This window comes from Paraburkholderia sp. HC6.4b (assembly GCF_014200875.1).
In the GTDB taxonomy this organism is placed as follows: domain Bacteria; phylum Pseudomonadota; class Gammaproteobacteria; order Burkholderiales; family Burkholderiaceae; genus Paraburkholderia; species Paraburkholderia tuberum.
The window spans coordinates 56,714-112,717 of sequence record NZ_JACHDC010000020.1 but is presented as its reverse complement, the minus strand read 5'-3'; the positions used below and the strand labels follow the sequence as shown (position 1 = coordinate 112,717).

Annotated in this window: 54 protein-coding genes and 3 pseudogenes (2 of these 57 only partly in view); 25 read left to right on the top strand and 32 right to left on the bottom strand. The window is 64.6% G+C overall.

Features of this window, described 5'->3' with window-relative positions; translation table 11 throughout:
- Together HDG34_RS28160 and HDG34_RS28155 are read left to right on the top strand one after the other, a co-directional pair.
- Positions 1-136 carry the 3' portion of an MlaD family protein gene (locus HDG34_RS28160; RefSeq protein WP_184064408.1) on the top strand. Its footprint begins 1,160 nt before the window's first position, so 136 of the gene's 1,296 nt are visible here — the last part of the coding sequence; its start codon lies beyond the left edge, outside the window; its stop codon occupies positions 134-136.
- Positions 133-768: a membrane integrity-associated transporter subunit PqiC gene (locus HDG34_RS28155; RefSeq protein ID WP_184064405.1), complete on the top strand. Its 636-nt coding sequence runs from the start codon at positions 133-135 to the stop codon at positions 766-768. The genes HDG34_RS28160 and HDG34_RS28155 overlap by 4 nt, the downstream gene beginning before the upstream one ends.
- 30 nt (positions 769-798) lie before the next feature.
- Here the strand turns inward: HDG34_RS28155 and HDG34_RS28150 are convergent.
- From HDG34_RS28150 to HDG34_RS28140, 3 genes and pseudogenes are all read right to left on the bottom strand, one after another.
- A pseudogene (locus HDG34_RS28150) lies at positions 799-1,149 on the bottom strand (GNAT family N-acetyltransferase); the annotation flags it as partial.
- 164 nt (positions 1,150-1,313) lie between these two features.
- On the bottom strand, positions 1,314-1,673 hold the full coding sequence (locus tag HDG34_RS28145; protein WP_090806862.1) for a protocatechuate 3,4-dioxygenase: 360 nt from the start codon (positions 1,671-1,673) through the stop codon (positions 1,314-1,316).
- The gene (locus HDG34_RS28140) at positions 1,673-2,515 is read right to left on the bottom strand and encodes a gallate dioxygenase (RefSeq protein WP_184054301.1); all 843 of its coding nucleotides are present in this window, start codon (positions 2,513-2,515) and stop codon (positions 1,673-1,675) included. The genes HDG34_RS28145 and HDG34_RS28140 overlap by 1 nt, the downstream gene beginning before the upstream one ends.
- Positions 2,516-2,906: 391 nt before the next feature.
- Here HDG34_RS28140 and HDG34_RS28135 point away from each other — a divergent pair, with 391 nt between their 5' ends.
- The 3 genes from HDG34_RS28135 to HDG34_RS28125 all read left to right on the top strand — a co-directional run bounded on the left by HDG34_RS28135 (position 2,907) and on the right by HDG34_RS28125 (position 5,830).
- A complete protein-coding gene (locus tag HDG34_RS28135; protein ID WP_184064402.1) occupies positions 2,907-3,608 on the top strand; it encodes a GntR family transcriptional regulator in 702 nt (233 codons plus the stop codon).
- Positions 3,605-4,912: a LysR family transcriptional regulator gene (locus HDG34_RS28130; RefSeq protein ID WP_184064399.1), complete on the top strand. Its 1,308-nt coding sequence runs from the start codon at positions 3,605-3,607 to the stop codon at positions 4,910-4,912. Before HDG34_RS28135 ends, HDG34_RS28130 begins: the two co-directional genes overlap by 4 nt.
- Positions 4,913-5,233: 321 nt before the next feature.
- Entirely contained in the window at positions 5,234-5,830 is a 597-nt protein-coding gene (locus HDG34_RS28125; protein WP_184064395.1) for a molybdopterin-dependent oxidoreductase, read from the top strand.
- On the opposite strand, the gene HDG34_RS28120 is transcribed toward HDG34_RS28125, so the two are convergent.
- Positions 5,825-6,025: a hypothetical protein gene (locus HDG34_RS28120; RefSeq protein WP_184064755.1), complete on the bottom strand. Its 201-nt coding sequence runs from the start codon at positions 6,023-6,025 to the stop codon at positions 5,825-5,827. The genes HDG34_RS28125 and HDG34_RS28120 overlap by 6 nt on opposite strands.
- A 139-nt stretch (positions 6,026-6,164) precedes the next feature.
- Here HDG34_RS28120 and HDG34_RS28115 point away from each other — a divergent pair, with 139 nt between their 5' ends.
- From HDG34_RS28115 to HDG34_RS28095, 5 genes are all read left to right on the top strand, one after another.
- On the top strand, positions 6,165-6,575 hold the full coding sequence (locus HDG34_RS28115; protein ID WP_018423374.1) for a DUF2946 domain-containing protein: 411 nt from the start codon (positions 6,165-6,167) through the stop codon (positions 6,573-6,575).
- A gap of 184 nt (positions 6,576-6,759) precedes the next feature.
- Positions 6,760-9,033: a TonB-dependent receptor gene (locus HDG34_RS28110; protein WP_409259592.1), complete on the top strand. Its 2,274-nt coding sequence runs from the start codon at positions 6,760-6,762 to the stop codon at positions 9,031-9,033.
- 70 nt (positions 9,034-9,103) lie between these two features.
- Positions 9,104-10,606, top strand: coding sequence for a PepSY domain-containing protein (locus tag HDG34_RS28105; RefSeq protein ID WP_184064390.1), 1,503 nt, complete (start codon positions 9,104-9,106; stop codon positions 10,604-10,606).
- A 99-nt stretch (positions 10,607-10,705) separates the two neighbouring features.
- A complete protein-coding gene (locus tag HDG34_RS28100; protein ID WP_184064387.1) occupies positions 10,706-11,500 on the top strand; it encodes a DeoR/GlpR family DNA-binding transcription regulator in 795 nt (264 codons plus the stop codon).
- Positions 11,497-12,642: an MFS transporter gene (locus HDG34_RS28095; RefSeq protein WP_184064384.1), complete on the top strand. Its 1,146-nt coding sequence runs from the start codon at positions 11,497-11,499 to the stop codon at positions 12,640-12,642. Before HDG34_RS28100 ends, HDG34_RS28095 begins: the two co-directional genes overlap by 4 nt.
- Positions 12,643-12,825: 183 nt before the next feature.
- On the opposite strand, the pseudogene HDG34_RS40245 reads toward HDG34_RS28095, so the two are convergent.
- The 6 genes and pseudogenes from HDG34_RS40245 to HDG34_RS28065 form a co-directional block, all read right to left on the bottom strand.
- Positions 12,826-13,263 (bottom strand): annotated as a pseudogene (locus tag HDG34_RS40245) (sterol desaturase family protein); the annotation flags it as partial.
- An 898-nt stretch (positions 13,264-14,161) separates the two neighbouring features.
- The gene (locus tag HDG34_RS28085; RefSeq protein ID WP_260321368.1) at positions 14,162-14,509 is read right to left on the bottom strand and encodes a M23 family metallopeptidase; all 348 of its coding nucleotides are present in this window, start codon (positions 14,507-14,509) and stop codon (positions 14,162-14,164) included.
- A 74-nt stretch (positions 14,510-14,583) separates the two neighbouring features.
- The gene (locus HDG34_RS28080) at positions 14,584-14,811 is read right to left on the bottom strand and encodes a hypothetical protein (RefSeq protein WP_013092139.1); all 228 of its coding nucleotides are present in this window, start codon (positions 14,809-14,811) and stop codon (positions 14,584-14,586) included.
- A 97-nt stretch (positions 14,812-14,908) separates the two neighbouring features.
- Positions 14,909-15,052, bottom strand: coding sequence for a hypothetical protein (locus HDG34_RS28075; protein ID WP_167368704.1), 144 nt, complete (start codon positions 15,050-15,052; stop codon positions 14,909-14,911).
- A 50-nt stretch (positions 15,053-15,102) separates the two neighbouring features.
- Entirely contained in the window at positions 15,103-15,393 is a 291-nt protein-coding gene (locus HDG34_RS28070; RefSeq protein WP_184064381.1) for a hypothetical protein, read from the bottom strand.
- A gap of 246 nt (positions 15,394-15,639) precedes the next feature.
- Positions 15,640-15,972, bottom strand: a complete 333-nt coding sequence (locus HDG34_RS28065) for a DUF2322 family protein (protein WP_184064378.1) — start codon at positions 15,970-15,972, stop codon at positions 15,640-15,642.
- Positions 15,973-16,113: 141 nt separating this feature from the next.
- On the opposite strand from HDG34_RS28065, the pseudogene HDG34_RS28060 reads away from it, so the two are divergent.
- Positions 16,114-16,584, top strand: a pseudogene (locus HDG34_RS28060) (hypothetical protein); the annotation flags it as partial.
- 307 nt (positions 16,585-16,891) lie between these two features.
- Here HDG34_RS28060 and HDG34_RS28055 read toward each other — a convergent pair.
- The 5 genes from HDG34_RS28055 to HDG34_RS28035 form a co-directional block, all read right to left on the bottom strand.
- Positions 16,892-17,743: a carbohydrate ABC transporter permease gene (locus tag HDG34_RS28055; protein WP_018423397.1), complete on the bottom strand. Its 852-nt coding sequence runs from the start codon at positions 17,741-17,743 to the stop codon at positions 16,892-16,894.
- Positions 17,744-17,753: 10 nt separating this feature from the next.
- Positions 17,754-18,728, bottom strand: a complete 975-nt coding sequence (locus HDG34_RS28050; protein ID WP_184064375.1) for a carbohydrate ABC transporter permease — start codon at positions 18,726-18,728, stop codon at positions 17,754-17,756.
- A gap of 57 nt (positions 18,729-18,785) precedes the next feature.
- Positions 18,786-20,039 (bottom strand): ABC transporter substrate-binding protein, encoded by a 1,254-nt coding sequence (locus tag HDG34_RS28045; RefSeq protein ID WP_184064372.1) that lies wholly within the window; start codon positions 20,037-20,039, stop codon positions 18,786-18,788.
- Positions 20,040-20,124: 85 nt separating this feature from the next.
- Entirely contained in the window at positions 20,125-22,104 is a 1,980-nt protein-coding gene (locus HDG34_RS28040; protein ID WP_184064355.1) for a beta-galactosidase, read from the bottom strand.
- A 20-nt stretch (positions 22,105-22,124) separates the two neighbouring features.
- Positions 22,125-23,291: an ABC transporter ATP-binding protein gene (locus tag HDG34_RS28035; protein WP_184064351.1), complete on the bottom strand. Its 1,167-nt coding sequence runs from the start codon at positions 23,289-23,291 to the stop codon at positions 22,125-22,127.
- A 193-nt stretch (positions 23,292-23,484) separates the two neighbouring features.
- On the opposite strand from HDG34_RS28035, the gene HDG34_RS28030 reads away from it, so the two are divergent.
- Positions 23,485-24,528 carry a LacI family DNA-binding transcriptional regulator gene (locus HDG34_RS28030; RefSeq protein WP_184064348.1) on the top strand — a complete coding sequence of 348 codons (1,044 nt, stop codon included), beginning with the start codon at positions 23,485-23,487 and terminating at the stop codon, positions 24,526-24,528.
- 113 nt (positions 24,529-24,641) lie between these two features.
- On the opposite strand, the gene HDG34_RS28025 is transcribed toward HDG34_RS28030, so the two are convergent.
- Positions 24,642-25,850 carry an MFS transporter gene (locus HDG34_RS28025; protein WP_184064345.1) on the bottom strand — a complete coding sequence of 403 codons (1,209 nt, stop codon included), beginning with the start codon at positions 25,848-25,850 and terminating at the stop codon, positions 24,642-24,644.
- Positions 25,851-26,299: 449 nt separating this feature from the next.
- On the opposite strand from HDG34_RS28025, the gene HDG34_RS28020 reads away from it, so the two are divergent.
- From HDG34_RS28020 to HDG34_RS28005, 4 genes are all read left to right on the top strand, one after another.
- Positions 26,300-27,304, top strand: a complete 1,005-nt coding sequence (locus HDG34_RS28020) for a sugar ABC transporter substrate-binding protein (RefSeq protein ID WP_184064342.1) — start codon at positions 26,300-26,302, stop codon at positions 27,302-27,304.
- Between the two features lie 97 nt (positions 27,305-27,401).
- On the top strand, positions 27,402-28,391 hold the full coding sequence (locus HDG34_RS28015) for an ABC transporter permease (protein ID WP_184064339.1): 990 nt from the start codon (positions 27,402-27,404) through the stop codon (positions 28,389-28,391).
- A gap of 20 nt (positions 28,392-28,411) precedes the next feature.
- Positions 28,412-29,215: an ATP-binding cassette domain-containing protein gene (locus tag HDG34_RS28010; protein ID WP_184064337.1), complete on the top strand. Its 804-nt coding sequence runs from the start codon at positions 28,412-28,414 to the stop codon at positions 29,213-29,215.
- A 42-nt stretch (positions 29,216-29,257) separates the two neighbouring features.
- A complete protein-coding gene (locus HDG34_RS28005; RefSeq protein WP_184064333.1) occupies positions 29,258-30,502 on the top strand; it encodes an ROK family transcriptional regulator in 1,245 nt (414 codons plus the stop codon).
- Between the two features lie 5 nt (positions 30,503-30,507).
- On the opposite strand, the gene HDG34_RS28000 is transcribed toward HDG34_RS28005, so the two are convergent.
- Together HDG34_RS28000 and HDG34_RS27995 are read right to left on the bottom strand one after the other, a co-directional pair.
- Positions 30,508-33,621, bottom strand: coding sequence for a transglycosylase domain-containing protein (locus HDG34_RS28000; RefSeq protein WP_184064330.1), 3,114 nt, complete (start codon positions 33,619-33,621; stop codon positions 30,508-30,510).
- A gap of 309 nt (positions 33,622-33,930) precedes the next feature.
- The gene (locus tag HDG34_RS27995; protein WP_184064311.1) at positions 33,931-34,869 is read right to left on the bottom strand and encodes a LysR family transcriptional regulator; all 939 of its coding nucleotides are present in this window, start codon (positions 34,867-34,869) and stop codon (positions 33,931-33,933) included.
- A 159-nt stretch (positions 34,870-35,028) separates the two neighbouring features.
- Between HDG34_RS27995 and HDG34_RS27990 the strand changes: the two genes are divergently transcribed.
- From HDG34_RS27990 to HDG34_RS27980, 3 genes are all read left to right on the top strand, one after another.
- Positions 35,029-35,961 (top strand): dihydrodipicolinate synthase family protein, encoded by a 933-nt coding sequence (locus HDG34_RS27990; RefSeq protein ID WP_184064308.1) that lies wholly within the window; start codon positions 35,029-35,031, stop codon positions 35,959-35,961.
- A gap of 89 nt (positions 35,962-36,050) precedes the next feature.
- A complete protein-coding gene (locus HDG34_RS27985; RefSeq protein ID WP_184064305.1) occupies positions 36,051-37,340 on the top strand; it encodes an FAD-binding oxidoreductase in 1,290 nt (429 codons plus the stop codon).
- 105 nt (positions 37,341-37,445) lie between these two features.
- Positions 37,446-38,186 carry a TetR/AcrR family transcriptional regulator gene (locus HDG34_RS27980; RefSeq protein WP_090806910.1) on the top strand — a complete coding sequence of 247 codons (741 nt, stop codon included), beginning with the start codon at positions 37,446-37,448 and terminating at the stop codon, positions 38,184-38,186.
- A 214-nt stretch (positions 38,187-38,400) separates the two neighbouring features.
- On the opposite strand, the gene HDG34_RS27975 is transcribed toward HDG34_RS27980, so the two are convergent.
- Genes HDG34_RS27975 through aroQ form a run of 3 tightly spaced genes read right to left on the bottom strand, consistent with a single transcriptional unit; the run spans position 38,401 to position 41,233 of the window.
- Positions 38,401-39,780 (bottom strand): MFS transporter, encoded by a 1,380-nt coding sequence (locus HDG34_RS27975; RefSeq protein WP_184064302.1) that lies wholly within the window; start codon positions 39,778-39,780, stop codon positions 38,401-38,403.
- Positions 39,781-39,830: 50 nt separating this feature from the next.
- Positions 39,831-40,781 (bottom strand): shikimate dehydrogenase, encoded by a 951-nt coding sequence (locus HDG34_RS27970; RefSeq protein ID WP_184064299.1) that lies wholly within the window; start codon positions 40,779-40,781, stop codon positions 39,831-39,833.
- Positions 40,778-41,233 (bottom strand): type II 3-dehydroquinate dehydratase, encoded by a 456-nt coding sequence (gene aroQ / locus HDG34_RS27965; protein ID WP_090806916.1) that lies wholly within the window; start codon positions 41,231-41,233, stop codon positions 40,778-40,780. Before aroQ ends, HDG34_RS27970 begins: the two co-directional genes overlap by 4 nt.
- A 319-nt stretch (positions 41,234-41,552) precedes the next feature.
- Here aroQ and HDG34_RS27960 point away from each other — a divergent pair, with 319 nt between their 5' ends.
- The 4 genes from HDG34_RS27960 (at position 41,553) to HDG34_RS27945 (ending at position 45,078) form a co-directional block, all read left to right on the top strand.
- A complete protein-coding gene (locus HDG34_RS27960) occupies positions 41,553-43,445 on the top strand; it encodes a bifunctional sugar phosphate isomerase/epimerase/4-hydroxyphenylpyruvate dioxygenase family protein (protein ID WP_184064296.1) in 1,893 nt (630 codons plus the stop codon).
- A 168-nt stretch (positions 43,446-43,613) separates the two neighbouring features.
- Positions 43,614-43,946: a hypothetical protein gene (locus HDG34_RS27955; RefSeq protein WP_090806920.1), complete on the top strand. Its 333-nt coding sequence runs from the start codon at positions 43,614-43,616 to the stop codon at positions 43,944-43,946.
- 153 nt (positions 43,947-44,099) lie between these two features.
- On the top strand, positions 44,100-44,354 hold the full coding sequence (locus tag HDG34_RS27950; RefSeq protein WP_090810191.1) for a hypothetical protein: 255 nt from the start codon (positions 44,100-44,102) through the stop codon (positions 44,352-44,354).
- A 244-nt stretch (positions 44,355-44,598) separates the two neighbouring features.
- The gene (locus HDG34_RS27945; protein ID WP_184064293.1) at positions 44,599-45,078 is read left to right on the top strand and encodes a DUF2778 domain-containing protein; all 480 of its coding nucleotides are present in this window, start codon (positions 44,599-44,601) and stop codon (positions 45,076-45,078) included.
- 317 nt (positions 45,079-45,395) lie between these two features.
- On the opposite strand, the gene HDG34_RS27940 is transcribed toward HDG34_RS27945, so the two are convergent.
- The 7 genes from HDG34_RS27940 to HDG34_RS27910 all read right to left on the bottom strand — a co-directional run bounded on the left by HDG34_RS27940 (position 45,396) and on the right by HDG34_RS27910 (position 51,321).
- Entirely contained in the window at positions 45,396-45,725 is a 330-nt protein-coding gene (locus HDG34_RS27940; protein WP_184064290.1) for a hypothetical protein, read from the bottom strand.
- Positions 45,726-45,742: 17 nt separating this feature from the next.
- The gene (locus HDG34_RS27935; RefSeq protein WP_184064288.1) at positions 45,743-46,510 is read right to left on the bottom strand and encodes an AraC family transcriptional regulator; all 768 of its coding nucleotides are present in this window, start codon (positions 46,508-46,510) and stop codon (positions 45,743-45,745) included.
- A 159-nt stretch (positions 46,511-46,669) separates the two neighbouring features.
- A complete protein-coding gene (locus tag HDG34_RS27930; RefSeq protein ID WP_184064285.1) occupies positions 46,670-47,962 on the bottom strand; it encodes an NAD(P)/FAD-dependent oxidoreductase in 1,293 nt (430 codons plus the stop codon).
- Complete coding sequence (locus HDG34_RS27925) at positions 47,959-48,234, bottom strand: 2Fe-2S iron-sulfur cluster-binding protein (protein ID WP_184063018.1); 276 nt, start codon at positions 48,232-48,234, stop codon at positions 47,959-47,961. Before HDG34_RS27925 ends, HDG34_RS27930 begins: the two co-directional genes overlap by 4 nt.
- Entirely contained in the window at positions 48,221-49,378 is a 1,158-nt protein-coding gene (locus HDG34_RS27920; RefSeq protein ID WP_184064729.1) for an FAD-binding oxidoreductase, read from the bottom strand. The genes HDG34_RS27925 and HDG34_RS27920 overlap by 14 nt, the downstream gene beginning before the upstream one ends.
- On the bottom strand, positions 49,375-50,331 hold the full coding sequence (locus tag HDG34_RS27915) for a 4-hydroxyproline epimerase (protein WP_184064282.1): 957 nt from the start codon (positions 50,329-50,331) through the stop codon (positions 49,375-49,377). The genes HDG34_RS27920 and HDG34_RS27915 overlap by 4 nt, the downstream gene beginning before the upstream one ends.
- A 282-nt stretch (positions 50,332-50,613) precedes the next feature.
- Entirely contained in the window at positions 50,614-51,321 is a 708-nt protein-coding gene (locus HDG34_RS27910) for a response regulator transcription factor (RefSeq protein ID WP_184064726.1), read from the bottom strand.
- Positions 51,322-51,614: 293 nt separating this feature from the next.
- Here HDG34_RS27910 and HDG34_RS27905 point away from each other — a divergent pair, with 293 nt between their 5' ends.
- Both HDG34_RS27905 and HDG34_RS27900 read left to right on the top strand, forming a co-directional pair.
- Positions 51,615-52,916, top strand: a complete 1,302-nt coding sequence (locus tag HDG34_RS27905) for an MFS transporter (protein WP_184063026.1) — start codon at positions 51,615-51,617, stop codon at positions 52,914-52,916.
- Between the two features lie 67 nt (positions 52,917-52,983).
- Positions 52,984-54,444: an MFS transporter gene (locus HDG34_RS27900; RefSeq protein WP_184064279.1), complete on the top strand. Its 1,461-nt coding sequence runs from the start codon at positions 52,984-52,986 to the stop codon at positions 54,442-54,444.
- A gap of 20 nt (positions 54,445-54,464) precedes the next feature.
- Here the strand turns inward: HDG34_RS27900 and HDG34_RS27895 are convergent, their stop codons facing one another.
- The 4 genes from HDG34_RS27895 to HDG34_RS27880 form a co-directional block, all read right to left on the bottom strand.
- A complete protein-coding gene (locus HDG34_RS27895) occupies positions 54,465-54,737 on the bottom strand; it encodes a hypothetical protein (protein ID WP_090810195.1) in 273 nt (90 codons plus the stop codon).
- A gap of 94 nt (positions 54,738-54,831) precedes the next feature.
- On the bottom strand, positions 54,832-55,266 hold the full coding sequence (locus HDG34_RS27890; protein ID WP_184054217.1) for a DoxX family protein: 435 nt from the start codon (positions 55,264-55,266) through the stop codon (positions 54,832-54,834).
- 103 nt (positions 55,267-55,369) lie between these two features.
- Entirely contained in the window at positions 55,370-55,777 is a 408-nt protein-coding gene (locus HDG34_RS27885; RefSeq protein ID WP_184064276.1) for a VOC family protein, read from the bottom strand.
- A gap of 36 nt (positions 55,778-55,813) precedes the next feature.
- Positions 55,814-56,004: the final stretch of an RbsD/FucU family protein gene (locus HDG34_RS27880; RefSeq protein WP_090806945.1), read on the bottom strand. Its footprint extends 274 nt past the window's final position; the window shows 191 of its 465 coding nt (coding positions 275-465); its start codon lies off the right edge, out of view — the gene reads right to left on this strand; the stop codon is at positions 55,814-55,816.

Here is a 56,004-nt window from a genome sequence, read left to right as displayed (position 1 = left end):
CGCGTCGAGCCAGAACGACCTGCCTGCCGCCATGCAGGAGCTGACCGACACCGCGCGCTCGATTCGGGCACTGGCCGACTATCTCGACCGCCATCCGGAGGCACTGATCCATGGCAGGCAGCAGGAGGCTCAATGATGACGAGGTCCACGTTCCCCGTCGGACGCGCCGTCGCGGCATCGCTCGCGACGAGCGTCAGGACGGCGGCGTTTGTCGTAACCGTCGCGGCGATGACGCTCGCCGGATGCGGACACAGCATACCGACACGCTATGTGACGTTGAACCCGATGCCCGCCGACGCGCCGCCCGCCACGGCGCCGATCCCACCGATTCAACTGACCGCCGTGCATATTCCCGCGGTGCTCGATCGGCTCGAAGTCGTCACGCTGGCTTCGCAGAACCGGCTGACGATCGACGATAGCGACCTGTGGGGCGCACCGCTCGCTCTGATGATGCGCAAAACGCTTGCCCAGGACTTGCTCATGCGACTGCCCGCCGGATCGTTCGTCGTTCCGGATGCACCCGCGCCGCCCGGCACGCGCGCGCTGGTCGTCACCGTGCTGAATGCCACGGCCGACCCGAGCGGCACGCTGACGCTGCAAGCGGAGTGGACGCTGCTGGCCGGGCACTCGGATCAGGCGTCGCTGCGGCAGCAGGTGACGCTCGACTCCGCGATCAATGGACACGATGCGCTCGCGCAGGCGGCCGCGTTGAGCCGCGTTCTCGGCGATTTGGCCGACCGGATCGCGGCGTCGGTCCTCGCGCACTGACCGACGGCGTCGAGTTCGCTGCCGCGCCGATCACGCAGTACCGTTATCGCCTTTCCTTGCGCAAAGCCGGTTGAAACGCTGCTCGACCACGCGTGTTCCCCATTGCGTGCCTTCCGATTCTTCACTTAGCCGAAAGCCGAATGACTCGTACAGATGACGCGCCGCGTCGAGCCCCTTGAACGTCCATAGATAGGTTTCGTCGAACCGCTCGTCGAAGAAACGCATGGCATGCGACAGCAATTGCCGTCCAATCCCGGCGCCGCGCAAAGAATCGTCGACGATGAACCAGCGCAAATGAGCGACAGCCGTGTCGTTATCTCCGTCGATCACGACAGACGCGAGCGTGCGGCCGTTTTCGACGTATAGCCAAAGCCCTTTACCTTTCAACCGCTTGACGGTCAACGCCAACGGCACAGTAAAGAAGATATGCGACATGAACCCGCCGATAATCACGGCCGGGTCGAAGTAAGCCGGATGGTTTGAACTACACATCGGAACTTCAAATCGGATTGCCCAGCGCACAGCGCTGCCTTGATGCGCGGCCTTTAAACGGCGTCGGGTACCTGACGAGTCTTCAGAAACGCTTCGAGCGTTTCGCCGCGCATGCTCGCGTACACGCCGAGATTGGTGATCTTCACCACACGCGCGAACTTCTCGAGCACGAAGAAAGACACCCCATAACGGATCAGACCGATCCAGTCGGTGTTGTCGACCAGCGTGCGTTCTTCCGGCGTCAGGCCGGCCGCATCGTATGAGGCGGTGCGGTTTTCGAGCCACAGCGCGCGCGCCGACGCTTCGCGCATCTGCCAGAAAAAGCGGTTCAGGCGCATCGCCTTCATGCTCTGGCGGATATCGAACGGATACGTGCCGGTCAGTTCTTCGACGCCAACCAGTTGCGGATTCATTACGCCACCTCTTCTTCGTAGATCGTCACGGCCATCGCGGTGCTGGTCGCCAGGTAGTAGCTGCGATGCAGTTCGCGGACCTTCTGACCCAGCGCCCCGCGCATCGCGAGCCACATGATCGTCTCGACGCTTTCCGCGCCGCCGAGGCGCACGTAATCGACGTGCTTCATCGCGGCAAGACGCTCCGGATCGCTGACGATCAGGTCGAGGAATTCCATGTCCCATTCGGTGTTGTTGAAGCCGCTGCGTTCGCCATGCACCTGGTGCGACAGCCCGCCCGTGCCGACCACCACGACCTTCAGATCCTGCTCGAACGATTCGATCGCGCGACGCAGCGCCTGGCCGAGCCGGTAGCAGCGATTCGCGGTGGGCAGCGGATACTGCAGCACGTTCACTTCGAGCGGCACCAGCGACAGCGGCCAGCCGCCCTGATGCGGCAGCATCAGCGACAGCGGCGAATTGACGCCGTGATCGAGCGGGCGGTCCTGGAAGACGGTCAGATCGAATTCGTCGGCGACCAGTTGTTCGACGATATGGATCGCGAGATCCGGATGACCGGCGATGTCGGGCAGCGGACGCTTGCCGGCGCCTTCATCGGCGAACTCGTGGTTGGGCGACACGCCGAGCGCGAACGTGGGATAGCAGTCGAAGAAGAAGCTGTTCGCGTGGTCGTTGTAGAACATCACCATCACGTCGGGCTTCTGCTCGGCCAGCCACTGCGCCACCGGTTCATAACCCTTGAACATCGGCGCCCATGCCGGTTCGTTCTGCTTGCCCTTGTCGTACGCCAACCCGATCGTGGGTACATGGGACGTGCCGATACCACCAATGATTCTTGCCATATTCGTTCTCTTCCGTCACTTCGTGCTGCTGCCAATCGGATAGGTCGCCAAGTTTACCGCGCTAGTCACCACGACCGTCTTGGGATACAAAGATAGAAATTGTGCCGCGATACGGGAAGCACGGGTATACCTCAGGCAGCGCCGGGTTGACGAGTAAAAACCCGACATTTGCGCGGCCGGAGCGCGGATGAAGCGCTCCCCGACCACGCCGCGCAGGGGCTCCCTCGGTATCCCAAGCCCGCGAGGCAAGCCTTCCGCGACGCCTCGGCATCTCGTCACGCGATAAATAAAACAGATGGCCCGGAAAACAACTCGCAACGCACATTTCCAAGGCTTGGAGCGGTGCTGCACGCATGGCTATACTGCGCTGCTTCCGACGCGCGACGAAACGATGAACGAGACCACCCAGCAAGCGATCGTGCAGACCTTACGCGAGAAGATCCTGTCGGGCGAACTGTCGCCCGGGCAGCGGCTCGTCGAAGCGCAGCTTGCGCAATGGCTCGGCGTGTCGCGCACGCCGCTGCGTTATGCGTTGAGCGTGCTGTCGTCGGAAGGCCTGCTCGATCGTTCAGGCTCGCGCGGTTACGTCGTGCGCCGCTTCAGCGTGCGCGACGTGCTCGACGCGATCGACGTGCGCGGCGTGCTCGAGGGACTCGCCGCGCGCTCGGTCGCCGAAAACGGCGTGAGCCCCGCGCTCGCCGCCGCGCTCGACGACTGCCTGCGTGAAGGCGACGCGATCTTCGAGCAAAAGCATCTGCAAGCAGGCGACGACGTGCGCTACGCGCAGATGAACGGCCGCTTTCATGCGCTGATCGTCGAAGCGGCGCAGAACCAGGCGGTCACGGCCGCGCTCAGTCTGAACGACAAGGTGCCGTTCGTGTCGCCGTTCACGATCGCGTTCGACGAATCCGCGCGCGAGCGTCAATTCATGATGCTGACGTACGCGCATCGCCAGCATCACGCGATCGTCGACGCGCTGAAAAAAGGCGAAGGCGCGCGCGTCGATGCGTTGATGAAGGAGCACACGCAGATCTCGAAGGAAAGTCTGAATCTGTCGCTGCCGTCGTTGCATCTGATCGCGGGCGCGGCATGAGCAACGACACGCTTTCCGCCGCCACCAGCCAGGCGAGCGCCAAAGCGCCGCTGTCGGTCAGCAGCAAGGACCTGCTCAATCTCGCGCAACTGCGCGCATTCCGGCTCGTCGCCGATATGGGCAGCGCGACGCGCGCGGCGGCCGCGTTGTTTCGCGCGCAGTCGGCGGTCACGCGCTCCGTGCAGGAGCTCGAGTCGGCGCTCGGCGAACCGCTGTTCGATCGCGGTCCTTCGGGCATGCTGCCCACTCCGGTCGGCCGCGCGGTGCTGCATCGCTGCGAGCGGATCTTCGCTGAACTCGAAGAACTCGCCCGATGGTGCACCGCGCGACAGACGCGCCGCCGGCCCGTCGCGGAAGGCGCATTGCCCGCGTATCTGCTCAACACGCGGCGGTTGCAACTATTCGCGGCGCTCGCGCGGCATCGGCATATGCCGAGCGCGGCAAAAACCTTCGGCATCAGCCAGCCCGCGGTGAGCACCGCGATCCGGGTACTCGAAAGCGGCTCGGGACTGAGTCTGTTTCACCGCAGCCCGCGCGGCATTCTGCTGACGGCCGAGGGCGAGACGTTCCTGCTTCACGTGCGCCGCGCGCTGAACGAACTGCGCCACGTCCCCGACGATATCGCCGCATTGCACGGCAAGATTCAGGGCTCGGTGACAGTCGGCGCGTTGCCGCTCGGGCGCACGCTGATCCTGCCGAAGGCGATCGCGCGAATGACCTCGGAGAATCCGGGCGTGCGCGTGGTCACCGACGAAAGCGCATACGAGACGCTCGTGGCCGGTCTGCGAGCGGGTGACATCGATTTCATTCTCGGCGCGCTGCGCGACAACGACGCGACGAGCGGCCTGAAAAACGAGCGGCTGATGTCGGAAGACATGGTGGTGCTGGTGCGCCGCGGTCATCCGCTGACTCACGCGCACGATCTGACCATCATGGGTCTGCGCGACGCGCAGTGGATTCTGCCGCGCAGCAACGCGCCGGCGCGTGCGCTGTTCGAAACGCAATTCAAGCGGATGAAGGTGAAGCCGCCTCTGCCGACCGTCGAGACCGCCGACCTCGCGGTGATTCGCGGCCTGCTGCTCGGTACCGACATGGCGGCGGCCTTGTCGGCGCAGCAGCTGCATCACGAGATTCAGTCCGGGCAACTGGTGGTGCTCGATGTACCGCTGCACAACACGCGGCGCGAGATCGGCCTGACGATGCGCGCGGCGGGCACGCCGTCACCGGCCGCGCGCGCATTGATCGACGCGATCCGGCTGTCGGTCGTCGATGTGACGCGCACCGTCAGTATCGGCGCGAACTGAGCACTTCCATTGATCAGGGGCGACACAGAGTTGATGTCGAGTGTGATTTCCCCGATGTACGCGAGGCTTCTTGCGTTGCGCCTGGTTCGTGCGTCCATGGGCATTGGAAAAGGACTTCGTCATAAACCTGCGAAGACGCGCACCGCATTGGACCGCCGCGCATGGAACCGTGCCGGCTCCGGCACGAACCGCAAGCGGAAATAGCATAGCGAATGACGCGTTAATGAAGCATCGCCGTATCACGTGCGGCGACAATTCTCCGACAATAGAAGAGCGCGCACCTCACCACGCGGCGCCTCGAAGACACCCGGAGAAAACGTAATGAACAAACGCCAGTTCCTGACCAGCGCCGCGGCACTGGGCGCGGCGGTCGCGCCCGCATTTGGCGCGAAGCGCGAGCACGCCGAATGCGGGCCGTCTCCGGTCGTCCTGACGATCTCCGGCGCGATCAAGCACAGCAATCGCGGCGCGCTCAATCCCGCTTTCGATCAACTGCTGGCGAAGCACCAGGTGAAGTTTTCGCAAGCGTACGGCGTCGATCTGCCGTGGCTCGCCAGCATGAAGACCGTGACGATCCATCCGACGATCGAATACGATGCGCACATGCATACGTTTAGCGGCCCGCTGCTCACCGACGTGCTCGCAAACGTCGGCGCGCCCGACGCGGGCAGCACGCAAATCGTCATGCACGCGGTCGATGGCTACGCGGTGTTGACGACGCTCGACAAGGTGCGCGAGTATCACTTCATCGTCGCGACACAAATGGACGGCAAGCCGCTGGCGCTCGGCGGCGTGGGGCCGTTATGGGCGATCTACGACGCCGATCAGATTCCCGAACTCGCGGCCAAGCCACTGAAGGACCGCTTCGAATTGTCGCCGTGGGGCCTGTATCACATGCAGCTCACAGAGGCGTCATAGCGCGCCACCGAATCGCTCGACGCACGCCTGCCGCACGCGCTCGACCGAGCTCGCCCACTGACCCAGCGCGAACGAACACGCACCGGCAATATTGAACGCTTCGGCCCGCTGATCGTTCGGCAAGGCGGAATCTTCGAGCTGCGGCGCGACGAGGGGCAACGCGTCGACGAACTGCCCGGCCGAACATAGCGCCACGGCTCGCTGGTTGTCGCCTCGGCCTCAGCGCCCCGAAATAAGCGCTTTTTCACCGTCTAATCCGCCGTTATGCCCGTCATTGCGAATGAAAGGATCGCGCGGTGATGCTAGAATCGCGCCCGTCTTTTCTTCGACGATCATGACTCGACACTCGCGCAACCACCTGACCGCATGGCTTGGCCTCGTCGCCATGTGGCTCGTCGTGTTCGCGCCGCTTGTGAGTCAGTTGCTCGAATCGGGCCGCGCCCACGAGCCGATTGCCGCGCTATGTTCGGCGCTTCACCCGGCTGGTGCAAGCAATGTGAGCGATGCGAGCGTCGTCGCTCAAACCAGCCCCGCGCCCGTGCATCTGAGCCACGACGATGCATTCGGCGCCTGCGGCTACTGTCATCTGCTCGAACATCACGTCGCGATGCCGACGCTCGCCGCCGTCGAGCCGCCGGCCGCGCTGCCGCTGGCCGGCACTGCGCCGCCCACGCTGTCCACCCGCTTCACGCCGCTTGGCGCCTTCCCGTCGGGACGTCCGCGCGCCCCACCTGCCGTTTCCTGATCGCTACCGGTTCTGATCGCGCCTTCGTCGCTCACATCGACGAGGCCTGCGATCGCCTGTTCAATGCATCGAGGAAACGCTCATGTTCAACTTCGCGCTGCGAAGGCTCTCTTATTGCGTCCGTCGTGACGCTGTCTTTTCCGCTCATCGCGCGGTTCGTCGTTCCGTTCTTTGGCCCGCGCTCATGCCTGCCTTCGTGCCGGCTTTCGTCGCAACACCCACGCATGCCGCCGACGCAAACACCGACGCGACGCTGCCCGCCGTCAGCGTCAGTGCGAGCGCAAGCGCGAGCGCCGCACCGCGCGCCGTCGACCCGAACCTGCCGGCCTCCGTCGAAACCGTGACGCGCGATCAGTTCGCGAACTGGAACGTCGTCAACACCGAGGACGTGCTCAAGTACATGCCGAACCTGGCGGTACGCAAGCGCTTTACCGGCGATCTGAATTCGATCATCGCGGTGCGCGGCACCAGCAATACGCAGAGCGCGCGCGGCCTCGTCTATGCGGACGGCTTGCTGCTGAGCAACCTGCTCGGCAATAGCTATTCGTTTCCGCCGCGCTGGTCGATGGTGTATCCCGACGAAATCCAGCAGGTCGACGTAATCTACGGGCCGTTTTCCGCGCTGTATCCGGGCAATTCGCTCGGCGCGACCGTGCTGATCAGCACGCGCATGCCAAAGCAGTTCGAGGCCAACGCCGACGTGAAGGCATTCACGCAGCACTTCAGCCTGTTCGGCGTGAACCAGAGCTTCAACGGCAGCGAAGCGAGCGCGTCGATCGGCGATAGCATCGGCAAGTTCTCGTACCGGCTCGGCGTCAATCATCTCGAGAACACGAGTCAGCCGCTGCAATTCGCAACACTCGCTAAATCGACCACGCCCGCAAAGGCCGGCGACACGCCCGTCACCGGCGCCTATTTCTACAACAACCAGACCAATGCGCCGACGGCCGTGCTCGGTGTGAACGGCGAAGGCATCGAGCACACGGTGCAGGACCAGTTCAAGCTGAAGATGCAGTACGACTTCACGCCGACGCTGCAGGGCGGCTTCACGCTCGGCTACTGGCACCAGACGTACAACAGCGAAACATCGACGTTCCTGCGCGACGCGGCCGGCAACCCTGTGTACAGCGGCAACGTATCGATCAACGGTTACCACTACACGATTCCGGCGGCCGCGTTTGCGCCGGGTGTCGGGCACAGCGAGAACTGGCTCTACGGCGTGTCGCTGAAAACGCGCAACGCGACCGGCTGGAACGGCGAGGCGATCGCCTCGTATTACGACATCGGCAATGGCGTCGCACGCACCGCGAGTGCCGGCGGTCCGGGCAATGGCCCCGGCACCGTGCTGTTCAACGACGGCACCGGCTGGAAGACGCTGGACCTGCGCGGCACCTATACGCCCGCGACGAACCAGCCAGGACTGGCCAATCACGCACTGAGCGTCGGCTACCACTACGACAACTACTTCGTCGACAACCAGACCTACAACACGCTGAACTGGCGCGACGGCGACGCGACCTCGTTCGCCAACGCGTTCACCGGCAAGACGCAGACGCAAGCTCTTTATGCGCAGGACGCGTGGCGCTTTCTGCCGCGCTGGAAGCTCGTCTACGGCGCGCGCTATGAAGACTGGCAAGCCTACGATGGCGCACAGTCGCTACCCGGCACGACGATCGCGTACAGCGATGCCAGCCAGCGCCACCTTTCGCCGAAGGCGTCGCTATCGTTCGATGTCAGCGACGAGCTGACTTTGCGCGCGTCGATCGCTCGCGCGTATCGCTTTCCGACCGCGAGCGAACTGTTCCAGGGGCAAATCAACGGCTCCGCGATCGTCAACAACAATCCATATTTGCAGCCCGAAGACGATCTGTCGAAAGAGCTGAGCGCCGAATGGGCGCATTGGAATGGCGTGTTCCGCTTCTCGCTGTTTCAGGACGACGTGAAGAACACGATCTTCAGTCAGACCGACACCACCGTGATTCCGAGCGTGACGAACTTCCAGAACATCGGCAAGGTTCGCTCGCGCGGCGTCGAAGCAAGCTATTCGGGCGAGGACGTGTTCGTGCGCGGGCTCGATCTGCTCGCGAGCGTCGCGTACACGCAGTCGAAGATCCTCGAGAACGCACGGAATCCGGCCTCGGTCGGCAAGTACTTCTACCGCATTCCGCTGTGGCGCGCGAATCTTGCCGCGACGTATCACTTCGACGCGCGCGCGGCGCTGACGCTCGCTGCGCGTTACTCGGGTCGTCAGTACAACACGCTGACGAATACCGACACGAACCCCAACGTGTTCGGCGGCACCAGCACCTACACGGTTATCGACGCGAAGTTCACGTTCAAGCCGACGAAGCTCAGCGAACTCGGCATCGGCGTCGACAACCTGTTCGACGCGCGCTACTTCGTCTACCACCCGTATCCGGGCCGCACGTTTTATGTCGAAGCGAAGCTGCATATCTAAGCCTGATGCAAGACGCGGCAAACCGCTTGTCGCACACGAACCATCGACCCATTTGCCCGACGAGGATTTCATGTCCACGACTCGAACCGCCGAACGCGCGCGCGCGCAGAACGGTACAACCGCCGCCACGAGCGGCCCGACACATCCAGGCTATCGAACCCTGTGGCGCTGGCACTTTTACGCGGGCCTCTTCGTGATGCCTTTTCTACTCGTGCTCGCCATCACCGGCACGCTGTATTGCTTCCAGCCGCAGATCGAGCCGCTGCTTTATAGACAGCAACTGGTCGTCGCACCGCAAGCCGTGCCGAGGCTGGCCGACAACGCGCTGCTCGCGAAAGCGCGCGCGGCGATGCCGCCCGGCTCGATCGCGACGACCGCCGTGATCACGCGCGATCCGCAACGCAGCGCCGAATTCGTATTTCGTCTCGCGGACGGCTCGCAGCAGAGCATCTATCTGAATCCGTATAGCGGCGATGTGCTGGGCACGCTGAGCGTCGAGCATCGCTTGATGCAGGTGGATCGCATGCTTCATCGCAAGCTGCTGCTCGGCAAGCCCGGCGAACTGCTGATGGAACTGGCCGCATGCTGGACGCTCGTGATGATCGGCACCGGCGTCGCACTATGGTGGCCGCGCGGCAAAACGACCGCGCGCGCGGTGCTGCTGCCGCGCCTGGCGCTGAAAGGACGTCCGCTATGGAAAAGTCTTCACGCGGTGATCGGCATCTGGCTCGCCCTCGGCGCACTTGCGTTCGTATTGACGGGGCTGCCGTGGACCGGCTCGTGGGGCAAACAGTTCAAGGCGTTCGCGACCGCGACGAAGCTTGGCGCTCCGCCGGGCGCGTGGGGCGGTTTGCCGTTGCGCTCCATCGTGCCGGGAACGCCCTCGGACCAAGGGGACCACGCGAGCGTCACGCTCGCGCATGCCACGCGCGCCGACATGGACTCGATGCCCGGCATGGTCATGGACGACCTGCCGTTGCCGCTGACGCCGTGGGCCGCGGGCAACGCGAGCGTGCCCTCTTCCGCGGCCACCGACGCGGCGCAGCCTCTGTCGCTCGGGCATATCGTCGCGCTCGCCGCGTCGCTCGGTATCGCGGACGGCTACCGCATCGTGCTGCCGAACTCCGCAGCCGGCGTCTACACGCTTTCCTATTTCCCCGCGAATCCCAAAGACGAACGCACGTTGTACGTCGACCAATACAGCGGCGCGATCCTGAAGGACATTCGCTACGGCGATTACGGCGCGATCGCGAAGGCCGTGTCGTACGGCACCTCGCTGCATATGGGTCGCTACTTCGGCGTCGCGAATCAGATACTGTGCGCGGCTATTTCGCTCGGCCTTGGCGCGCTCGCTGTGACCGGCTTCGTGATGTGGTGGAAACGTCGGCCGCAACGCTCGCTCGGCGCGCCGTCGCGCGAGCGCGCCGCGCCGCCGATGCGTGGCTGGAAAACCGGCCTCGCGCTTCTCGGCGTCGTTTTCCCGCTGATGGGCGCAACGCTCGTCGCGGTGTGGCTGCTCGACCGGCTGGTTTTCGGCCGTGACTCACGACCGGAACCGAACGGCGTGGCGTGAGATCAAGACGAGCCGGGGCGCACCGCTTGTGCCTCACGAGCGTTTACGATATATTTTGCTCGCTTATGATCGATTCACGCCGAAACGGAGACGAGATCCATGCAGCGAACCCGGGAAGATGCAATCAACGGGCTACTGCCCGAGCAGCGCGAAGCACTGATTCTGGAGCGATTGCGCACGCATGGTCGCGTGCTCGCGGCTGAGCTGGCCGCCGACCTGCAGATCTCCGAGCACACCGTGCGCCGTCATCTGCGCGATCTCGCGGATCAGGGGCACTGCAAGCGCGTGTACGGCGGTGCGCTACTGATGTCGCCCGCCGACAAACCCGCGGCGCTGCGCATGCATGAGGCCGTCGATCGCAAGGCACGCCTTGCCGCGGCGGCCGTATCGATCGTTCGTCCGAAGCAGATCGTGCTGCTCGACGCGGGCACGACGAACGTCGCGATCGCGTCGGCGCTGCCCGACAACGCCGGCCTGACCGTCGTCACGAATTCGCCCGAGGCCTGCGCGCGGCTGCTGAACCGCCCGGGTATCGACGTGATCCTGATCGGCGGCCGCATCGCCGGCGGCGCGGCGGGCTCGCTCGGCGCGACCGCGCTGCTGCAGATCCAGCAGATCCGCGCGGACCTCTGTTTTCTCGGCGCCTGCGCCTTCGACCCCGACGAAGGCGTCGCCGTATTCGACGCAGAGGACGCCGAACTGAAACGCGCGATGGTCAAAGCGAGTAGCCAGATCGCCATCGCACTGACCTCGGAAAAGCTCATGACAGCGGCGCCGTTCGCGGTAGCGCCTGTTTCGGCCGTCGATTATCTGTTCGTCGAAGCGGACGTGCCGGACGCGCGTCTCGCGAGCCTCCGGGCCGTCTGCGATAACGTGATGGCGGCACGCCCATGAACTCACTCGTCAGGGAACGCATCGCGACGCTCGCCGTCTTTCTCGCCAACGGTTTCGGCATCGGCGCATGGGCGGTCGAGGTGCCGCGCATCAAGGAAAGCCTGGCGCTCAGCGACGCCTCGCTCGGCATCGCGCTGTTCTGCTTCGCGCTCGGCGCCATCGTTGCGATGCCGCTCGCGGGACAGCTCGCGCCGCGCGTCGGCAGCGGCCGCGCCACCGCGCTGCTCGGCGCGGCATTCGCGATCGCGCTGCCGTTGCCCGCGCTCGCGCCGGGCATGCTGACGTTGTGCGTGGTGCTGTTTGCGCTTGGCGCGTCGAACGGCGCGCTCGACGTGTCGATGAACGGACATGCGAGCGCGATCGAAACGCGCTGGCGCGCGCCGATCATGTCGTCGTTTCATGCCGCGTGGAGCGCGGGCGGCCTGCTTGGCGCGGCGAGCGGCGCGATGTTGCAGAAAGGCGGCGTCGGCGTCGTGGGCGGGCTGTTCGCGCCCGATCTGTTGATCGCGGCCCTGATCATTTTCGCCGCGTCGTTTGCGTTGCGCGATATCGGTCCGCGCGCGGCCGCCGCGTCGAGCGGCTTCGCATGGCCCGACAGCAGCGTGATGAAACTGGCGCTGCTGGCGTTCATGTGCATGCTCGTCGAAGGCGCGGTGGCCGACTGGAGCGCGGTGTACCTGCGCTCCACGTTGAACCAGGAAGCGAGCGTCGCCGCGATCGGCTACTCCGCGTTCGCGTTTTCGATGGCGGCCTGCCGCATCGCCGGCGACGCATCGGTGCGGCGCTTCGGTTCGAGCAAGGTCGTCGCGCTCGGCGGTCTGATCGCGCTCGCCGGACTCGCGCTCGTGCTGAGCCTGCCGACGGTGTTGACCGCGTGCGTCGGCTTCGCGATGGTCGGCATCGGTCTCGCGAATATCGTTCCGGTGATTTTCAGCGCGGCGGGTCGCTCGAGCGCGACGCCGGCGATCGGCGTGTCGATGGCGGCCACGTTCGGCTATGCGGGCTTTCTGGTCGGGCCGCCGCTGATTGGTTTCGGTGCCGGCGTGGTTGGCCTGCGCGCGGCGCTGGGCGTGCTCGTGATGGCCACGCTGATCGTGTCGCTGCTGGGCGGCAAGGCGGTGCGCGCCGCGCAACCCGCGTAGCCAGCGTTATTTCGCTTTCTTGTCGAGCACGGCAAGCGGCTTGCGAACGGGTAACGCATCGCGTGCCGCATGCTGACCCAATGGCCAGCTGAACGCGCCGAGCAGCGAGCTCGGCTGCGTACCATCGTCGAGACCGGTGGCGGGCCACTCGTGTTTCGCGGGCACCCAACGCGTGCCGAACACGTGATCCCACATCGGCAATAGCTGCGTGAAGTTGTGATTGAAATGCTCGGCGCGAATCGAGTGATGCAGCCGGTGATACTGCGGATTGTTGACCCACGTGACGTAGCGGCCAAGGTCCATGCGCAGATTCAGATGCGCGAAATAGTTGCCGAACATGAACACGATCGAGGTCGCACCGACGATCCACGGCTCGACCTTGAACAGTACGCCGACGAGCGGATAAAGCAGGCAGCCCTTGAGCAGCACTTCTATCCAATGATGCCGCAGCGTGATCGTCACGTTGAAATCCACCGCGCTATGGTGCAGCGAATGCAGCTTCCACAGGATGGGCCACGTGTGCTGCAAGCGATGAAACGCGTATTCGAGGAAATCGATCGTCAGCAGCACGATCACGAACGAAGCTAGCGCGCCCCACCCGCGCGACACCAGCACCACCATCCCGCCGCCGAGTGCATTGACGATCGCGACGCTCGCGGCTGCCGTCAGCGGCTTCGTGGCTTCCGCCAACGCCAGATACAGGCCCGCATACGCCATGTTCAGACGCTGCCCCGCGCGCGATTGCAGCAATGCGGCTGGCCAGCGACGCTCGAGCAACGCACCGACGCCCATCATGACCAGCACGAGCGCGTAGGCTTGCAGCCATAGGCTCGCGTGGTGCAGCAATGCGGGAAACGGGCTCGACGCTAACATGAAATTCCCTGATGCGGCGGTCGTTAGCATGATCTTCGCAGCCCGCCGGCCCGCACGCAAGCGCCCTTTAGCGGGGGCCCGCCGCGAATTCAGCTTCACCCGCGAGCACGGAAAAAAATGGCGGGGTCATCGCTTCACGCCGTCACGATCGCGAGCGGACGTTAGATGCAGCCGTATCGTCCGCTCGCGTCGTCGTTGTTTGTCGACATCCGTTTGCTATTGGCCCCGCCGCACCCCGCAAGTTGCGCCAAGCTCCCCGAGCGCGAATCGCGAGACTTTTGCTGCCGTCGGCATTTGTTCACTGCGTGAAATTCCGGCTGCAACATGTGTAGTTCTTGTGCATTCGTCATTGCAATGGCTATGCCATGCTGGAATGAAGGCCTGCTACGTATGGAGAAATGCCTGCCGGGGCACTTCGAAGCGGGCCTGATCGCACGCAATGCATCGGAAATGAGACGCCGCGGGGATGCCCCGACGCCTTCGTGCTGGCTCGTACACGTCGTTCCACGCGCGCGGGAATACCCGAACGCGCATTGACGGACCAAGGTTTGCGACCCGTACCGGTCAACATGCCGACACGTCATGCGACGAAAGCGCGCCTGAATCATGCGGACCGGCGTGTCGCAAAGTTGAGACGGCAAGCGGCTTACAGCAGCGCGGTCAATTGCGCGACACGCGACTCGAACTGCCGCAATTCATCGCCGGCAAGCGACCTCTTCTGCGGCAGGTCAACCTTGAGCGGATCCTGCGGCACATCGTTCACGTGGACCTCGAAATGCAGATGCGGTCCGGTTGCCCAACCGCTCTTGCCGACATAGCCGATCACCTGATCGCGCATTACGCGGCTGCCGGAGCGCAGTCCTTTCGCGAAGTGCGATAGATGCGCGAACGTCGTAGAAAACGGTGCGGGGTTCTGAATGACGGCCACGTTGCCATAACCGGCCTGACGGCCAATAAAGCGGATTACGCCGCGCGCGGTGGCACGCACGGGCATGACGGCGCAATCGCGCTGCGCCGACGAGAAAACAAGCCGGAATATTCGACTCGGCCGCGCGGACGTCGACCGGGTTACGACAACGAAGCAAGCATGTTCGACAGCCGTCGGACATGGGCCTTGAACGCGTCGCTCGTTTCGCGGTTCGTGGTGGGATTCAGATGCGAGCTTTCGGCGAGTTGCGCCTGCTCGTGAAAGTCGTTGGCGATCCTGCGCTTGATATCGTCGGGCAGCGATCGCACGATGGAGACCAGCAAAGCCTCTTCGGCATGCAGCATGCCGAGAATCGAATGTGTGTCCATACGGGAACCTCCGTGGGGAACATCGTCGGTGCCGGCCGGCAGTGGCGCCGGCGCTCCTCATGTTACCCCGTTGGTTCCGCGTCGTTGGTCGTGCGCGTTACTCGGCGATCGAATAGCGCGACGGACGAGCACGCGGCTGCTCCGCCTCACGCTCGACGCGCGGACTCGCGCCGCGGATGAACAGGACCGCGCAAAACGCGACCATGGCCCAGATGCAAAGAATGACGGTCAAAGCGCTCATGTCAGTTTCCGGTACTTCGGGATAGTACGGCGATGCTGCCGCGTAGGCTGTCAATGCAGCGTGGACCGCTCGGGCGCACCGAACAGCAGCTCATCGATCAGGGCGGTCGTAAACGTCAGCTGCGTTTCGAGCGATTGGCGCGCGGCTTGCGCGCCCGCTTCGTCGCTTCGGGCGATGGCCGCGTGTGCCTGCGTGGCCAGACGCACGATGGCTTCGGAACCGCGTTGCAGTTCGCGCATCGCGCGGTCGTCCGGACCCGGCGTCGGCTGATCCCGTTCCGAGGTGGTGAGTTCCGGCAGGTCGGCGTCGAACCGGTGGGGTTTGTCGTGACGGGAAGACATCCGGGGCTCCTGACGGAAAAGCGCGATATACGCGACGGGACGAACCCAGTGTGCGCCGCCCCCCGCGTTTCAATTCACCGAACAGAAGCCGAATCTGAAGCCAATCCGGGGGCTTCGGGAAAAACGAGGGTTTTTACGGAGCAATTAGCGCAGGTGGGCCGCAAATCCCGTCGCCGGGGCATTGGAATTCGCGGCAGCGGCAGGAAAACGTCTACCTTGCCGGCGCGGAAAAGACTTTGAGCGGCCTCAAGCTGCCGGAACAACGTCGATGCGCAATGCCTCGCCGCCGGCGGCAATCGCCAGCAGGTGATCGACGTTCGGATGCGCGCCCGGACGGTTGCGCGCGTCGGCCGTATGCTCGGCAAACAGCGCGAGGCCGTGTTCGGCCGCCTTCGCGTCGAGCGTGCCGAACGCGCCGCGCAGGTAGTTGTACACCGCGAGCGAGCCCTGCTTGCCAGGTTTGTTCTCGATGCTAGCGACCACGGTACCGCTGCCATTGACCAGATCGATGCGTGCGATGCCGTCGATCGCCGGCATTCTGGCGAGATTTTCCTTGAAAACGTTGCTCGGTTCGATCATTGAAACCACTCCTTCCGTTCTAAAAAATGCATGGCGGGTCGTATCTTATCCGATGGGCGGCGAGCGGGCGAATTGGTGGCCACGACGGATCGGCACGCGCATCTGATACCTGGTGTATTCCTAGTAATTTTTCGCATGGGGACCTGGTACAACCAGCCGAGCGATAACGTGCATCCGTATAGCGCCGCGCTGATCACGGTGCGCGACGGCAAGCGCGTGATCAACCTGAACCTGAGCCAGGCGCCCGACTACAATTCGTACACGCCGTACTATCCGGCGCCGTTCTCGGACAATCTCGCGTATGGCACGACTGACCTCGGCTATGCGCTGATGATTCCGCAGGTCACGTACAACGGCAAAACCTATATCCCGGTCACGTACTACAAAAATCTGAACGTGCAGGAAACCAATGGTCAGGTGGTCGTCACGTTCGACACCGCGAAGTTCAGGCAAGCGGCCAAGAACGCGTTGTACACGACGGATCTCGATCTGCAGGTGCACTCCGTGATGACGTTCGCCAAGGGCTTGATCACGCGCACCGATACGCTGAGCTCGGGCACGTTGACGGGCGGCGCCAGCCGCACGCTGACGTGGACGCTGAAGTACGCCGATCCGGCCTGATAGCGGCAGGCGCCTTCCTTCCTGTTTTCAGGCAGGAAGGCCTCGTTCGATGGTTGATAGGGGTAGCAGCCATACCGGTAGCAGAAGCTGGACTTCGCGAGCCAAGTCGGCGAAGGCAAGCGGCCTCTCGATAGTGCGCGCGCGGCGTTGAATGCCGTTATGCAGCGGGTCAACCCGGCGTCAGCTGAAAAGCGTTGATCGAGAAGTCCGCGTGCGAGCAGCGGTTCGCCGCGCCGAAAAAAAAGCCCGCTTCCGCGGGCAACCCTTCTCTACGCAGCAGCGCCACGCGTGAACAGCATCACCCCTTCGTCGCGCCAAACGTCAGACCCGCGACGAAATGCTTCTGCATCGCAAAGAACATCATGACCGATGGCAGCGCCGCCAGAATCGATCCCGCCGAAACGAGATTCCACGCGGTCGTCCACTGCCCTTTCAGCGCGGCCACGCCGACCGTGATTGGCGCGGCGTCATCGCCTTGCGTCAGACACAAGGCCCAGAAATAGTCGTTCCACACGAACGTGAACACGAGGATCGCCAACGCCGCGAGCGCGGGACGAATCAGCGGCAGCACGATCCTGAAGAACACGGTCCACTCGTTTGCCCCTTCGATGCGCGCCGCCTCGACCAGCTCGAACGGCAGCTGCTTGATGAAGTTGCGCAGGAACAGCGCGCAAAAGCCGGTCTGGAACGACACATGAAACAGAATCAGCGCGCTCACGGTATTGAACAGCCCGAGTTGCAACGACAGATCCCGCACCGGAATCATCAACACCTGAATCGGCACGAAGTTGCCCGCGACGAACGTCGCGAACAACGTCGAATTGCCGCGAAAGCGATAGATCGCCAAGGCAAAGCCCGCCATCGCCGCGAGTGCGATCGAACCCACTACGGAAGGAACCGTAATCAGCACGCTATTCCAGAAGTAATGCAGCATCGGCGACGTCGTCAATGCCTCGCGATAGTTATCGAACATCGCGAAGTGCTTCGGCCATCCCCAGTAGTTGCCCTCGCTCAGTTCTTCGGTCGAACGCACGGACGTGACCAGCACCGCGATCATCGGCAACAGCCAGATCACGAGTGCAATCGGCAATGTCAGTTTGTATGCGCGGCGCGTGGCCGGCTTCCATTTGTCGATCGGAATCGGAAACATCAGCGGCTCCTCATTGCTCGGCGCGCAGCATCCGCCGCAGGTGATAGACGATGTACACGAGCATGATGCCGAACAGCACCACCGCGATCGCCGCCGAATAGCCGATGCGGTAGTACTTGATCGCCTGGTCGTACATGAAATAGGCGAGCACCGTCGAGCTTTCGAACGGACCGCCGCCCGTCATCACCGAAATCAGATCGAAGCTGCGCAGCGCGCCGATGATCGTCACGACGATCGCCATGAACGTCGTAGGCCGCAACTGCGGCAGGATGACATGCCAGAGCATCGACCAGCCCTGCGCGCCTTCCATTCGCGCAGCTTCGATCTGCTCGGCGTTCAACGTGGTCAAGCCGGTCAGATAAAGAATCATGCAATACGCGGTTTGCGGCCACAGCGCCGCGAACACGATGCCGAGCGTCGCATAGCGCGGATCACCGAGCACCGGCACGCCGTGGCCGAGCATCATCGCGAGCAGGCCGAAGGTCGGATCGTAGAACCATGAAAAGATCAGTCCGACCACGACGCCCGACAACACGAATGGCGCGAAAAACAGCGACTTGACGATGCGGATGCCCGCCACCGCCTGATTCAGATACAGCGCGACGGCGAGGCCCATCGGCGGTGCGAGCAAAAACAGCACGAGCCAGATCAGGTTGTTCTTGAGCGCCGTATAGAAGGTGGGCGTATGGACCAGCTCGATATAGTTCGCGAGGCCGACGAAGGTCGGCTCGGTCATCCCATCCCAGTTGAAGAAGCTCAGACGGATCGTCGAGAGGATCGGCCACACCACGTACACGGCCACCATGAAGCAGGCCGGCGCGAGAAACAGGAACGCGGCGCGCCGCTGCCGCCGCGCGGTCGGCGTCGGGCCGCGCCGGCGCGACGCGACCGACGCGCCGCTCAGCGCACCGCTCGACGCCGGCAAGCCCGGGCCGCCGGGTTCAACAGGACCGTCGACGCTACGACGGCTGACGGAATGCGACACGATCAATCTCCCGATCCAATCCGATGCATCGGACAGCGGCCTTGCGGCCGCCGCCGCTCACTTCTTGTAGATACGCTGACGCGTCTGCTCGAGCTGCGCGAGGATGTCGTCCAGTTTCGACGGATCGGAGACGAACTGCTGCATCCCCTTCATCCCTTCGTCGGCCATTTCCTTCGTCATGTCGCGATCGTAGAACTGCGCGATACCACCCTTCGTATTCGACAGGATCTGGAAGCCGATCTTCGAAATCGGATCTTCAGGCTCCGGCGATTTGCTGTTCGCCGACAACGAGCCGAGTCCCTTTGCGAGTTGCGCACCGATCTGAGGCGTCTCGACGAACGCAAGGAACGTGTGCGCATCGGACTTGTTCTTCGCTTTCGACGGAATATGCAGCGATTCGACCGGTCCATCCTCGGCGGTCGGCACCTTGGAGTCGATGATCGGAAACTGGAAGTACCCCATTTGCGGCTTCACGTTGTCCGGGAAACCCGCCGCAATGAACGTCCCCATCAGCATCATGGCAGCCTTGCCCTGGAACAGGAACGGCTGCACCGCGTCGAGATCGTAGGATAGTGAATTGTTGATGAAGTAGCCGTCGTCGATCAGTTGCTTCCACGTCGTATAGACCTTCTTCACGCGCGGATCGGTGTACGGAATTTCGCCGGCCATCAGCTTCTGGTGAAACGCATTGCCGTTCAGGCGCAGATCGAGATAATCGAACCAGCCGGCCAGCGTCCAGGCATCGCGGCCCGCCACCGCGATCGGCGCAATGCCGGCGGCCTTCAGCTTTTTCGCGGCGTCGAGAAACTCGTCCCACGTTTTCGGCTCGCCCTTGATGCCGGCCTTCTCGAACAGGTCCTTGCGATAGAACATCCCCCACGAGTAGTACACGGTCGGCGCGGCATACTGCTTGCCCTTGTACGACGATGCTTCCTTCGTCGACGCATACATGTCGTTCCAGCCGTTCTTCTGCCAGTCGCCGGTCAGATCCTCGAACAGGCCACGCTGCGCGTAATACGCCATACGCTCGCCGTCGTGCCAGTTGACGATATCGGGCGCGACAGTCGAAAGCCAACCCGGCAGCTGAACCTTGTAGGCTTCCTCATCGATGAACGATACCTTCACGTCGATCCCGGGATGCGCCTTCTTGAACTCGTCGACCACCTGCTGCCAAACCGCGCGCTGGCCCGCGCCCTTGTACGCGATGTTCATCGCGAGCGTGCCCGCCTGCGCGGTGCCGACGACCGAGGTCCCCGCGGCAACCGCGGCCAGCGCGAGCGCCAACAGAATCTTGCGTGGTTTCAGTTTCATCCTGACTGTCTCCTTCTTTCCATGGTTTTTACGTCGTTGTCGCTTCTATATCGAATGACTGCGTGGAATTGCCAAGGCCAGACTTCTATTGCGAGCGGTAGACCGCTACCCCTTGCGGCGCCACCTCCCGGGAGCCGATCACGAATGCGTCGTCGGAAATGTCGTCGAGCGTGTGGGTGCTATCGCCATAGTTGAACACATACGTCAGTCCGCCGCGACGGCTGATGCGCACGCTGTCGCCGAGTGCCTGCGTTTCGAGGCCCGCTTCCTGCGCGATGCGCGCGAACAGGCGCACGGTCAAGGCGTCGTCGAACAGGCTCGCGAAGTAGTGATACGCGCCGCTTCGCACGTACGCCGGATGATCGTCCGCGAAACGCGCGCGCACGTCGAATGAAGATGATGCATCGCTGTCGATGAAATCGCGCCAGTGTCGCGCGAAGCCCTCGGCGGCACCGCCCTGCTGTTCGAGCACCACGGCTTCGGTCACGTTCGGCCGCATCGATTCGACGCGCCACACGCGCAGCGGCAGCACCGACGTCAATGCGCCCGGCGGCAGATTCGCCGGAATCCGCAGCTCGCGCGTTTTCGAGCCGGTGCGTGGCCCGAGCACGACCTGCGCGCCCGAGCGTGCGAGACGTTCGGCGAAATCGTCGGGCACGACCGGCAGCGGCGGCACGACGACGAGGCTATAACCATCGAACGATGCATCGGCCGGCACGACATCGACGTCGAGTCCAAGCGCGCGCAAAGCCGAGTAGTACTCGAACGCGAACCGCGGATAGTGAAAGTCCGCGCCCTGCGGATGAATCTCGAACAACCACTTCGCTTCATAGTCGTAGACGAGCGCGACTTTCGAGCGGATCGACGCATTGGCATCGGCGTTCGCGGCGAGCACCGCGTGAATTTCGGACGCCACCCGCGATGCTTCATTGCCGCCGACGTCGAGCCGGTTGTCGGGCGTATTGAGCCCCGCATGCATCTGCTCCTGCGCGAACGGCGCCTGACGCCAGCGGAAATACGACACGCAGCCCGCGCCGTGGGCGAACGCTTCCCAGCTCCACAGCCGCACCATGCCCGGCAGCGGCGCCGGATTCCACTGCGCCCAGTTCACCGGTCCCGGCTGCTGCTCCATCACCCAGAACGGCAGCTTCGACATGCCGCGATACACGTCGTGATTGAACGACGCGAAGTCCGGATGACCGCTGCGCAACCAGCGCGCCTTGATGTCCGGCGCGAACCACTGCTCTTCGAGCGCGCCGAGCGGATAGCTGTCCCACGTTGCGACGTCGAGATCGGCCGCGACCTTGTAGTGATCGAACTCGGTGAAGAGCTGCATGAAGTTGTGCGCGACGGGCCGCCCCGGCGAATGCGCGCGAATGATCTCGACCTGCATGCGGTTGTAGCGCGCCACTTCGTCGGATGCGAAGCGCCGGTAGTCGAGACGATGCGAAGGATGCGCCTCGGTCACGGTGCCGACCGGCGCGTCGATTTCTTCGAAGCCGCGGTACTCCATGCTCCAGAACACTGTGCCCCACGCCTCGTTCAACGCCTGGATCGTGCGATAACGCGCCTTCAGCCACTCGCGAAAGCGCGCGACCGCGGCCGCCGAATAACTGACCACCGTGTGATGACAGCCAAACTCGTTATCGGTCTGCCAGAAAGCGACCGCCGGATGCTTGCCGTAACGCTCGGCCACCGCCGTGCAAATACGACGCGACGCCTCGAAATACGCGGGCGACGAGAAGTCGTAATGACGCCGCGAGCCGAACCCGCGCGGACGTCCATCGGCGCCGACCGGCAGGATCTCCGGATGACGATCGATCAGCCACTTCGGCGGCGTCGCGGTCGGCGTACACATGACGACCTTCAGGCCAGCCGCGCCGAGCACGTCGACGGCGCGATCGAGCCAGCCCCAGTCGTATTCGCCGGGAGTCGGCTCGATCCGGCTCCAGGCGAATTCCGCAATCCGCACCTGCTCGATGCCGAGCGCTTTCATCCGGCGCGCGTCGTCGTCCCACATCGACTCGGGCCAGTGCTCCGGGTAATAACAGACTCCAAGACGCATCCCTATGTCCCCAGTGTTTTTCAAGCGTAGTGTTCGACGGACTCGAGCGACACGGCCGCGAAACCGTCCTCGGTAAACAGATGACAGGCGGTGGACGACACCCGCAGGCTCGCGCGATCGCCTGGAGCGAGGCGCGTGTTGCCGGGCGCCTTGGCGATCAGAACCGCGCCGCCGGGTTGATCGAGGTGCACGTAGCTGTGTTCGCCAAGCTGCTCGACGAGCGATACGGTGCGCGCGAGCACGCCGTCTTGCGACGCGGCCGCATTCGTCGTGGCCGATGCATCGACGAACTCGAGATGCTCGGGACGCACGCCGAGCGTGACCGGCTGCGCTGGCTGCAATCCGGCGCTGCCGACCGGCACACGCACGTTCTCGCCGGTGTGATCGAGCGTGACGAGCACGCCCTGCGCATCGAGTGACGCCACCTTGCCCGGCAGAAAATTCATTCGCGGCGAGCCGATAAAGCCGGCCACGAAGCGGCTTTTCGGGCGGTGATACAGCTCGAGCGGGGCGCCGATTTGCGCGATGCTGCCGTAACGCTCGGTGTCCTTGCCCGAATGCAGCAGCACGATCTTGTCGGCGAGCGTCATCGCTTCGATCTGATCGTGCGTCACGTAGACCACGCTCGCCTTCGCAAACTGCTTATGCAGACGTGCGATTTCGACGCGCGTTTGTCCGCGCAAGGTTGCATCGAGATTGGACAGCGGTTCGTCGAACAGAAACACGCCGGGCTCGCGAACGATCGCGCGGCCAATCGCGACGCGCTGCCGCTGCCCGCCCGACAGCGCCTTCGGCTTGCGCTCGAGCAGTGCCTCGAGTTGCAGGATGCGCGCGGCTTCACGCACCTTGCGCTCGATTTCATCCTTCGGGGTCTTCGCGAGTTTCAGGCCGAACGCCATGTTCTCGAACACGCTCATGTGCGGAAACAGCGCATAGCTCTGGAACACCATCGCTACGCCACGCTGCGCGGCCGGCACGTCGTTGACGATCTTCCCGCCAATCGACAGGTCACCGTCGGTCACATCCTCGAGCCCGGCGATCATGCGCAACAGCGTTGACTTGCCGCAACCCGACGGGCCGAGAAACACGCAGAACTCGTTTTCGCCGATGTCCAGATCGACGTTGCGAATCACCGGCGCACCGTCGCCATACGCCTTCTGCACGCCTCGTAACGAAATGCTCGCCATTGCATCGACTCCGTGATTTAATCGGTGCGAAGTCGGAGATTAAGCGCTTAATCAGCATGACCGAAAAATCGATCGCAAGGCGATCGTTGGTCTGTCTCCGATATCGTTTTGTACGTTGGTTCGATGACAGATGTTGCCGCGCCTCGCGCCGCGACGCAAATGTCGGACAGCCATCCCAAATACTGACCAAATCATGCCCACACTCAGCGAAGTCGCGCGTCATGCCGGCGTCACGCCAGCGACGGTTTCCAACGTGCTGCGCAAGCGCGGCCGCGTTGGCGAAACGACCCGGCAACGCGTGCTCGAGGTAGTCGCGGCGCTCGGCTATCGCCCGCATCTCGCCGCACGCGCGCTCGCCGAGGGCCGCGCGCCGACGCTCGCGCTGATGGTGTCGAGCATCGCGAATCCGTTCTATCCGGAGTTCGCGCTCGCGGTCGAACGCGCTGCGCGCACGAGCGGCCACTTCGTGATCATCTGCAATACCAACGACGATCCGCTAAGCGGCCGCGCGTACCTCGACCAGATCGCCGGCACCTTGTCCGAAGGCGTGCTCGTGACCAACGCGAACCTCGATTTCGCCGATCTGCACAAGACCGAAGCGCGCGGCACGCCGGTCGTGCTGTGCATGTGGGAGCGGCCCACCGAGCCGCCCGGGCTGCCGTGCGTCGCGGTCGATTTCCGGCTGGCCGGCAAGCTGGCTGGCGAGCATCTGCTGGAGCTCGGGCATCGGCGCTTTGGTGCGATCGTCGGCAGCAAGGTGTCGGGCATTCACGTGGCGCGCTTCGAAGGTTTCGTCGACGCGTTGCGCGCGGCCGGTGTGACGAGAAATCGCGTGCGACACGCGGCCGACACGATCCACGGCGGCTACCTGGCGGCCCGCGCGCTGCTCGAAGCCGATCCGCAACTCAGCGCGATCTTCGCGACCAACGATTTGCCTGCGCTCGGCGCGATGCACGCGGCCGCGGATCTGGGCCTGCGCGTGCCGGACGATCTGTCCGTGATCGGCATCACCGACATCCAGCTCGCGCGCGAGTCGCGCCCTGCACTGACGACGGTGGCGGTGCCGACGGTCGAGGTCGCCGGACTTGCAGTGGAACTGCTGCGCGAGCTGATCGAGACTTCGTACGGACAGCCGGGACGCGCCGCGCGGGACATGCCGGCGCCCGTGCCGATGCGGATTTCGTCCGAGCCGAAACTGGTCGTGCGCGCATCGACGGCCGCACCGCGTTCGCGTTGATGTGGCAGTTACAGCCGCGCCGCAACGTTGCAGTTCGTAGCTGTTCGTAGCTGTTCGTAGCTGTTCGTAGCTGTTCGTAGCTGTTGGACCAGGCTCGGCCAGCTTGCCGCGCGTCAACTCGCGTGACGAGGCCGGCGCGCACCGACCGCCAACGCAATGCAGGCCAATCCCGCGGAAACCGCCGCGAACGCGACGTTCGCCCACAAATGTCCGACCCGGGTCGACAGCAGCGCTATGCCGACCGCCGGCAACGAGTTGCCGGTGTAACAGCAGAGCAGATACGCCGATAGCAATTCGGCGCGTTGGTCCGCGGGCGCGATCCGGTTGATCTCCTGCAAACTGCCGCGAAACCCGAGCGCGGCTGCGACGCCGCACAGCGCGGTCGCCGCGCTCAGCACTACGATCGACGCGACGACCTGCGCCGACAGCAGCAACGCGAGACTCGGCGGCAACAGCCACAGTCCGGCGAGCATCGCGGTGCGAGCGGCGAGTTTCGACGTGACCATCACGGTGATCGTGCTCGCGGCGAACAGTTCGGCGACGAGCGCCCCGCTCAGCGCGGGGCTGTGCAGATGCATGCTGTTCGCGATCAGATTGGGCAACAGCGCCGCGAAAAAGCCGAGCAGCGCGAAGGTCGCGAATGCGGTGACGGCAGGCACGACGAATGCCACGCGCAATTGCGCGGGCACGCCGATGCGCGGTGCGAACGACACCTGTGCAAACGTCCGGGCGCGCGCCTGGACCGTTTCGCATGCGAGCGCCGCCAACGCCGCGGTGACCAGAAGCGTCGACAGATAAACGACGAACACCGTGCGCAATGGCCAGGGCGCGAATTGCGCGAGCAGACCAGTCAGCAGCGGTCCCACTCCAAGCCCGGCCAGATTGACCGCCGCGGCAAGACGGCTGGCGGGCGCCTTGTCGGCGCCGGCGTGCAATTCCGCGATCCACGCGGTCGCCGTGGCGGCACCGACGCCGATCGCAAGGCCGCTCGCCGCCCGGGCGACGAAAAGCCACGTCGCATGCGTGGCGAACAGAAAACACATCGTGCTCGCGATCGCGGCTGCGAGCACGAGCAGACTGACCGATCGGCGCCCGGCCTGGTCGGACACGCGACCGAATAGAAACAAAGCGCCGAGATTGCCGATCACGTAGGTCGCGTACACGAGCGTGATCGTCAGATCGGACAAGCCGAACCGGCGTTGATAGAGCGGATAAAGCGGCGTGACCATCGTGCTGCCCGCGTACAGAACGCCGATCACGAGGGCGGCGGCGATCAGCGATGCGCGGGAGCCGAGTCGTCGCTGCCACCAGTGCGAAGGCATGGGTCTCTCCGAAAGGTTCGCATTCTGTCGAGGCAAGCAAGCGCTGTTCCGCCGCAACCTCTCGCAAACATTCATCGCCCACTGAAAAAGCGCGTTACGCACCGCGAATTGCGTTGAAAAACCACCGCTGACATTTCAACCAGCTTTCAGACGAGCCAGGACTTTCCCCAAGCCGAGAAGCGCCGCTTCGCACCGCAGCACGGCGCCAAAGCATTACCACACAAGGCTCTCAGCCTGCACGCGGTTCGCGGCGCGGCGAATTTCCGCGTTCACATTTCCTTGACGAGCAGTCGCGCGCCTGCTGTACTAAATCAACCAAAGTGATTTAGGCGATTTCCTTCGGACCACATTACGTCGAAGCGTCATCGTCAAACGTCAAGCCCGCAGCTTCGCAGTTTCGATCTATCTGCAGTCCCATACGTCGTTGCCAATAACCGGAGGAGCGTCTCATGAATCTGAATTTCCACAGGCGTCCTGTCGCCAGGACAATCGCGTCGATGTGCGCCGCGGCCGCGGCGCTGTGGTGCGCAAGCGCGAGTCAGGCCGCCGACCAGCCCGTCATCGGCCTGATCACGAAGACCGATACGAACCCGTTCTTCGTCAAGATGCGCCAGGGCGCGGACGCGGCCGCGTCGAAAGACGGCGCGAAACTGATCACGGCCGCCGGCAAGTTCGACGGCGACAATGCGAGTCAGGTCACCGCGATCGAAAACATGATGACGGCCGGCGCGAAAGCAATCCTGATCACGCCAAGCGACACCAAGGCGATCGTGCCGAGCATCAAGAAGGCGCGCGCGGCCGGTGTGATGGTCATCGCCCTCGATACGCCGACCGATCCGCAGGACGCAACCGACGCCCTGTTCGCCACCGACAACTTCAAGGCCGGCGTGCTGATCGGCAAATATGCGAAGGCCGCGCTGAACGGCAAGCCCGCGAAGATCGCCACGCTCGATCTCGCGCCGGGCGTGTCGGTCGGCGTGCTGCGCCACAACGGCTTCCTCGAAGGCTTCGGCATCAAGGAAGGCGACCCGTCGATCGTCTGCAGCCAGGACACCCGCGGCGATCAGGCGAAAGGCCAGACGGCGATGGAAAACTGCCTGCAGAAAGCGCCCGACATCAACGTGGTCTACACGATCAACGAACCGGCCGCGGCCGGCGCGTATCGCGCGCTGAAGGCGGCGGGTAAGGACAAGGGCGTGATGATCGTGTCGATCGACGGCGGTTGCGAAGGCGTGCGCAACGTGAAGGCCGGCGCGATCGCGGCGACCTCGCAGCAGTATCCGCTGAAGATGGCCGCGCTCGGCGTCACCGCCGGCGTCGACTACGCGAAGACCGGCAAGAAGGTGTCCGGTTATCACGACACCGGCGTCACGCTGATCACCGACAAGCCGATGTCCGGCATCGACAGCAAAGACACGAAGTTCGGCCTCGACAACTGCTGGGGCAACAAGTAACGCGCATTGCACAGCGGCCCGTTGCGCGTCGCACCGGGCCGCCAATTGATTTGCAGCGTGACCTTCATGTCACGCTCATGTACCGAGGACTGCCATCATGTCGACCCCTTCCGCGCCCGCCGGCCGGCCGCGCCCGTCTTTCACCGAGCACCTGCCGTCGCTGTCCGAAATCGGACCGCTGATCGCGCTGGTGCTGGCCTGCGCATTCTTTGTCTCGCAGAGCAGCCGCTTTCTATCGTTCCAGAACCTGTCGCTGATCCTGCAACAGACGATGGTCGTCGCGGTCATCGCGATCGGCCAGACACTGATCGTGCTGACCGGTGGCATCGATCTGTCCTGCGGCATGGTAATGGCCTTCGGCTCGATCATCATGACGAAGTTCGCGGTCGTGCTCGGCGTGCCGCCGATCCTCGCGATTCTGTGCGGCATCGGCGCCAGCACCTTGTTCGGCTTACTGAACGGTCTGTTGATCACGCGCATCAAGTTGCCGGCGTTCATCGTCACGCTGGGTACGCTGAACATCGCGTTTGCGCTCACGCAGATCTACTCGAACGCGGAAAGCGTGTCGAACCTGCCCGATGCGATCATGTTCCTCGGCAGCACGTTCAGGCTCGGACCGGCGGAAGTCACGTACGGCACCGTGCTGACGCTGCTGATGTATGTGGGCACGTGGTTCGTGCTGCGCGACACGGTGCCCGGCCGGCATCTGTACGCGCTCGGCAACAACGCCGAGGCCGCGCGACTGATGGGCCTGTCGTCGCAGCGGATTCTGCTGACCGTCTACACGCTTGCCGGCGCGATCTACGGCATCGCCGCGCTGCTGTCGGTCGCGCGCACCGGTGTCGGCGATCCGCAGGCCGGGCAAACCGAGAACCTCGACAGTATCACCGCGGTCGTGCTCGGCGGCACGAGTCTGTTCGGTGGACGCGGCTCGATCGTCGGCACCTTGCTTGGAGCGCTGATTGTCGGCGTATTCCGTAACGGCCTGACGCTGATCGGTGTTTCCTCGGTGTACCAGGTATTGATCACCGGCATCCTCGTGATTCTCGCGGTCGCCGCCGATAAACTCTCGCACCGCGGCCGTTGATCCCGCACAGGAGCCTTGTCATGTTGACCTCCACCTCCTCTTCCACGTCCGCTGCGATGCCGGTTCTGCAGGCACGCGGGCTCGTCAAACGTTACGGCAACGTGACCGCGCTCGACGGTTGCGATTTCGAAGTGCTGCCCGGCGAGATCCTCGCGGTGATCGGCGACAACGGCGCGGGCAAATCGTCGCTGATCAAGGCGCTCTCGGGCGCCACGGTGCCCGACGAAGGCGAGATTCTGCTCGACGGCAAACCGGTCAAGTTTCGCAGTCCGCTCGATGCGCGCGCACAAGGCATCGAGACCGTGTACCAGGAACTCGCCGTCGCGCCGGCGATGAGCATCGCCGAAAACCTGTTTCTCGCCCGCGAATTGCTGAAACCCGGCTGGCGCGGCTCGCTGTTCAAGATGATCGACAAGCGCCGCATGCTCGACGAAGCGACGGCCGCCATGAAGGATCTGCAAATCGGCATCCGCTCGATGCGCCAGGCGGTCGAAACGCTGTCCGGCGGCCAGCGCCAGGGCGTCGCCGTTGCACGCAGCGCGGCATTCGCGCGCCACGTGGTGATTCTGGACGAGCCCACCGCCGCGCTCGGCGTGAAGGAAGGCAACATGGTGCTCGAACTGATCCGGCGCGTGCGCGAGCGTGGCCTGCCGGTGATTCTGATCAGCCACAACATGCCGCACGTGTTCGAGATCGCGGACCGCATCCATATCCAGCGGCTCGGCCGGCGCGCGGCGCTCGTCAATACGAAGGACGTGCACATGTCGGAAGCGGTCGCGATCATGACCGGGGCGAAGGAAGCCGACGTGAAGGCGATCGCATGACGCGCCGCCCAATCCGCTGAGCCACGAGGCCGGTACACGACAATGGACACCCCCAGCACCAGCAGGCGTTCGCCGGTCAAACGCACGGTCGGTTCGAATCAGGTCGGCATGCGGCAATTCAACGAGCGCATCGTGCTGCAAACGATCCGCTTGCATGGACCACTGCCGAAGGCCGAGGTCGGCCGCCTCACGCGTCTTTCGATGCAGACGGTGTCGATGATCGTCGACCGGTTGATCGCCGACGGCCTGCTCGAAAAGCACGCGCGCGTGCGCGGCAAGATCGGCCAGCCGTCGGTGCCGATCGCGTTGTGCGCGGACGGCGCGTACATGATCGGGATCAAGGTCGGACGCCGCAGTCTCGACGTGCTCGCGATGGACTTCGCCGGGCGCATCGTATGCCGCGACGTATTCGAGTATGCGTATCCCGATCCGCGCGCGCTGTTCCCCGCGCTCGAAAACAAACTCGCGCGCGTGAACCAGACGCTCGGCGCGAAGGCGGGCAAGGTGGTCGGCGTCGGTGTCGCGGCGCCGTTGTGGCTCGGCGGCTGGCGCGACTTTCTCGGCGCGCCGCCCGACGCGCTCGACGCCTGGAACGACATCGATCTGCGCGCGCGCATCGCGACGATAACCGGCCTGCCCGTCGAGTTCGCCAAAGACACCACGGCCGCCTGCGCGGCCGAACTCGTGATGGGCCAGGGCCGCGGCATCCACAACTTCCTGTATCTGTTCGTCGGCACCTTCATCGGCGGGGGTCTCGTGATCGACGGACGTCTGCATGGCGGTCCGCACGACAACGCGGGCGCGGTCGGTTCGATCCCGCTGCGCGAAGGCGGCGCACGCAAGCCTGCGCGGCAGTTGCTGCACGCGGCATCGGGCTTCGTGCTCGAACGACTGTTCAGCGATGCGGGCGCGCCGGCGGCCGCGGCGCATGATCATCGCGCGTTGTCGCCCGAGTTGTGGCGGCATACCGAGCGATGGCTCGACAGCGCGTGCCCGGCGATCGCGAATGCGCTAACCAATGCGGCCGCGTTGCTCGATCTCGAAGCCGTCGTGATCGACGGCGAGTTCGACCGGCTACTGCTGCGCGAGATCATTCGCCGCACCGAGCGCGTGCTCGATCGTTTCGAATGGGAAGGGATGGTGCGGCCGCAATTGCTCGAAGGCGCGATCGGCGCCGATGCCCGCGCGATGGGCGGTGCGATTCTGCCGCTATATGCGCATTTCGCGCCGGTGCATGAGCTGTTCCTGAAGCCGGCGGCGTCGGAGGCAGGTTATGACGAGCGGTGAGCGATTCACTGCGCGGCAACTTTCGTCGCCGCGGGCGTCGATCCCGCCGGCGCCGCCGTCACGGTTTTCTGAACCGGCTTGTCGAGCAACGGCTGCAACGCCGGCGCCATCGACTTGAGCAACTGCACCGCCAGCGCACTCGTGAAGTCGTAACGCGCGGCATACGGCTCGTGCACCCACGCGGTCAACGTGCCGTAGAAGCGGTCGCCGAGCGCGAACACGAAGGTCGCGCTGCGATTCACCTTGCGCGACTCGATCAACCGCGCGCCCTTCGCGTACACGTTCAAGCGCTGATCGCCGGTGCCGGTCTTGCCATAGACTTCGAGCGTTTCGCCGTTCGGGAACGTCATGCCTTGCGCGAGACGCCTCGCGGTGCCACCCGTCACGACGTCGCGCAACAGCATCCGCACCTCCCCGGCGATCTCCGGCGACACCTGCTGCTGCGGCGCGACCACCGCGCGCCTGAAATGCGTTTCGTACGGCGTATCTTTCGCGAAGTCGATTTGCGTCAGCGTTTCGGTCGGCACCTTGTTGCCGCCGTTCGTGATCACGCCGATCAGTTGCGCGAGCGCCGCCGGACGATCGCCCGAGGCGCCGATCGCCGCCGCATACGACGGCGTCAGCGACGCGAACGGATAGCCGAGCGCCTGCCAGGATTTGCCGATCGCGTCGTAGGCGCGCAACTCGACCATGCGCTTGATGCGGTGATCCTGGGTCACGTGATAGCGCGTCTTGAAGAGCCACGAGTAAGTCGACAGGCGCACGTCCTGGCTCGCGGCTTCGATCTGCGCAAGCGTCGCATCCGGATGCGAGCGCAGGTAGTTCAGCGTCCATAGTTCGAGCGGATGCACACTCGAAATATAGCCGCGGTCGTTCAGGTTGAAGCGGTTGATGCCGTACTTGTCGTACAGATTCGCGAGATCTTCGTCGTCGAGCATCGAAGCCGCCGGCGTGTTCTTCAGCGCCGCGTACATCAACTTGTTGAACCACGCGTTCGATTGATCCGGCGCGACGCTGCGCAACGCGGTCGCCACTTTCGGGGGCGACTTGCGCACCCCGAGCAGCAATAGCGTGATCTGCTGATCAGGCGTCTTGCCGTGGTACTTCGTGTAGAAACGCTTCATGTACACGCGGCTTTCCTGATCGGCGAAACGTGTCAGGTACATCTTGCGGGTCGCCGGATCGCCGAGCCATTGCGACGACGGCCCGGTGGTCTGCACCATTTCATAGTGCACGATATCGCGCATCAGCCGCACGAACACGAGGTTCACCGAATGCTGGAACGCGCGATGCACGGTCAGGATGCGGCTGTTGTCGTCGGACTCGAAGTTCGTGAAGGTCTGCGCGCCGCCGCCCGTAAAGAACGTTTCGCCCGGGCTCGCCGAGTATTTACGCTCGACGGCGGCGTCGAGCATAGGCTGCAGCGAATGGTCGCGCGTGTGCAGCAGATAGTCGATCGCCCAGCGCGTCAGCCGATCGTTCGGATCGGGCGTGATCGCCTTCAGCTCGGCATTGCTCAGCGATGCGTACCGTGTGTGCAAATCGGTGACGATCTGCAGATACGTGATGACGGTGCGCAGTTTCGCGGTCGAGCCGAGGTTCAGGCGCGCGCCGGAATTGATGTCGAACGGCTGGTTCACGCTATCGGTCTGCACGCGCACGAGGTTCGCGTCGCCGTGCCGCTCGAACAGCGTGAAGCTGTAGGCGATATGCGACGGATCGTCGGACCCGCGCAACATTTCGTAGCCGACGAGACCCGCGGCCTTCGCGCCGTCTTTCGTCGCGGCGGCGGCGAGGCGCTCGGCAACGGCCTGTTGCACGTCATTGTTCAGCGTGCCTGTCGCCTGCACGTCGAGGCGGTCCAGTTCATAGAAACTACGCACGCCGAGCGCGGCGAGCAGATGCGAGCGCATCGACGTGACGGCCTTGCGCGACACGAACGAACCGAGATCCGGTGTGCTGCGCGGCGCGCGATGCAGTTCGACGTGCGCCGCCAGCGCCGCGTCGCGCAACTGCTCGGTGATCACGCCGCCACTCGCGAGCAGCCGCATGTAGCTGTCGGTCAGCCGTTCGAGCTCGGGATAGCCGCGCTGCAGAAAAAACGACGGCGCGCGCTGCGCGATCATCAGCGACAGCACTTCGCGAAACGCCAGACCCTGGTCGGGCAGATTTGCTTCGGTCGACGGCGCCTTCAGCAGCCGGTTGGTCTCGCGGAAATCGCGCCCATACCAGGCGGCGAGCCCATCGCCGATACCGTTGATTTCGCCGACGCCGGGCTGCGCGGCAAGCGGCACCGAGTTCAGATAATGGACCACGATCTGTTCGCGCGCGGGCAGCGTTTGCGGTCCGTTCAGATAAGCGCGCACCGACGCCGACGCGATTTGCCGCAGCTTTTCCGGCGGCGTCGCGGTGCGGCCCCCCGCCGAGTGACGGAATTTCTCGATCTGCGTCGCGAGCGTGCTGCCGCCGGGCGTCTGCTGATGACGATTGAACACGCGCGCGCCCTGGTCGACGAGCGCGCGGCTGAAGCGCCCCCAGTCGATCGCCGGATTGCGGTTCGGCTGATCCGGATCGAGCAGATAGCGGTCTTCGATGAACAGCAGCGAGTTCACCACGAGCGGCGGAATCGCGCCGAAGCTGTCGTACACGCGACCGGGAAACTGAGCGCTGTATAGCGGCACGCCGGTGCCGTCGAACAATTGCAGGCCGGCCGTGTCTTTTTCGTCGTAAGGCAGGAACAGGCCGTCATCGGCTAGCGAAAGCATGCGTTCTGAATCGCGCGCCTGCGAGCTGATTTCGAAGCCATGTTGCAACAGACGCTGCTGGATAGCCGGCAACAGCGCGTAGCCGAGGCGCGCGTCGTACGGGCCCTTGTCGGCTTGCGGAAAGCGGATGGAATGACTAGGACCGTCGTTGACCGAAAAAGCGACGTCGCGGGTCAGCTCGGAAAGGTACCGCGCCTGCAGTCGCGAGGTCTCGATTTCGATCTGCACGAGCCGCGCAATCAGCGCCACCGCGAGCAGCAAAAACGCGGCAAGCCCCCATTTGAGCCAACGCCAGCTCCGCACGGGCACGGTGCTGGTCACGCGAAGCGGAAACCGAAGCGGTGGCCGATTCATGGCTGCTCTCCCCGAGCGATGGCCAGGGGGTCGAGCCTGGCTCAGTTCATTCAAAGCAGTGTAGCTCGGAACGAGAAACCCTCATCGGTTCGGATTGATGCGACAGTGTCGCGGCTACAACACCTGCTGGCGTCGGATGACAGAACGCGAACCGGCATGAGATATTGAAGCTCTTTTCACACGAATAACAAACCGCCTTTTCGGGCGGTTTTGCCGTTTCTGGCGGGCCTTGCCGAAAGAAAGTCGCTTTTTGGCTGGCATTCTTACCGGCAACCGGGCGGACAGCGGAGCAACCTGTTTGCGCAGCGCCTAAATTCGCGCTTTCGTCTGTGCACGCAACAGCGCGATAAACCGTTCCGCCGGCGGCGACAGCACGCCGCCCTTGCGCGTGACGATGCCGAACGTCTGCGATGGCGATTTGAGCCTGACCGGCACGACGCGCAGCATCTTGTGCCGCACGAACGGCCCAGCAATTGCGCTCGGCAGCAGCGAAACGAGTTCGGCGCTGCTTTGCAGCAGTGCAACTGTCACGAATGTGGAAGCCGTCGAAATCGGATTGTCGGGCATGTCGAGGCCGGCGAGATCCATCTCGCGTTCGAGCAGCGCATGCAGCGGCATGTGTGACGGATACATGACCCAGCGATGCCCGGCGAGATCGCGCAACATCATCTCGCGGCGCGGCAACGGCACATGCTGATAACCGACCACCACCGCCAACGGCTCGTCGCCGAGCGGCCGATACTGATACTTCGACGGATCGGCCGCGACCGCCGCTCGGCCGACCACCAGATCGAGCCGCCCGTCGTCGAGCTGTGCGAGCATTCGTGCGCTGGTGTCCTCGACCACTTCGATCGACAGAGCCGGTTGCGCCGCATGCAATTGATTCAGCGCGGGCACCACGCAGTCGGGAATCGCGCCCATGATCGCGCCGAGCGCGAGCCGCCCGCCGCGCCCCGAACGAATTTCGGCGACGTCCTGGCAGAGCGCGGTGAGGTCCGACGTCACGACGCGCGCATATCGGATCACGCAATGACCGAGCTGGTTCGGGATCATGCCGCTTTTCGAGCGCTCGAAAAGCGGCGCGTCGAGCATCGATTCGAGCTCCTGCAGCGCCTTGCTCGCCGCCGATTGCGTCATCGACATCACGCCGGCCGCTTTGTGCAGCGATTTGTGATCGTCGAGCGCGATCAGCAGATGCAGCTGCTTCATGCGCAGCTTCGACAGCAGGACGTTGAGCGTGTCTTTCATCGGCGGGGTGAGTCGCAAAAGCGATCACGATATGGAAACAATTCAATATACCCGCGAGGCCCAGCGCCGTATAGTCGCCGAAGGAGACATTCATCCAGTTGCGCCGCCCGTTCGCGGGCTCGAGCGCAATCCTTCCATCCCCGTACGGACCACATCGCCATGAGCCAAGCGTCACACTCTCCCGCCCTGCGCGGCGTCTTCCCCGTCGTGCCGACGATCTTCGACGACGCCGGGCGTCTCGACCTCGAAGGCCAGAAGCGCTGCCTCGATTTCATGATCGACGCCGGCTCGAACGGCCTGTGCATTCTCGCGAACTTCTCCGAGCAGTTCGCGCTGTCCGACGACGAGCGCAACACACTGATGCATCTCGCGCTCGAACACGTCGCGGGCCGCGTGCCGGTGATCGTCACGACCACGCACTTCAGCTCGTACCAGTGCGCGGAGCGCAGCCGCGCAGCGCAGGCCGCGGGCGCCGCGATGGTGATGGTCATGCCGCCGTATCACGGCGCGACGATCCGCATCGGCGAGCGCGGCATCTACGAGTTCTATCGTACGGTGTCCGATGCCATCCAGATTCCGATCATGATCCAGGACGCGGCGGTCAGCGGCACGCCGTTGTCCGCGCCGTTCCTCGCTCGCATGGCGCGCGAGATCGACAACGTGTCGTACTTCAAGATCGAAACGCCGCAGGCCGCGAACAAGCTGCGCGAGCTGATCGAACTGGGCGGCGACGCGATCGTCGGTCCGTGGGACGGCGAGGAAGCGATCACGCTGATGGCCGACCTCGATGCGGGCGCGACCGGCTCGATGACGGGCGGCGGTTATGCCGATGGCATCCGCCTGATCGTCGATGCCTATGCGGCCGGTGATACCGAGGCCGCCGCCGCGCACTATCAGCAGTGGCTGCCGCTGATCAACTACGAGAATCGCCAGGGCGGCCTCGCATCGTGCAAGGCGCTGATGAAAGAAGGCGGCGTGATCGGTTCGGACGCGGTGCGTCACCCGCTGCCGCAGATGCATCCGGCGACGCGCGAAGGGCTGTTGAAGATCGCACGCCGGCTCGATCCGCTGGTGTTGCGCTGGGGTCGATAACGCAGAGCGAAGCGCGGCGGGGCGCCCGTCGACGTGCGGGCTCACGCGGGCTGGACGGGCACACGCGATTGCCGCTAACCTATGGCCCCATGCAAAGTTTCTACGAAGCCACCGTCACCCGCTCCTCCGCCTGCGCGCCGCTCAACGGCCGACGCAGCGCGCACGTCTGCATCGTCGGCGGCGGACTTGCGGGACTCTCCACCGCGCTAGGACTCGCCGAACGCGGCGTCGAAGACGTCGTCGTGCTCGAGGCGCAGCAGGTCGGCTTCGGCGCATCGGGACGCAACGGCGGCTTCGTGTTCGGCGGCTACAGCCTCGATTGCGCCGACCTGCTGAAGACGCTCGGGCCGACTCGCGCGCGCGAACTCTATGCGCTGACCACCGACGCGGTCGAGCTGATGCGCAAGCGAATTGCGCGCTATCGGATCGATTGCGACGCGACCGATGCCGGCGTGATCCTCGCGAACTGGTTCGACGAACCTGCGCGTCTCGAAGCCCAACGGCGTCTGATGCGCGATTCGTTCGGCGTCGACTGGGAACCGATCGCTGCCAACCAACTCGCCGCGCAACTGAAAACGAGCCGCTATCACGGCGGCCTGTTCGAGCGCAACGCGTTCCATTTTCATCCGCTCAAGTACGTTGTCGGCGTCGCCGCGGCGGCCGCGCAAGCGGGCGTGACGATACACGAGCGCTCGCCGGTCGTCAGCTTGCGGCGCGACGGCGCGGGCTTCGTCGTCGAGACGCCGCAAGGTGCGCTCGACGCGCGTCACGTCGTGATGGCAGGCGGCGGCTATGCACGCAACGTGTACGCGCGCGTCGAGCGCGCGGTGCTGCCTATCGCCACCTACGTGATGGCAACGGAGCCGCTCGGCGAACGCTTGCACGACGCAATCGCCACACGCGCCGCGATCTATGACACCCGCTTCGCGTTCGACTACTACCGCCCGTTGCCCGACACGCGCATCCTGTGGGGCGGCCGCATCTCCGTGCGCGACCGCGAGCCCGAGGCGATCGCGCGTCTGTTGCGACAGGACCTGCTGAAGGTCTATCCGCAGCTGTGCGACGTGCGCATCGAGCACGCATGGGGCGGCCTGATGAGCTACGCGCGACACAAGATGCCGCAGATCGGCCAAAGCACGGACGGCGTCTGGTACGCGGTCGGTTTCGGCGGACACGGCATGGCGCCGACCACGGTGTCGGGCGAACTGCTGGCCGCGGCTATCTCCGGTGAACGGCCGGTGCCCGACGCGTTCGCGACCTTCGGCCTCACGCGCACGTACGGCGCGCTCGGCCTCGCGGCCGCGCAGCTCACGTACACCGCGATGCAAACACGCGACGCACTCGCCGCGCGCCGCCGGCCCACGCGCCCGGTCGCGTAAGCGCCACGCAAGCTCCTTCGAGATGCCTTCGTCGATGCCCGGGACCCACGCCAGAGGCCCATTTCGCCATGCTAGAATGCGCCGTCACTGCCGCTCGAAACCACAATGAAAAAGGGAAGCAAGGCCGCCGAGCCTGATACCAACGGCATCGTGTCTGGCACGCCGCACGCCGACGCGCGACGTACCGGCGCCAGGCGTACCGACGCCCCGCGTGTGGACGCCCCACGCAAATACGATCCCGAGCAGACTAAGCGCAACATCCTCGACGTCGCGACCCAGGAGTTCTCCGCGATGGGGCTGACGGGTGCCCGCGTCGACGCGATCGCGGAACGCACGAACACCACCAAGCGCATGCTGTACTACTACTTCGGCAGCAAGGAAGGGTTGTACCAGGCGGTGCTGGAAAAGGTGTATGGAGACATTCGCGCGCTCGAACAGGACCTGCACATCAGCGAACTCGATCCGGTCGAAGGCATGCGCGCGCTGGTCGAATTCACGTTCGACTACCACGACCGCCAGCGCGATTTCGTGCGCCTCGTGACGATCGAAAACATTCACGGCGCGAAGTACGTCGAGCAGGTCAAGACGTTCAAAGGACGCAACGTCACCGTGATTCACACGATCGAGGATCTGCTCGCGCGCGGCATCGCGGCGGGCCAGTTCCGCAGCGACATCGATCCGATCGATCTGCATCTGATGATCAGCTCGCTGTGTTTCCATCGCGTGGGCAACCGGCATACGTTCGGCACCGCGTTTGGGCGCGATCCGTCGCATCCGCGGCTGCGGGCGCGGCATCGGGCGATGATCGTCGATGCGATCTTGCGGTTCGTGAAGAAGGACGATTGACCCGGTTGCGCGGCGACCGGCTGAAATGGAAACGGGATGTGGTGAAAGCCACATCCCGTTTTTTATCGCTTCGAGAAACGCAGCGCGTTCAGCGGCTTACTGCCCCGCCAAACCGGTGACGGCAGTCGACGTGGTTGCCGCCGCACCGCGACGACAACCGGGGATTCGAAGGGAACTACGACCGTCACATGAAGCGACGGCTCAGCGGGAAGACTCAATCCACCAGCACGATCCGCTTGATATCGCCGACGACGAAGATATACGACAGCGCGCCGATCAACGCGATGACACCGATAAACACCAGCGCGCCCACGAACGAACCGGTCGCCGCGACGATCAGGCCCACCACGAGCGGCGTCACGATCCCCGCCAGGTTCGCGGCGAAGTTGAAGATGCCGCCGGTCACGCCGAGCAGGCCCTCAGGCGCGATATCCGACACCAGCGTCCAGCCGAGCGCGGCCATGCCCTGCGCGAAGAACGCCACCGACAGAATCGCGATCACCACGACGTTGCTCTGGACATAGTTGGCGAGAATGATCGTCGACGCGAGCAGCAGACCCGCGATGATCGGCAGCTTGCGCGCGACGTTCGGCGATTTGCCACGGCGCAGCAGCCAGTCGGAGAACACGCCGCCGAACATCACGCCGATCGAAGCCGCGATGAACGGCATGATCGCGAAGAAGCCGATCTTCAGCCACGCCATATGACGTTCGGTGGCGAGATACGTCGGGAACCACGTGAGGAAGAACACCAGCGTCGAATTGCCCGCGAACTGGCCGAGGCAGATGCCGGTCAACTGGCGATGCTTGAGCAGTTGGCCAATCGTGCCCCATTGGAAGCCGCTCTTCTTCGATGCCGCAGCATCGGCTGCACCCGCGGCTGCACCCGCGACATCCTTGTTGCGTTGCGTGAGACCGCCGCCCGCCTCGATATAGTCGAGCTCTTCCTGATTCGCCGACGGATGATCGCTCGGCTCGCGATACAGCAGCCACCACACCACGCCGAACGCGATACCGACGCCGCCGACCACGAGGAACAGCGAGCGCCAGCCGAATGCGCCCATCAGCATGAACAGGAACGGGCTGAAAAACGCGAGGCCGATATATTCGCCGACCGTGTAGGTGCCGGTCGCCATCGCGCGCTCGCTTTGCGGAAACCACGTGGCGACCACGCGGCTATTGGTCGGAAAGCATGGCGCCTCCGAAACGCCAAGGCCGAGACGGAAGGCGAACAGCCCGCCGATGCTCCCCACGAGCCCTTGCGCGAGCGTGCAGAGCGACCAGAACGTCATCGACAGGAAGTATGTGAGCTTGCTGCCGAAGCGGTCGAGAAACAGGCCGCCCGGAATCTGCGAGGCCACGTAGCTCCACGAAAACACCGAGAACAGCAGGCCCATCAGCGCGGCGTTGATGCCGAGCTCCTTCGTCAGCTGCGGTGCCGCGATGCCGAGCACGGTGCGGTCGAGATAGTTGATCATCGTGCCGACCGCGAGCAGCGCGAGGATCTTGTAACGGGCTTTCGAACGGCGCGCGGGGCTCGCCGCCTTGTTCTGCGCGGGCGAGCCCGCGGAGCTGGATTGGAACGATTGCGTCATGGCGTGCTTGTCTCCTCGATCAGCTTGGGTGCCGGTCTCTACGCGGCCGGTTAGCGTTGCAACAACGATTGAAAGTGGGTGTAGACGCGCTCGGCGTCCGGCTCGAGGCCCGTGAAAATACGCATGGCGTCGACCGCCTGGTAGACCGCCATGCCGCCGCCACTCAGCGTGCGGCAGCCAAGCGCCTCGGCCGCCTGCAGCAGCGCGGTGCGAATCGGAAAATAGACGATGTCGGCGACCCACAGGTCGCGGTGCAGCAATTCGGCCGGCAGCGGCAGGCCCGGGATTTTAGCCATACCGGTCGGGGTAGCGTGAATCAGGCCTTGCGCGGCGCCGAGCGATTCTTCGAGCGACGTGCCCGCGCTGACCCTGGCTTTCGGGAAACGCGCCTGTAACTCGTCGGCGAGCGACTGCGCGCGGGCGGCATCGACGTCGAACAGCGTCAGCGAGTGCGCGCCCATGTTCAGCGCCGCATGCGCGACCGCCGCGCCGGCGCCGCCGGCGCCAAGCTGCACGACGCGTTCCAGCGACACGTCCGGCAGGCCGCGCTGGAACGCACGCGCGAAGCCGGACCAGTCGGTGTTGTGACCGATGCGCTTGCCGTCCTTGAACAGCACGGTGTTGACCGCGCCGAGCGCGCGGGCGTCGTCGGACAGTTCGTCGAGCAGCGGAATCACCGCCTGCTTGCACGGATACGTGATGTTCAGGCCGTTGTAACCCATCCGTTCGGCCGCCGTCAGCAGCTCCGGCAGCGCGGCGGTGTCGAGCTTCTGCGCATCGAGATCGATGCGTCGATAGACATAGTGCAGTCCGAGCTTGCTGCCCTCTTCCTCGTGCATCGCGGGCGTGAGCGAACCGCTGATGCCCGAGCCGATCAGGCCGACCAGAAAGGAGTGGGGAGTGGCCCGCAAGCTCGCCTGCGCATTGGCCAACGCGGCGATCTGCGCGTCGGTCCGGGAATTTCCCCGAGTGTTCGCTTGAGTGTTCGCTTGAGTGTTCATTTCGCCGCCCTATTCTTAAGAATCGTCGCCATCCGTTCCAGCGCGAGCACATAGCCCTGCGTGCCACAGCCGACGATGATCGCGTCCGCCACCGCCGACACGTACGAGTGATGCCGGAACGCTTCGCGCCGATGCACGTTCGAGATATGCACCTCGATGACGGGCTTTTCGATCGCGCTCAATGCGTCGGCGATCGCGACCGACGTATGGGTGTAAGCGGCCGGATTGATCACGACGCCGTCGACCTTGGTGCGCGCCGCGTGCAGCCAGTCGATCAGCTGATGCTCGGCGTTCGACTGGCAGAAGTCGATCGCGAGGTCGAGGCGCTCGCCCGCGTCGCGGCACAGCGTCGCGACGTCGTCGAGCGTTTGCGCGCCATAGATGGCCGGCTCGCGCGTGCCGAGCAGATTGAGGTTCGGTCCGTTCAGGACCAGTACGGAGGCAAAGCTCATGACAACGACTCCCGCAAAATAAGGCGCGACTCGAACCGCGGCACCCGCGGCGGTTCTTCGACGCATGGCGAAGTGTGCGCGCATCGGCCGTCGTCGTCATTCGGGGTTTCTACGAATTTGTACCATCTAGTTAGTTTGTATAGACTGTCGAAACTCCCGGGTAGTGTGGGGTATTCTGGCCTGCGTCTTGCTTCAGTGCGTAACGAACTAGCTCGTTTTTGCGCATTGCAGCAAGCCCGGCAGGCCGCGCCTCCAGGCGCGCCGCCGCGGTTTTTCTCTGAGTTTCCCCCTCGTTTGTCCGTTTTTGCAGGAGCCGTTCATGCAACGTTCGATTGCCACCGTGTCGATTAGCGGCACTCTCGTCGAGAAGCTGAGCGCGATCCGCGCGGCGGGTTTCGAAGGTGTCGAAATCTTCGAGAACGACCTGCTGTATTTCGACGGCTCGCCCGCCGACGTGCGCCGCATCGCCGACGACCTCGGCCTGAAGATCATGCTGTTCCAGCCGTTTCGCGATTTCGACGGTGTCAGTCCCGAACGGCTCGAGCGCAATCTCGACCGCGCGAAGCGCAAGTTCGACGTAATGCACGAGCTAGGCACCGACCGCATCCTCGTGTGCAGCAACGTGTCGCCGGACACGATCTGCGACGACTCGCTGATGATCGACCAGTTGGGCGCGCTCGCCCGCGCGGCCGAAGCGGCTGGCGTGCTCGCCGGTTACGAAGCGCTCGCCTGGGGCAGGCACGTAAAGACCTATCGCCACGCGTGGAAGCTTGTCGACGCCGTGAATCATCCGAATCTCGGGCTCGTGCTCGACAGCTTTCATACGCTGTCGCTGAACGACACGCCCGACGCGATCGCCGACATTCCTGGCGAGCGCATCGCGTTCGTGCAGATCGCGGACGCGCCGAAGCTTGCGATGGACGTGCTCGAATGGAGCCGCCACTACCGCTGCTTCCCCGGCCAGGGCGACTTCGATCTCGCGAACTTCACCGCGCAGGTCGTCAAAGCCGGCTACAAGGGCCCGCTTTCGCTGGAAATCTTCAACGACGGCTTTCGCGCCGCCCCCACCACGATCACGGCCGCCGATGGCCATCGCTCGTTGTTGTTCCTCGAAGAGCAAACTCGCGCGTTGCTCGAAGAGCAACAGCAGCCGCGCAAAACGACAGGCGGCCTGTACCGCTCGCCCGCCGCGCCCGCGCACGTCGGCTATCAGTTCCTCGAATTCGCGGTCGATCACACCACGCGCACGCAGCTCGCCGACTGGCTCGGCAAGCTGCGCTTTCGCCAGGCCGGCCGGCATCGCTCGAAGGACGTAACGCTGTATCAGCACGGCGCGGCCTCGATCGTGCTGAACGCCGAGCCCGATTCGTTCGCGAACGCGTTTTTTCAGCAGCATGGTTTGTCGCTGTGCGCATCGGCGTTTCGTGTCGATGACGCGAGCCACGCATTCGAGCGCGCGGCCGGCTTTGGCTACGCGCCGTTCTCCGGCCAGATCGGGCCGAACGAGCGCGTGCTGCCGGCCGTGCAGGCGCCGGATGGCAGTCTCAACTATTTCGTCGACGAAACGCCCGATCAGCCCACGCTGTTCGAGGCCGATTTCGTGCTGACCGACGTCAACGGCCCGACCGAGGTGGGACCGCTCGAGCGCATCGATCACGTGTGTCTGTCGGTGCCGGCGAGTGCGCTCGATACGTGGGTGCTGTTTCTGCGCACCGCGTTCGGCTTCCTGGCCGAGCCGGGGGTGCTCGTTCCCGATCCGTACGGCCTCGTGCGCAGCCGCGCGCTGCGCAGCCCCGACGGCTCGGTGCGGATCGCGCTGAATGCATCGGTGGATCGCCATACGGCGGTGGCCGAGGCGCTGCACACGTATCACGGCTCCGGACTGAACCACGTCGCGTTCAGTACCGGCGACATCTTCAGCGCTATCCCCGAGTTCGTCGCCGACGGCGTGCCGATCCTGCGCATTCCGCGCAATTACTACGACGACCTCGCGGCCCGCTACGCGCTGTCCGACACGCTGCTCGAAGCAATGCGCGCGAACAATATCCTGTACGACCGCGACGAACGCGGCGGCGAGTTTTTCCACGCTTATACGGAGCAACTCGACCAGCGCTTCTTCCTCGAGATCGTCGAGCGGCGCGGCGGCTATGACGGCTACGGCGCGGCCAATGCGGCGGTGCGGCTCGCGGCGCAGGCGCAGCGGCGCAAGTAACGGGCGGGCACCGGAGGCACGACGGCGGCTTCGTCATTGGAAGTCGCCGCGTCGATACGGATTTCGTCTTTTCAGGCACGCGAGCTGCGTCCCCGATCGGGGCAGGCTCGCCGTCTCGATATAATGGCGCCTGCTCAGCCGAATCGCCGAATCAACGCCAGGAGAGATATGAAGAAGTTCGCTGCAGTCCTGTCCCTTTCGCTACTGCTCAGCGCTTGCGCGTATTTCCAGAAAGACCCGGATTCCGGCGAACCCGTCACGGACACGACGACACAGCGTTCCGTCGACGACGTGGTCGCCTGTCTGACGCAGATGGCCAATCATCACAACGCCGCGTTCAAGTCGACCGGGATCCCGCAGGGTCAGATGCTCGACTTCGGCGACTCGAACGTCGTCAAGGTACGCAGCGACAACGGCGCGACAACTTACCGTTTCTACGCGGGCAAGCGTCATGTAAGCAACCTGTGGATCGAATCGGCAAGCAAAACCTGCGCGCCATAAGGCTTTGTGGCGCATAAAGGCGAAGTTGCAGGCGCCGGAATCTGATCCATTGCAACGTTCATGTCACGGTGTTACAGGACAATGGAGTCTTAAGAATCGTTTAAGACTTCGTCCGCAAGATCCCCGGACATGTCCCCGCACGAGGTGCGCTCCATGAATCAGCCCGAAATCAACACCAACGAAACACCGGCGAAACGGCCTACTATCCTGCGCCGTCTGTTGAGCCATCACGAGCTCGCGACGCTGCTGCTGCTGCTGCACGCGCCGATCGATGCATCCGCAAAACCCGAAATTCCGCAGCTTTACGAAGCAGGTCTCGTCGAGACCGTTTCGAACGATGCGGGCACGCCGCATATCCGTCTGACGTCCGAGGGTAATGCGGTGTTGCGAGGGCTTGGGGTGAAGTAAGCAGATCGGCTCGCGACCCGGTCATCCGAGGCCGCGTCAGCGCGTTGCGTTGACGCGGCTTTTTTCTATTCAGGCACAGCCATTGAGCGTGGCCTACGTTTTTGGCGATAGATCAGACCGCCGCGCTTCTGCATCAGTTTCGTAGACATGCGAGGCATCTTTAAGAACGCTCCGATTGTCTGGCACCGACGTACACGCAATAGTCATTGCTCCGCCACCTCAGGGAATTCTGGAGCAAAAACCAATGACTGTAAGCTGTACCTTCGAGCTCAATCGGAAAGAAACTTCACGATTCGTCTGTTCAGGCTTTGGCGCGGTCGAGGCCTATTCAGGTCAGAGAGCCGGCAGGGACAATCCCGACAATGTCGCGGATGTGGATGTCGGCCCGATACCTCCCGACACGTACTACCTGATTGACCGCCAATCCGGCGGACGCATCGGGGGACTAAGGGACTTTATCGGCGAACACTTCGGAAGTAGTGATCGGCACAAATGGTTCACGCTGTGGAATCCTCACGGCGGCGACGTGACGATGATTCAAGGCATCCGGCGGGGTCAATTCCGCCTTCATCCCGAAGGGTCGAGGCATCTAAGCCAAGGTTGCATTACCGTAAAAGATCTGGCTGGCTTTGAGCGGCTGCAGCGCTATATCCGTCGGACTTCGCCAACGCTGCCAATACCAGGAACTAACATGCGAGCTTACGGGCGAGTAGAAGTGCGATGAGAGACGCCCGATTGCTTCGATGGTGCATCAGTGCACTTGGGATATGGGTCGCATTAGGCACTGCACTCGCATGGGGCTCGCAACAACTATCGTTCCAGATACCGTTATGGTTCGCTGGTTCCGTTCGATGGCTACTGCGTTGCCTATATCCCAATTGGGAGCCCGACGCCTACGATGTCGAGGCTTGGGGCAACTTTGTGCTGATCGTTTCGGGATATATCGTCGCCATCGCATTAGTAGTGCCGGCAAGCGTCATCGCATGGCGGCGAGCACATTGAGCACGCTCGTCACAATGGAATTCGGCCGCGTCAAGCCTTTCAAGCCTGCCATACCCCATACCCCGCCTCGCGCAGCCCGATCGCCAATTCCACTTCCATATCCTGCGCGCCGCGATAAAGCATCGGGTTGAACACGTCGTACAGTTCGGGCATCAGACGCAGGCCGTAATCGCGCACATAGCGATTCGCCTGAATGCCCGCCTTGTGCCGATCGAAGCGCAAGTCCGGGTCGAGCCCCGTCATGCCGACGTACACGCACGGCTTGTCGAAACGGTAACCAGGATTCGCGCGACGAAAGCGCGCCTCGTTCCACACCTTGTCGTCGAGCGCGACGACGTACACGTAGTAGTGATGCGCGCGACCCGCCATGACACGCCCGACGCCGTTCAGCCGCGCAGCGTACCGTGCAGCAACATCCGGTATTCGGTCGGTGTGACGCCGACGGTCGCCTTGAATTGCCGTGTGAACGCGCTGTGATCGGTGTAGCCGCAACGCGCGGCGACGTCGGTGACCTTGTCGTGCGACACCAGCAGCGCAGTCGCCGCGTCGAGTCGCGTTTTCAGGAGCACCTGGCGCGGCGTCAGATGAAACACCTTGTGAAAGTAGCGCTCCAGCTGCGCGACCGACATGTCCGCCATTGCCGCAAGCTGCTTCAGGTTCAGCGGCTGCACGTAATTCTGCTGGATCGACTGCACGACGGCGGCAAGCCGGCTGTAGGCCGGATGGCTGCTTTCGTCGGCTTTCAGATCGCGGGAGATGCCGGCGAGGCCGACCACCTTGCCCGTCGCATCGCGCAACGGCTGTTTGCAGGTCAGGCACCAGCCCGGTTGACGGCCCGGATACAGATGCAGTTCGAGCTGATCGAGCATCTGGTTGCCGACGCCGATGATCGCCTTGTCCTGCGCGGTATAGATGCGCCCGAAGCGGCGCGGAAACACGTCTTCCGCGGTCTTGCCGAGCAGCGCGGCCTTTTCCTTTAAGCCGCAACGCGAAGCGAGCGTGCGGTTGACGAGCGCATACCGCGCGTCGGCGTCCTTGACGAAGAACACGACGTCCGGCATTGCATCGAATACCGGCTCGAGCAACCTGAAATGCGACAGCATGCCGGACAGCGTCGTATCGTCAGTTTCGAGCGGATGCGCCAGCGTGTTCATCGTGCGGTTCCGTGGGTGCGTGCCTGGTTGATTGCGTTAGGTTGCGTTCGCGGATCGCTGCGCCGGTGCGGCCGGGCAGCCTGCTCGTGCGGTTGATTGCGGTCGATTATAGAGCCGCGCGTCGCCCGCCAATATCTACCGAGGGTAAGCGCGGAGCCGTCATGGCGCCGCAGTCGGCGGTTCGGCGGCGCTCATCAGCGTGCCGATTTGCGCCGGACTGAACGGCGGACGCGCCGCGGCGGCCGGCCAGCCGAAGTACAGGCTCGCGGCCGCGCCGCAGATGCGCCCCTGGCAAGGGCCCATACCGCAGCGCGTCTGCAGTTTCGCGTCACGCCAGTCGGCGCAGCGGCGCACCTCGCCGACGCTCACGTCCTCGCAACGGCACAACAGCGTCGCGTCGGCGGGCGGCGTGCGCGCGGCCTCGCCCAATGCGAACGACACCGCGACGCGCGCGCCAAAGCCCCGCCAGCGCGCGCGTTGCGCGACCAGCGCCGCCAGCGCGGCGCGTTGCGCGCTCGCCGCGCCGCTCGCCACGAGACCGGCGATCTCGCCTTCCGCGCCAGCGAGCTCAGCGCCGCCGACGCCCGTGCACTCGCCCGCTGCATAAACGCGTTCGAGCGAGGTGCGCTGTCCGTCGTCGATGACGATTTCGCCCGCGTCGTTGATCGCGCAGCCGAGCGCCTGGGCAAGCGTGACGTTCGGCAGCAGTCCGAAGCCGCACGCGACGCGGTCGCAATCGAGCGTCACCTCGCGTTCACCGCGCCGGATCGTCACCTGTTGCACGCGCTGCGCGCCACGGGCTTCGCTCACGATGCTGCCGGTCCAGTAGCGCAGTCCCGCGAAGCCGCGCGTGAGGCTGATCGCCTGACGCAGCTTCGCGGGCTCGCGCAGCAGCGACACGCCGAAACGCGCGACCTCGGCCGCCGATGCCTGCTCGACCACCGCGATCACGCGCGCGCCGGCTTCTCGCGCGGTGGCGAGCGCGGCCATCAGCAGCGGGCCGCTGCCGGCGATCACGATCCGTTCGTCGCGCACCGGCATGCCGCCTTTGATCAGCGCCTGCAATGCGCCCGCGCCGGTCACGCCGGGCAAGGTCCAGCCGGGAAACGGCAGAAGACGCTCGCGCGCGCCGGTCGCAAGAATCAGTCTGTCATAGGTGATCGACACGCCGCCGTGTTCGGCGGATTCGAGCAGCAAGCCTTGCACGCCGAGCGGCGCGATCACGCGCGTCGATGGCCAGTAAGTGAAGTTTTGCTGCGATTGCAACGCCGCGAGCAACGCCTGCAACGCTGCTTGAGGCGGATAGGCGGGCCCCTGGCGCCAGACCTGGCCGCCGGCGCGCGGATTGTCATCGATCTGCGCGACAGTCGCGCCCGACTGCGCCGCCGCCCGCGCGGCATTGAGCCCGGCCGGACCACCGCCGATCACCACGATGTCGAAGTGCTGCGTCATGCGTGTACTGTCCCGTTTCGTGTCTGCACGCGCTGGCCGTCGCGGCATAGCGTCTGGCACGCGAGCGCGTGCGCGCGACCGTCGATCGTCACGCGGCACTCCTGGCACACGCCCATCCCGCACAAGGCTTCGCGCGGCTCGCCCTTGACCGACAGCCGCGAGCCGCGCACACCCGCGATCGCGAGCGCCGCGGCTATGGTCGTGCCGGGTTTCACTTCGATGCTGCGGCCGTCGACGCTCAAACGGATGCGGGCCGCGTCAGTGTCGGTCATGAGCCACCTGCTCTGCAAAACGCACCGGTAGATAAGGTTCGCACGGAATCGGCGCGGCATGGCCCGCGATCTGCGCCGCGAGCAGTTTCGCGGTCGCGAGCGAGGTCGTCACGCCAAGCCCTTCATGGCCGACCGCGAGCCATAGGCGGGATGCGGAGCCAGAGCCGACATCGGGCGCGAACTCGCCGGCCGGTCCGATCAACGGCAGGCCGTCCGGCGACGCCGCGCGAAACCCCGTCCACGCGCGGATGCCGCTGAGCGCCGGCAACCCCGGCAGATACTGCGCGGCGCGTTGCAGCATCCGGGCGAGCACCGGCATCTCGACGGCCGGATCGGTTGTTTCGAACTGGCGCGACGAGCCGATCAGCAGTTGCCCAGTCGGACGCGGCTGTGCGTTGAACGCGACCGACGTGCCGGTCGCGTGATGCGCGCTCTTGATATAGCCAAGTTCGAGCAGTTGATGACGGATCAGCCCCGGGTAGCGGTCGGTGATCAGCAGATGGCCTTTCTTCGGCTGCAACGGCAGCCACGGCAACAATTGCGCCGCCCCGAGGCCGTTCGCGACGACCACGTGCGCCGCGCTGGTGCGCTCGCCGCACGCCAGGGTCACGCCACCCGCACCGACCGACGCGACCGACGCTCCAGGTCGCACGCTGATATTCGCCGCATGCGGCGACTGCGTGAGCAGCCATTCGGCGGCGGTCGGCGCATACACGATGCTGTCGTGCTCGATGCGCAAGCCGCCCGCCATCGATGGTGCGAGCGCCGGTTCGCAGGCGCGCAGTTCGGCCGAGTCCAGCAATTGCGCGGCGACGCCTTGGCTCTCAAACGCCGCCTGCATTGCGCGGGCGGCCTGCCGTTCTTCGTCGTCGGCTGCGACCCACAGCGTGCCGCAGCGCGCGAACGCGTCGCGCGCGCGCAGCTGCGGCGCGAGCTCGAGCCATAGCTCGCGCGAATAGCGGCTCAGCGCGAATTCGGCGGGCGAGTCGTTCATCACGACGATATGGCCCATGCCGGCCGCCGTCGCGCCGCCGCCGATGCGCTGCGCATCGAGCACGTCGACGCGCATGCCGAGCGCGGCCAGTTCCGCCGCGCACGCGGCACCGACGATACCCGCTCCGATGATCAGCGCGTCCGGGCTCATGCGGTCCGGATACCCCACGCGAACGGATCGCGCTCGTCGAAACACAGACACCCTTCGGCCATGATGTGCGCGTGACCGGTGATGGTCGGAATCACGTGGACGCCGTCGCCCGCCGTGCGATAGCTCGCCTCGAACACGCTGCCGATGATGCTCTCCTGGCGCCACACCGCGCCTTCGGCAAGCTTGCCGTCGGCCGCGAGACACGCGAGCTTCGCGCTCGTGCCGGTGCCACACGGCGAGCGGTCGTACGCATTGCCGGGACACAGCACGAAGCTGCGGCTGTCGAGGCCCTCGCGCGAACCCGGTCCGAACAGCTCGATATGGTCGATCAGCGCGCCGTTCGCGCCGGTGATGTTCTGTGCGATCAGCGCGTCGCGAATCGCCGAGCTGAAAGCCGTCAGGCTCGCGATGTTCGCGGCTTCGAGCTCGTGCCCATGCTCGGCGACGAGGAAAAACCAGTTGCCGCCCCAGCCGATGTCGCCGGTCAGTGCGCCATAGCCTGGCACGTCGACCTGCACCGCCTTGCGGTGGCGATACGCGGGCACGTTGCGCACCGCGACGCCGCCGTCTTCGTTCAGCGTCGCCTCCACCATGCCGACCGGCGTTTCGATGCGGTGTCGTCCCGGCCCGATCCGCCCCATGTGCGCGAGCGACACGACGAGCCCGATGGTGCCGTGCCCGCACATGCCGAGATAGCCGACGTTGTTGAAGAAGATCACGCCGGCCGCGCAAGTCGGATCGTCGGGCTCGCAGAGCAACGCGCCGACCACCACGTCCGAGCCCCGCGGTTCGGTGACGATGCCGGCGCGCCAGTCGTCGAAGCGAGTGCGGAACACCTCGAGCCGTTGCGCGAGCGTGCCGCCGCCCAGATCCGGGCCACCCGACACCACGAGGCGGGTGGGCTCACCGCCGGTGTGCGAGTCGATGATGTTGAGGGTTTTCATGTCGCCCATGGTAGGAATCGCGGGCCGGTGGGTCTTGGTGCGCGTGCGCGCGGTTTGAGACGATTTCGGCATAGCGGCGCGATGCGTGAGCCGCCGCGCGCGCGGCGCGCGAAACGTCCCGCTATTCGGTATCGGCGTCGACGACCCTCGGCGCAAACACGGCAACCCGGCGAACCGATACAGACACGTAAGGAGAATGAACACCGCTGGCGAGCGCGACCGGCTGCAACGCGGATTTCAGCATATACCTGGCCGTGGCGACCTCATGCCGTGCGCGCCGACTGCCAATCTTCACTCCCTGAGCACATGGTCGTGAAGCCGCAGCAACCGGTAGCCGCTTCTGTATACCGGCTGCAGCCGGAAACCATTGTGCGGCTCGATCGCGAGCAGCAGACGCAGCCGTGACACGTGACTGTCGATGGTCCGCGTGAACTCGCGCAGTTCGCGGCCCCACACCGTCGCGAAGATATGGTCGCGCGACATCACGCGATCGACGTTGGAAAAGAACAGCGCCGCGATCCGGTACTGGGTGGGCGACAGCGGCACCGGCTCGCCGCGCAGCGTGACCGCCCGGCGGATCGTGTCGAAGCAATAGGGGCCGATCTCGAAACAGGTCGCGGCGCTGAAATGCTCTGGATACGCGCGCCGCAGAAGCGCCGCGACTCGCGCGCGAAACTCGGCGTCACGCAGCGGCAACGCGAGGTAATCGTCGGCACCGCCGGCGAGCGCGCGCACCATGCTTTCCTCCGAGCCGTCGTTCGACACGAACATGATCGGCACGTGCTCGCCTGCCACGCGGCGCACCGAGTGCAACAGGTCCGCGCCGGCGGGCCGCATATCCTGCCAGTCGAGCACCAGCAGATCCATCGTGGAGCGCACGAGCGACCTCGACATCGCAACGCCGTCGTCATAGGCCGCGCAGAAATGGCCGGCTCTCACCAGACTAGATTCAATGGACTGACGCATGACCGGGTCACGCTGAAGAACTGCAACGCGCATGGGATAGACTCTCGACAAGGACATGCAGGCCATTCTCCGAGCCGCACCCCGGTCCCTCCCTTCGGAGCATTCCTATTTTCCGCCGCTTTCTTCGCCCAACTGGGCGCTCCCGCAGGACTTCCGCTTCCATCCTGTAAAATCCGCGCCGGCCTCCGTCGCCAGCGCGCCCGCCCTATCCGGACGGCGCGCCCGTGTCCCGTGCTCTACCCAGCGCCTGCCGCACTTCTCGCCCGACGACCGCCGTATGTCCACGCGTCTCCCGCGTGGCTCACAATTCATCAGAAGACATGGCAATGCAAGCGACAAATCTGGGTGGAGCGCAGGCTGTCACCCCCCGCCCGCTTGGGCACAGCGATTACAAGACACTCGGTCTCGCCGCGCTCGGCGGAGCGCTCGAGTTCTACGACTTCATCATCTTCGTTTTCTTCGCGCCGGCGATCGGCCAGCTGTTCTTCCCGGCGGCGATGCCGGACTGGCTGCGTCAGGTGCAGACCTTCGGCATTTTCGCGGCCGGTTATCTGGCGCGGCCGCTCGGCGGCATCATCATGGCGCACTTCGGCGACCTGTTCGGCCGCAAGCGTATGTTCACGCTGAGCGTGCTGCTGATGTCGGTGCCGACGCTGCTGATGGGCCTGATGCCCACCTATGCGAGCATCGGCGTGCTCGCGCCGGTGCTGCTGTTGCTGTTCCGCGTGATGCAGGGCGCGGCGGTCGGCGGCGAAGTTCCGGGCGCATGGGTGTTCGTCGCAGAGCATGTGCCCGGGCGGCACGTCGGCTATGCGTGCGGCACGCTGACGGCCGGCCTCACGGCGGGCATTTTGCTCGGCTCGCTGATTGCGTCGGCGGTCAATCGCCATTTCACGCCGGCCGATATTTCCGAATATGCATGGCGTGTTCCGTTCCTCATCGGCGGCGTGTTCGGCATGTTCTCGGTCTATCTGCGCCGCTGGCTGCACGAGACGCCGGTGTTCGCCGAACTGAAGCAACGCAAGGCGATCGCCGCGGAAGTGCCGCTGAAGGCCGTGCTGCGCGATCACGGCCGCGCGGTGATCGTGTCGATGCTGCTCACCTGGATGCTGTCGGCGGCGATCGTCGTCGTGATCCTGATGACGCCGACGCTGCTGCAAAAGCAATTTCACATCGAGCCGGCCACCGCGCTGCTCGCGAACTGTGTCGCGACGCTGTGCCTGACGATCGGCTGCGTGGTGGCCGGTTCGATCGCCGGACGCATTGGCGCGGGTCGCACGATTTTCGTCGGCGGCGTTGCGCTTGCGATCACGTACTACGTGATGTTTCGCCAGTTGGCCGTCGATACGTCCCTGCTCGTGCCGCTGTATGCACTGGCCGGACTTTTCGTCGGCGTGATCGGCGCGATTCCGCTCGTGATGGTCCGCGGATTCCCGCCGGTGGTGCGCTTCTCGGGCATCTCGTTCTCGTACAACGTCGCGTATGCGGTGTTCGGCGGTCTGACGCCGATCGCCGTATCGCTGATGATGAAGTCGAACCCGCTGGCCGCGCCGCTGTACGTCGCGGCGATCTGCGTGCTGGGCGCACTGACCACGCTGTTCATCAAGGATGCGCCGCGGGCGCGCTGATCCGGCGACATCCATACTTCACGCCACGCCGAAACGTGGCGCGCTGCATCGGGCTTACGATGCAGTCATGAACTCATCCACACCCTCCTTTTCGCCCGCCCTCGGTCGCGTTCTCGCGACCGTCAGCGTCGGCTTCGTGGTCACGCAACTCGACGTGACCATCGTCAACATCGCGTTGCCACGAATCGGCGCGGACCTGCACGCGAACGTCGCGGGCCTGCAATGGGTCGTCGATGCATACACGCTCGCGTTTGCGGTGCTGATGCTGTCGGCCGGCGCGCTCGGCGACCGCTTCGGCGCGCGGCGCATGTATGCGTGCGGAATCGTGCTGTTCGCGCTCGCGTCGCTGGCCTGCGGGCTCGCGCTCGATGCCCCGATGCTGATCGCCGCGCGCGCGGTGCAAGGCATCGGCGCGGCCGCGATGCTGCCGAATTCGCTCGCGCTGCTCAATCAGTCGTTCGGCCACGAACCGAAGCTGCGGGCACGCGCGGTCGGCCTGTGGACCGCCTCCGGCGCGATTTCGATCGCGGCCGGACCGGTGGCTGGCGGCCTGCTGATCGCCGCGTTCGGCTGGCGCAGCATCTTTCTCGTCAATCTACCGATCTGCGCGGCCGGCCTGCTCGCGACACTGCTGTGGATTCCGCGTCCGCAAACCTCGCAACGCGGCGTGCCGGCCGCCGCTCGCGGCAACACCGGCGCGACGCCACGCGGCATCGATCTCGGCGGCCAGTGTCTCGCGATCGTCGCGCTAACCGCGTTCGTCGCCGCAGTGATCGAATGGCGGCCGCTCGGGCTCGCGCATCCGCTGGTCGCCGGCGGCTTCGTGCTGGCGCTGCTGGCGGCGGGTGCGTTCGTGTTCGTCGAAGCGCGCGTCGCGCGCCCGATGCTGCCCCTGTCGCTGTTCGGCACGCGCACGTTCAGCGCGGCGGTGCTGTTCGGCATCTGCGTGAATCTGACGTATTACGGCATGGTGTTCGTGCTGAGCCTTTACCTGCAGCGCGTGCGCGGCTACACGCCGTTGCAGGCGGGCCTCGCGTTCCTGCCGCTGACGGGCGGCTTCCTGATCTCGAACGTCGCGAGCGGGTGGGTGATCGGCCGCCTGGGAGTACGCGTGCCGATGATCCTCGGCGCGATCACGGCCGGTCTCGGCTATGGCCTGCTGCATCTCGTCGGCGCCGAGACGCCGCTGATTGGCCTGCTGCTGCCGTTTTTGCTGATTCCGTCGGGCATGGGACTCGCAGTGCCGGCGATGACCACGGCGGTGCTCGCATCGACCGAAGCGCGGCGCGCGGGCACGGCGTCGGCGGTATTGAACACGGCGCGCCAGGCCGGCGGCGCGGTGGGTGTGGCGGCCTTCGGCGCGCTCGCGGGCGGTGCGGCCGCGACGCAGATCGTGCCGGGGATGCAAGCGGCGACGGCTATTTCAGTGGGACTGCTGGTGCTGGGTCTCGTGCTCGCGTGTTTCGTGCATCCGGAGCCGCACGCGGCGGCATCGTCTGCGCGCGGCGCGAGCGCCGCGAGTAAGTAAGCGGTGTGTAATGCAGGCGCCTACAGCGACGCCTCCTGAATCGTGCCGGTAGCGATTGCGCGCTCGATCAGGCCTTCGTTGCGCGCTTTGGCGATCGCATCCGCGAGCAGCTTTTCCGGGTCCTCGATGTCCGCCTTCAGCGTGCCGATGAATCCGGACGCATCCAGAACCACCAGCGTCTTCGCCGACTCGGCGAGGCTGATGATCACACGATGCGGCGTCGGCCCTTCGCCGAGACTCGCGCACAGTTGCGTGAGCTTGCCGCCGATCATTTGCTCGAAGTTCTGAATCATCATCTGCTCCCATGATTGGCGCGGATTGGAAATCCTGCTGTGTAGCAGGATGCGGGCCGCGCCGACTGCGCGCGCTCACGCTTTACAGCCCGCTTTACAGGCCGCCGAGTCCGCCGCGCGGCGCGCGCGCGTTGTCGATGCTCAGACGCCCCGCGCCGGTAACGAACAGCAGCAGGAAACCGCCCGCGATTCCGATGTTCTTCCAGAAATGAATCACCATGTCGTGCTGCAAGGCCGGGTCGGTGATATTCCAGAAGTCGTGGCCGAGCACCGCCGTCGCGACCGTATACGCCGCCATGACCAGCGCGAGCGGCCGTACCTTGAAGCCGACCACGAGCAGCAGGCCGCCGAGCACCTCGATCGCGGTTGCGATCGGCGCGGCGATCTGCACGAACGGCACGCCTTTCGAATGCAGGTAGCCGACGAAGCCCGCATAGCCCAGCAGTTTCATCACCCCGCTCCACAGGAACAGCACGGAAAGCGCAAGACGGGCGATGAAAATAATGCCGAAATCGACGGGACGCGACATGGGGGGACTCCTGTAATGAATAAGCAGCAGACCCGAATGGAAGGGCTCAGTTCCCCGCCTCGCCCCTGAGCATATGAGCAATGGCCGCGATTTCCAAGCCCGCTCAAGCTGACGGATACGTGGCAACCTCGATCAGGTTGCCGTCCGGGTCGCGGCAATACACCGAGGTCATCTTGCCGCGCGCGCCGTCGCGCTCCACCGGCCCCGCCTCGATAGCGACGCCTTGCGCAAGCCAGTGCGCCTTGACGTCGTCCGGGCTTGCGGTGGTCACGAAGCACAGGTCCGCGGTGCCCGGCACCACCTCGCGCGACGTGAACCAGGCGACGGTATCGGCCGACGCGGGACGCAGATTGATCTTCTGATTACCGTAGTTCATCGCCACGCGCGTGCCGGTGCGCGACGCGAACTCGGTGCGTTGCATGCCGAGCATCCGCGCGTACCACGCCGCGCTCACTTCGACGTCGGCGACGTTCAGAACGAGATGATCGAGACTGGCTAGCTGGAAGCTCATGGGTTTGTCGTGATGAATCGAGAAAGGTTGTAGCGACTATACGCGTGGCGCGTCCGGCGCGAGCAACACGCCCTTCGTGAATACGAAGCAGCCGTAGCCGCGCTCCTCGCCCGTCGCGATCACACAGTATGCCTGGCGCGCACGCTCGTAAAACGCGAACCGCTCGATCGACACGAAGGGCACCTCGCGCCCCTCGCCCGCGTTGACCTCGGCTTGCGCTTCGCGCT

Bases quoted from the DNA above. Each gene is read 5' to 3' on its own strand.
- HDG34_RS28155 (WP_184064405.1), top strand. From the start codon at position 133: ATGATGACGAGGTCCACGTTCCCCGTCGGACGCGCCGTCGCGGCATCG.
- HDG34_RS28145 (WP_090806862.1), bottom strand. From the start codon at position 1,673: ATGAATCCGCAACTGGTTGGCGTCGAAGAACTGACCGGCACGTATCCG.
- HDG34_RS28140 (WP_184054301.1), bottom strand. From the start codon at position 2,515: ATGGCAAGAATCATTGGTGGTATCGGCACGTCCCATGTACCCACGATC.
- HDG34_RS28135 (WP_184064402.1), top strand. From the start codon at position 2,907: ATGAACGAGACCACCCAGCAAGCGATCGTGCAGACCTTACGCGAGAAG.
- HDG34_RS28130 (WP_184064399.1), top strand. From the start codon at position 3,605: ATGAGCAACGACACGCTTTCCGCCGCCACCAGCCAGGCGAGCGCCAAA.
- HDG34_RS28125 (WP_184064395.1), top strand. From the start codon at position 5,234: ATGAACAAACGCCAGTTCCTGACCAGCGCCGCGGCACTGGGCGCGGCG.
- HDG34_RS28115 (WP_018423374.1), top strand. From the start codon at position 6,165: ATGACTCGACACTCGCGCAACCACCTGACCGCATGGCTTGGCCTCGTC.
- HDG34_RS28110 (WP_409259592.1), top strand. From the start codon at position 6,760: ATGCCTGCCTTCGTGCCGGCTTTCGTCGCAACACCCACGCATGCCGCC.
- HDG34_RS28105 (WP_184064390.1), top strand. From the start codon at position 9,104: ATGTCCACGACTCGAACCGCCGAACGCGCGCGCGCGCAGAACGGTACA.
- HDG34_RS28100 (WP_184064387.1), top strand. From the start codon at position 10,706: ATGCAGCGAACCCGGGAAGATGCAATCAACGGGCTACTGCCCGAGCAG.
- HDG34_RS28095 (WP_184064384.1), top strand. From the start codon at position 11,497: ATGAACTCACTCGTCAGGGAACGCATCGCGACGCTCGCCGTCTTTCTC.
- HDG34_RS28085 (WP_260321368.1), bottom strand. From the start codon at position 14,509: ATGCCCGTGCGTGCCACCGCGCGCGGCGTAATCCGCTTTATTGGCCGT.
- HDG34_RS28080 (WP_013092139.1), bottom strand. From the start codon at position 14,811: ATGGACACACATTCGATTCTCGGCATGCTGCATGCCGAAGAGGCTTTG.
- HDG34_RS28075 (WP_167368704.1), bottom strand. From the start codon at position 15,052: ATGAGCGCTTTGACCGTCATTCTTTGCATCTGGGCCATGGTCGCGTTT.
- HDG34_RS28070 (WP_184064381.1), bottom strand. From the start codon at position 15,393: ATGTCTTCCCGTCACGACAAACCCCACCGGTTCGACGCCGACCTGCCG.
- HDG34_RS28065 (WP_184064378.1), bottom strand. From the start codon at position 15,972: ATGATCGAACCGAGCAACGTTTTCAAGGAAAATCTCGCCAGAATGCCG.
- HDG34_RS28055 (WP_018423397.1), bottom strand. From the start codon at position 17,743: ATGTTTCCGATTCCGATCGACAAATGGAAGCCGGCCACGCGCCGCGCA.
- HDG34_RS28045 (WP_184064372.1), bottom strand. From the start codon at position 20,039: ATGAAACTGAAACCACGCAAGATTCTGTTGGCGCTCGCGCTGGCCGCG.
- HDG34_RS28040 (WP_184064355.1), bottom strand. From the start codon at position 22,104: ATGCGTCTTGGAGTCTGTTATTACCCGGAGCACTGGCCCGAGTCGATG.
- HDG34_RS28035 (WP_184064351.1), bottom strand. From the start codon at position 23,291: ATGGCGAGCATTTCGTTACGAGGCGTGCAGAAGGCGTATGGCGACGGT.
- HDG34_RS28030 (WP_184064348.1), top strand. From the start codon at position 23,485: ATGCCCACACTCAGCGAAGTCGCGCGTCATGCCGGCGTCACGCCAGCG.
- HDG34_RS28025 (WP_184064345.1), bottom strand. From the start codon at position 25,850: ATGCCTTCGCACTGGTGGCAGCGACGACTCGGCTCCCGCGCATCGCTG.
- HDG34_RS28020 (WP_184064342.1), top strand. From the start codon at position 26,300: ATGAATCTGAATTTCCACAGGCGTCCTGTCGCCAGGACAATCGCGTCG.
- HDG34_RS28015 (WP_184064339.1), top strand. From the start codon at position 27,402: ATGTCGACCCCTTCCGCGCCCGCCGGCCGGCCGCGCCCGTCTTTCACC.
- HDG34_RS28010 (WP_184064337.1), top strand. From the start codon at position 28,412: ATGTTGACCTCCACCTCCTCTTCCACGTCCGCTGCGATGCCGGTTCTG.
- HDG34_RS28005 (WP_184064333.1), top strand. From the start codon at position 29,258: ATGGACACCCCCAGCACCAGCAGGCGTTCGCCGGTCAAACGCACGGTC.
- HDG34_RS28000 (WP_184064330.1), bottom strand. From the start codon at position 33,621: ATGAATCGGCCACCGCTTCGGTTTCCGCTTCGCGTGACCAGCACCGTG.
- HDG34_RS27995 (WP_184064311.1), bottom strand. From the start codon at position 34,869: ATGAAAGACACGCTCAACGTCCTGCTGTCGAAGCTGCGCATGAAGCAG.
- HDG34_RS27990 (WP_184064308.1), top strand. From the start codon at position 35,029: ATGAGCCAAGCGTCACACTCTCCCGCCCTGCGCGGCGTCTTCCCCGTC.
- HDG34_RS27985 (WP_184064305.1), top strand. From the start codon at position 36,051: ATGCAAAGTTTCTACGAAGCCACCGTCACCCGCTCCTCCGCCTGCGCG.
- HDG34_RS27980 (WP_090806910.1), top strand. From the start codon at position 37,446: ATGAAAAAGGGAAGCAAGGCCGCCGAGCCTGATACCAACGGCATCGTG.
- HDG34_RS27975 (WP_184064302.1), bottom strand. From the start codon at position 39,780: ATGACGCAATCGTTCCAATCCAGCTCCGCGGGCTCGCCCGCGCAGAAC.
- HDG34_RS27970 (WP_184064299.1), bottom strand. From the start codon at position 40,781: ATGAACACTCAAGCGAACACTCAAGCGAACACTCGGGGAAATTCCCGG.
- aroQ (WP_090806916.1), bottom strand. From the start codon at position 41,233: ATGAGCTTTGCCTCCGTACTGGTCCTGAACGGACCGAACCTCAATCTG.
- HDG34_RS27960 (WP_184064296.1), top strand. From the start codon at position 41,553: ATGCAACGTTCGATTGCCACCGTGTCGATTAGCGGCACTCTCGTCGAG.
- HDG34_RS27955 (WP_090806920.1), top strand. From the start codon at position 43,614: ATGAAGAAGTTCGCTGCAGTCCTGTCCCTTTCGCTACTGCTCAGCGCT.
- HDG34_RS27950 (WP_090810191.1), top strand. From the start codon at position 44,100: ATGAATCAGCCCGAAATCAACACCAACGAAACACCGGCGAAACGGCCT.
- HDG34_RS27945 (WP_184064293.1), top strand. From the start codon at position 44,599: ATGACTGTAAGCTGTACCTTCGAGCTCAATCGGAAAGAAACTTCACGA.
- HDG34_RS27940 (WP_184064290.1), bottom strand. From the start codon at position 45,725: ATGGCGGGTCGCGCGCATCACTACTACGTGTACGTCGTCGCGCTCGAC.
- HDG34_RS27935 (WP_184064288.1), bottom strand. From the start codon at position 46,510: ATGAACACGCTGGCGCATCCGCTCGAAACTGACGATACGACGCTGTCC.
- HDG34_RS27930 (WP_184064285.1), bottom strand. From the start codon at position 47,962: ATGACGCAGCACTTCGACATCGTGGTGATCGGCGGTGGTCCGGCCGGG.
- HDG34_RS27925 (WP_184063018.1), bottom strand. From the start codon at position 48,234: ATGACCGACACTGACGCGGCCCGCATCCGTTTGAGCGTCGACGGCCGC.
- HDG34_RS27920 (WP_184064729.1), bottom strand. From the start codon at position 49,378: ATGAGCCCGGACGCGCTGATCATCGGAGCGGGTATCGTCGGTGCCGCG.
- HDG34_RS27915 (WP_184064282.1), bottom strand. From the start codon at position 50,331: ATGGGCGACATGAAAACCCTCAACATCATCGACTCGCACACCGGCGGT.
- HDG34_RS27910 (WP_184064726.1), bottom strand. From the start codon at position 51,321: ATGCGCGTTGCAGTTCTTCAGCGTGACCCGGTCATGCGTCAGTCCATT.
- HDG34_RS27905 (WP_184063026.1), top strand. From the start codon at position 51,615: ATGCAAGCGACAAATCTGGGTGGAGCGCAGGCTGTCACCCCCCGCCCG.
- HDG34_RS27900 (WP_184064279.1), top strand. From the start codon at position 52,984: ATGAACTCATCCACACCCTCCTTTTCGCCCGCCCTCGGTCGCGTTCTC.
- HDG34_RS27895 (WP_090810195.1), bottom strand. From the start codon at position 54,737: ATGATTCAGAACTTCGAGCAAATGATCGGCGGCAAGCTCACGCAACTG.
- HDG34_RS27890 (WP_184054217.1), bottom strand. From the start codon at position 55,266: ATGTCGCGTCCCGTCGATTTCGGCATTATTTTCATCGCCCGTCTTGCG.
- HDG34_RS27885 (WP_184064276.1), bottom strand. From the start codon at position 55,777: ATGAGCTTCCAGCTAGCCAGTCTCGATCATCTCGTTCTGAACGTCGCC.